This is a genomic window from Paenibacillus sp. RC73 (assembly GCF_044908085.1).
GTDB classification, from domain to species: Bacteria; Bacillota; Bacilli; order Paenibacillales; family Paenibacillaceae; genus Paenibacillus; species Paenibacillus terrae_A.
Window position 1 is genome coordinate 57,672 of the sequence record NZ_JBIYCV010000014.1, and the last position, 51,849, is coordinate 109,520.

The 51,849-nt window shown below is 45.9% G+C and carries 53 protein-coding genes and 1 tRNA gene (1 of these 54 cut by a window edge); 15 read left to right on the forward strand and 39 right to left on the reverse strand.

Annotated elements, in window-relative coordinates; genetic code table 11:
• The 19 genes from ABH897_RS24295 to rpsF all read right to left on the reverse strand — a co-directional run.
• Nucleotides 1-383, reverse strand: partial view of an LCP family protein gene (locus tag ABH897_RS24295; protein WP_404592826.1) — the 5' end (the start) only. It extends 676 nt beyond the left edge of the window; the window shows 383 of its 1,059 coding nt (coding positions 1-383); it begins with the start codon at nucleotides 381-383; its stop codon lies off the left edge, out of view.
• A gap of 205 nt (nucleotides 384-588) precedes the next feature.
• Nucleotides 589-1,221: an RraA family protein gene (locus tag ABH897_RS24300; protein ID WP_283654002.1), complete on the reverse strand. Its 633-nt coding sequence runs from the start codon at nucleotides 1,219-1,221 to the stop codon at nucleotides 589-591.
• A gap of 32 nt (nucleotides 1,222-1,253) precedes the next feature.
• Entirely contained in the window at nucleotides 1,254-2,576 is a 1,323-nt protein-coding gene (locus tag ABH897_RS24305) for an LLM class flavin-dependent oxidoreductase (RefSeq protein ID WP_283654003.1), read from the reverse strand.
• Nucleotides 2,573-3,910, reverse strand: a complete 1,338-nt coding sequence (locus ABH897_RS24310) for an LLM class flavin-dependent oxidoreductase (RefSeq protein WP_404580133.1) — start codon at nucleotides 3,908-3,910, stop codon at nucleotides 2,573-2,575. The genes ABH897_RS24305 and ABH897_RS24310 overlap by 4 nt, the downstream gene beginning before the upstream one ends.
• 90 nt (nucleotides 3,911-4,000) lie before the next feature.
• Complete coding sequence (locus ABH897_RS24315) at nucleotides 4,001-4,987, reverse strand: ABC transporter ATP-binding protein (RefSeq protein ID WP_283654004.1); 987 nt, start codon at nucleotides 4,985-4,987, stop codon at nucleotides 4,001-4,003.
• Entirely contained in the window at nucleotides 4,984-5,967 is a 984-nt protein-coding gene (locus tag ABH897_RS24320; protein ID WP_283654005.1) for an ABC transporter ATP-binding protein, read from the reverse strand. The genes ABH897_RS24315 and ABH897_RS24320 overlap by 4 nt, the downstream gene beginning before the upstream one ends.
• Nucleotides 5,968-6,011: 44 nt before the next feature.
• Nucleotides 6,012-6,929, reverse strand: coding sequence for an ABC transporter permease (locus tag ABH897_RS24325; RefSeq protein ID WP_283654006.1), 918 nt, complete (start codon nucleotides 6,927-6,929; stop codon nucleotides 6,012-6,014).
• Nucleotides 6,930-6,960: 31 nt separating this feature from the next.
• On the reverse strand, nucleotides 6,961-8,472 hold the full coding sequence (locus ABH897_RS24330; protein ID WP_283654007.1) for an ABC transporter substrate-binding protein: 1,512 nt from the start codon (nucleotides 8,470-8,472) through the stop codon (nucleotides 6,961-6,963).
• Between the two features lie 102 nt (nucleotides 8,473-8,574).
• Nucleotides 8,575-9,495 (reverse strand): ABC transporter permease, encoded by a 921-nt coding sequence (locus ABH897_RS24335; protein WP_404592827.1) that lies wholly within the window; start codon nucleotides 9,493-9,495, stop codon nucleotides 8,575-8,577.
• 261 nt (nucleotides 9,496-9,756) lie between these two features.
• Nucleotides 9,757-10,626 (reverse strand): LysR family transcriptional regulator, encoded by an 870-nt coding sequence (locus ABH897_RS24340; RefSeq protein WP_404521423.1) that lies wholly within the window; start codon nucleotides 10,624-10,626, stop codon nucleotides 9,757-9,759.
• A 246-nt stretch (nucleotides 10,627-10,872) separates the two neighbouring features.
• Complete coding sequence (locus tag ABH897_RS24345) at nucleotides 10,873-11,814, reverse strand: D-alanyl-D-alanine carboxypeptidase family protein (protein WP_283654009.1); 942 nt, start codon at nucleotides 11,812-11,814, stop codon at nucleotides 10,873-10,875.
• A 178-nt stretch (nucleotides 11,815-11,992) separates the two neighbouring features.
• Nucleotides 11,993-12,958 carry an ABC transporter ATP-binding protein gene (locus ABH897_RS24350; RefSeq protein WP_044648134.1) on the reverse strand — a complete coding sequence of 322 codons (966 nt, stop codon included), beginning with the start codon at nucleotides 12,956-12,958 and terminating at the stop codon, nucleotides 11,993-11,995.
• On the reverse strand, nucleotides 12,955-13,938 hold the full coding sequence (locus ABH897_RS24355; RefSeq protein WP_283654011.1) for an ABC transporter ATP-binding protein: 984 nt from the start codon (nucleotides 13,936-13,938) through the stop codon (nucleotides 12,955-12,957). The genes ABH897_RS24350 and ABH897_RS24355 overlap by 4 nt, the downstream gene beginning before the upstream one ends.
• Before the next feature lie 13 nt (nucleotides 13,939-13,951).
• Nucleotides 13,952-14,875 carry an oligopeptide ABC transporter permease gene (gene opp4C, locus ABH897_RS24360; protein WP_283654012.1) on the reverse strand — a complete coding sequence of 308 codons (924 nt, stop codon included), beginning with the start codon at nucleotides 14,873-14,875 and terminating at the stop codon, nucleotides 13,952-13,954.
• Nucleotides 14,876-14,886: 11 nt separating this feature from the next.
• Entirely contained in the window at nucleotides 14,887-15,849 is a 963-nt protein-coding gene (locus ABH897_RS24365) for an ABC transporter permease (protein WP_149096159.1), read from the reverse strand.
• Nucleotides 15,850-15,920: 71 nt separating this feature from the next.
• Nucleotides 15,921-17,654, reverse strand: a complete 1,734-nt coding sequence (locus tag ABH897_RS24370; RefSeq protein WP_283654013.1) for an ABC transporter substrate-binding protein — start codon at nucleotides 17,652-17,654, stop codon at nucleotides 15,921-15,923.
• A 536-nt stretch (nucleotides 17,655-18,190) separates the two neighbouring features.
• Entirely contained in the window at nucleotides 18,191-18,463 is a 273-nt protein-coding gene (gene rpsR / locus ABH897_RS24375; RefSeq protein WP_013312800.1) for a 30S ribosomal protein S18, read from the reverse strand.
• 21 nt (nucleotides 18,464-18,484) lie between these two features.
• Nucleotides 18,485-18,976: a single-stranded DNA-binding protein gene (gene ssb / locus ABH897_RS24380; RefSeq protein WP_283654014.1), complete on the reverse strand. Its 492-nt coding sequence runs from the start codon at nucleotides 18,974-18,976 to the stop codon at nucleotides 18,485-18,487.
• A gap of 49 nt (nucleotides 18,977-19,025) precedes the next feature.
• A complete protein-coding gene (rpsF, locus tag ABH897_RS24385) occupies nucleotides 19,026-19,310 on the reverse strand; it encodes a 30S ribosomal protein S6 (RefSeq protein WP_014278989.1) in 285 nt (94 codons plus the stop codon).
• A gap of 319 nt (nucleotides 19,311-19,629) precedes the next feature.
• Between rpsF and ABH897_RS24390 the strand changes: the two genes are divergently transcribed.
• The gene (locus ABH897_RS24390) at nucleotides 19,630-19,824 is read left to right on the forward strand and encodes a YjzC family protein (RefSeq protein WP_283654015.1); all 195 of its coding nucleotides are present in this window, start codon (nucleotides 19,630-19,632) and stop codon (nucleotides 19,822-19,824) included.
• 366 nt (nucleotides 19,825-20,190) lie between these two features.
• Nucleotides 20,191-20,508: a hypothetical protein gene (locus tag ABH897_RS24395; RefSeq protein WP_283654016.1), complete on the forward strand. Its 318-nt coding sequence runs from the start codon at nucleotides 20,191-20,193 to the stop codon at nucleotides 20,506-20,508.
• 79 nt (nucleotides 20,509-20,587) lie between these two features.
• Here the strand turns inward: ABH897_RS24395 and ABH897_RS24400 are convergent, their stop codons facing one another.
• On the reverse strand, nucleotides 20,588-20,950 hold the full coding sequence (locus ABH897_RS24400; RefSeq protein ID WP_404592828.1) for a hypothetical protein: 363 nt from the start codon (nucleotides 20,948-20,950) through the stop codon (nucleotides 20,588-20,590).
• 152 nt (nucleotides 20,951-21,102) lie between these two features.
• On the opposite strand from ABH897_RS24400, the gene ABH897_RS24405 reads away from it, so the two are divergent.
• Nucleotides 21,103-21,333, forward strand: a complete 231-nt coding sequence (locus ABH897_RS24405) for a helix-turn-helix domain-containing protein (protein ID WP_404592829.1) — start codon at nucleotides 21,103-21,105, stop codon at nucleotides 21,331-21,333.
• A gap of 168 nt (nucleotides 21,334-21,501) precedes the next feature.
• On the forward strand, nucleotides 21,502-21,732 hold the full coding sequence (locus tag ABH897_RS24410) for a helix-turn-helix domain-containing protein (protein WP_404592830.1): 231 nt from the start codon (nucleotides 21,502-21,504) through the stop codon (nucleotides 21,730-21,732).
• A 306-nt stretch (nucleotides 21,733-22,038) separates the two neighbouring features.
• Here ABH897_RS24410 and ABH897_RS24415 read toward each other — a convergent pair whose 3' ends face one another.
• Nucleotides 22,039-22,404, reverse strand: a complete 366-nt coding sequence (locus tag ABH897_RS24415; protein ID WP_404592831.1) for a hypothetical protein — start codon at nucleotides 22,402-22,404, stop codon at nucleotides 22,039-22,041.
• A gap of 253 nt (nucleotides 22,405-22,657) precedes the next feature.
• Here ABH897_RS24415 and ABH897_RS24420 point away from each other — a divergent pair, with 253 nt between their 5' ends.
• Entirely contained in the window at nucleotides 22,658-22,918 is a 261-nt protein-coding gene (locus ABH897_RS24420) for an XRE family transcriptional regulator (RefSeq protein ID WP_404592832.1), read from the forward strand.
• A gap of 828 nt (nucleotides 22,919-23,746) precedes the next feature.
• Complete coding sequence (locus ABH897_RS24425) at nucleotides 23,747-24,418, forward strand: hypothetical protein (protein WP_404592833.1); 672 nt, start codon at nucleotides 23,747-23,749, stop codon at nucleotides 24,416-24,418.
• Between the two features lie 482 nt (nucleotides 24,419-24,900).
• On the opposite strand, the gene ABH897_RS24430 is transcribed toward ABH897_RS24425, so the two are convergent.
• The 6 genes from ABH897_RS24430 to ABH897_RS24455 form a co-directional block, all read right to left on the reverse strand.
• Nucleotides 24,901-25,032: a putative holin-like toxin gene (locus tag ABH897_RS24430; RefSeq protein WP_404592834.1), complete on the reverse strand. Its 132-nt coding sequence runs from the start codon at nucleotides 25,030-25,032 to the stop codon at nucleotides 24,901-24,903.
• An 84-nt stretch (nucleotides 25,033-25,116) separates the two neighbouring features.
• Complete coding sequence (locus ABH897_RS24435) at nucleotides 25,117-25,431, reverse strand: tyrosine-type recombinase/integrase (protein ID WP_404592840.1); 315 nt, start codon at nucleotides 25,429-25,431, stop codon at nucleotides 25,117-25,119.
• On the reverse strand, nucleotides 25,364-25,903 hold the full coding sequence (locus ABH897_RS24440) for a hypothetical protein (RefSeq protein ID WP_404592835.1): 540 nt from the start codon (nucleotides 25,901-25,903) through the stop codon (nucleotides 25,364-25,366). Before ABH897_RS24440 ends, ABH897_RS24435 begins: the two co-directional genes overlap by 68 nt.
• Before the next feature lie 151 nt (nucleotides 25,904-26,054).
• Nucleotides 26,055-26,145, reverse strand: a tRNA-Ser gene (locus tag ABH897_RS24445).
• Nucleotides 26,146-26,222: 77 nt separating this feature from the next.
• The gene (locus tag ABH897_RS24450; protein ID WP_025683694.1) at nucleotides 26,223-26,447 is read right to left on the reverse strand and encodes a DUF951 domain-containing protein; all 225 of its coding nucleotides are present in this window, start codon (nucleotides 26,445-26,447) and stop codon (nucleotides 26,223-26,225) included.
• Entirely contained in the window at nucleotides 26,437-27,387 is a 951-nt protein-coding gene (locus tag ABH897_RS24455) for a mechanosensitive ion channel family protein (protein WP_404592836.1), read from the reverse strand. Before ABH897_RS24455 ends, ABH897_RS24450 begins: the two co-directional genes overlap by 11 nt.
• A 305-nt stretch (nucleotides 27,388-27,692) precedes the next feature.
• Between ABH897_RS24455 and yyaC the strand changes: the two genes are divergently transcribed.
• Nucleotides 27,693-28,298, forward strand: a complete 606-nt coding sequence (gene yyaC / locus ABH897_RS24460) for a spore protease YyaC (RefSeq protein WP_283654022.1) — start codon at nucleotides 27,693-27,695, stop codon at nucleotides 28,296-28,298.
• On the opposite strand, the gene ABH897_RS24465 is transcribed toward yyaC, so the two are convergent.
• From ABH897_RS24465 to rpmH, 11 genes are all read right to left on the reverse strand, one after another.
• Complete coding sequence (locus ABH897_RS24465; protein ID WP_283654023.1) at nucleotides 28,252-28,773, reverse strand: DUF4446 family protein; 522 nt, start codon at nucleotides 28,771-28,773, stop codon at nucleotides 28,252-28,254. The two genes, yyaC and ABH897_RS24465, sit on opposite strands and share 47 nt — an antisense overlap.
• Nucleotides 28,774-28,972: 199 nt before the next feature.
• Nucleotides 28,973-29,815, reverse strand: coding sequence for a ParB/RepB/Spo0J family partition protein (locus tag ABH897_RS24470; RefSeq protein ID WP_283654024.1), 843 nt, complete (start codon nucleotides 29,813-29,815; stop codon nucleotides 28,973-28,975).
• Nucleotides 29,808-30,569 (reverse strand): ParA family protein, encoded by a 762-nt coding sequence (locus ABH897_RS24475; RefSeq protein ID WP_025683689.1) that lies wholly within the window; start codon nucleotides 30,567-30,569, stop codon nucleotides 29,808-29,810. The genes ABH897_RS24470 and ABH897_RS24475 overlap by 8 nt, the downstream gene beginning before the upstream one ends.
• A 310-nt stretch (nucleotides 30,570-30,879) precedes the next feature.
• Nucleotides 30,880-31,698 (reverse strand): nucleoid occlusion protein, encoded by an 819-nt coding sequence (gene noc / locus ABH897_RS24480; protein WP_283654025.1) that lies wholly within the window; start codon nucleotides 31,696-31,698, stop codon nucleotides 30,880-30,882.
• A gap of 433 nt (nucleotides 31,699-32,131) precedes the next feature.
• Nucleotides 32,132-32,854, reverse strand: a complete 723-nt coding sequence (gene rsmG / locus ABH897_RS24485; RefSeq protein WP_404592837.1) for a 16S rRNA (guanine(527)-N(7))-methyltransferase RsmG — start codon at nucleotides 32,852-32,854, stop codon at nucleotides 32,132-32,134.
• Nucleotides 32,854-34,743, reverse strand: coding sequence for a tRNA uridine-5-carboxymethylaminomethyl(34) synthesis enzyme MnmG (gene mnmG, locus ABH897_RS24490; RefSeq protein ID WP_404592838.1), 1,890 nt, complete (start codon nucleotides 34,741-34,743; stop codon nucleotides 32,854-32,856). The genes rsmG and mnmG overlap by 1 nt, the downstream gene beginning before the upstream one ends.
• A gap of 100 nt (nucleotides 34,744-34,843) precedes the next feature.
• The gene (mnmE, locus tag ABH897_RS24495) at nucleotides 34,844-36,220 is read right to left on the reverse strand and encodes a tRNA uridine-5-carboxymethylaminomethyl(34) synthesis GTPase MnmE (RefSeq protein WP_283654028.1); all 1,377 of its coding nucleotides are present in this window, start codon (nucleotides 36,218-36,220) and stop codon (nucleotides 34,844-34,846) included.
• Nucleotides 36,221-36,384: 164 nt separating this feature from the next.
• Nucleotides 36,385-37,143 carry an RNA-binding cell elongation regulator Jag/EloR gene (gene jag / locus ABH897_RS24500; protein ID WP_404592839.1) on the reverse strand — a complete coding sequence of 253 codons (759 nt, stop codon included), beginning with the start codon at nucleotides 37,141-37,143 and terminating at the stop codon, nucleotides 36,385-36,387.
• The gene (locus ABH897_RS24505; RefSeq protein WP_283654030.1) at nucleotides 37,140-38,012 is read right to left on the reverse strand and encodes a YidC/Oxa1 family membrane protein insertase; all 873 of its coding nucleotides are present in this window, start codon (nucleotides 38,010-38,012) and stop codon (nucleotides 37,140-37,142) included. The genes jag and ABH897_RS24505 overlap by 4 nt, the downstream gene beginning before the upstream one ends.
• Before the next feature lie 71 nt (nucleotides 38,013-38,083).
• On the reverse strand, nucleotides 38,084-38,434 hold the full coding sequence (gene rnpA / locus ABH897_RS24510) for a ribonuclease P protein component (protein ID WP_013312817.1): 351 nt from the start codon (nucleotides 38,432-38,434) through the stop codon (nucleotides 38,084-38,086).
• A gap of 263 nt (nucleotides 38,435-38,697) precedes the next feature.
• Nucleotides 38,698-38,832: a 50S ribosomal protein L34 gene (rpmH, locus tag ABH897_RS24515; RefSeq protein WP_007433250.1), complete on the reverse strand. Its 135-nt coding sequence runs from the start codon at nucleotides 38,830-38,832 to the stop codon at nucleotides 38,698-38,700.
• Between the two features lie 1,114 nt (nucleotides 38,833-39,946).
• On the opposite strand from rpmH, the gene dnaA reads away from it, so the two are divergent.
• The 6 genes from dnaA to gyrB all read left to right on the forward strand — a co-directional run bounded on the left by dnaA (nucleotide 39,947) and on the right by gyrB (nucleotide 46,266).
• A complete protein-coding gene (gene dnaA, locus ABH897_RS24520; protein WP_014279007.1) occupies nucleotides 39,947-41,293 on the forward strand; it encodes a chromosomal replication initiator protein DnaA in 1,347 nt (448 codons plus the stop codon).
• A 186-nt stretch (nucleotides 41,294-41,479) separates the two neighbouring features.
• A complete protein-coding gene (gene dnaN, locus ABH897_RS24525; protein ID WP_025683682.1) occupies nucleotides 41,480-42,622 on the forward strand; it encodes a DNA polymerase III subunit beta in 1,143 nt (380 codons plus the stop codon).
• 46 nt (nucleotides 42,623-42,668) lie between these two features.
• Nucleotides 42,669-42,887 (forward strand): S4 domain-containing protein YaaA, encoded by a 219-nt coding sequence (yaaA, locus tag ABH897_RS24530; RefSeq protein WP_014279009.1) that lies wholly within the window; start codon nucleotides 42,669-42,671, stop codon nucleotides 42,885-42,887.
• A 54-nt stretch (nucleotides 42,888-42,941) separates the two neighbouring features.
• Nucleotides 42,942-44,057: a DNA replication/repair protein RecF gene (gene recF, locus ABH897_RS24535; RefSeq protein WP_025683680.1), complete on the forward strand. Its 1,116-nt coding sequence runs from the start codon at nucleotides 42,942-42,944 to the stop codon at nucleotides 44,055-44,057.
• 16 nt (nucleotides 44,058-44,073) lie between these two features.
• Nucleotides 44,074-44,325, forward strand: a complete 252-nt coding sequence (gene remB / locus ABH897_RS24540) for an extracellular matrix regulator RemB (RefSeq protein WP_007433255.1) — start codon at nucleotides 44,074-44,076, stop codon at nucleotides 44,323-44,325.
• 30 nt (nucleotides 44,326-44,355) lie between these two features.
• Nucleotides 44,356-46,266 (forward strand): DNA topoisomerase (ATP-hydrolyzing) subunit B, encoded by a 1,911-nt coding sequence (gene gyrB / locus ABH897_RS24545; RefSeq protein WP_283654032.1) that lies wholly within the window; start codon nucleotides 44,356-44,358, stop codon nucleotides 46,264-46,266.
• A gap of 135 nt (nucleotides 46,267-46,401) precedes the next feature.
• Here the strand turns inward: gyrB and ABH897_RS24550 are convergent, their stop codons facing one another.
• Nucleotides 46,402-47,229: a YheC/YheD family protein gene (locus tag ABH897_RS24550; RefSeq protein WP_283654033.1), complete on the reverse strand. Its 828-nt coding sequence runs from the start codon at nucleotides 47,227-47,229 to the stop codon at nucleotides 46,402-46,404.
• Nucleotides 47,230-47,698: 469 nt separating this feature from the next.
• Here ABH897_RS24550 and gyrA point away from each other — a divergent pair, with 469 nt between their 5' ends.
• Nucleotides 47,699-50,275 (forward strand): DNA gyrase subunit A, encoded by a 2,577-nt coding sequence (gene gyrA / locus ABH897_RS24555; RefSeq protein WP_283654034.1) that lies wholly within the window; start codon nucleotides 47,699-47,701, stop codon nucleotides 50,273-50,275.
• Between the two features lie 215 nt (nucleotides 50,276-50,490).
• Nucleotides 50,491-51,579, forward strand: coding sequence for an HD-GYP domain-containing protein (locus ABH897_RS24560; RefSeq protein ID WP_283654035.1), 1,089 nt, complete (start codon nucleotides 50,491-50,493; stop codon nucleotides 51,577-51,579).
• The last annotated feature ends 270 nt before the right edge of the window (nucleotides 51,580-51,849 follow it).

The window sequence follows — 51,849 nt, forward strand, 5'->3', positions numbered from 1 at the left end:
GTATCCCTTGGAAGGGAAACCAGAAGCACACGCGATTCCGCAGGCCGTACAGCCGCATAAATAACCGTATCCGAGCGGCCACGCGCCTTCTCGTTCGGCCTTTGGTCCGTACCGAGCAGCAGCACCGAAAACGGCTCTTTCCGATAAGCAACCGGCTCCGACTGCTTCTGTCCCTCCGATTGGCGCGGCTGAAAGGACTTCTCCAGCTTGCTCTCCAACGTCGGAGATACGAACCAGTCAAAGGCCACCAGCGTCAGCTGTTTACGGAACAGATATCCTCCCACCGCAATCAGAAACAAAACAATACATGAAATATATAGAGCGGTAAACCTTTTTTTATTCTTAGGCTTGCCGCCTGTCCTTCTCCTATGTCTTCTCTCCATAACAGGTTCCTTCCTTCTTTACTTCGATAAATCCCATCTCTTCATTAAACCGAATTTGGCTCTTATGAAGCGGAAACTTCCCCCCCACAGCATAAAAGGTCTGCTACCTTGTTGTCAAAAAGCGTAACATACTGAAAAGTACACATACAGAAAAACCATCTATCGCTCCTCTAAAGGGGTAGATGGTTTTTCTGTATGTGTATAATTAAATGGAGCCTGCGCCTAATCCGAGTACCTTGTCCAGATAACGCAGTGCTGCTTCTTTATTGCCGGACACTTCTGTCTCCCGCCGCTGGTCCTGAGCATATTTCAGCCTCGCTTCTTCAGCCACCTGCTGCTCCATCCCCTGTGGAACAACCACGACGCCGTCAATATCCCCAACAATCCAGTCTCCGGGTTGGATACTTACTCCGCCAACCGATACGGGTACATTCGTTTTGCCTCCACCATATTTATTGCCCGAGGCAATCGTAGTCCCTCTGGAAAAAATGGGAAAGTTCAGCGTTCGGACCCCCTCAATATCGCGAATCACGCCGTCCACTACAATCCCCTGCAACCCCAGTGTCTGCGCTAATCCTGCCACAAAATCACCCGCCACCGCACGGCTGGTATCTCCCTTGGCGTCAATAACCAACACATCGTCGGGGTTAGCTTCCCGAATGGCCCGAAGCACGGCCAAATTATCTCCCGCAGGTATAGTCACGGTAAATGCTCTGCCTGCAATCTTGCAGTGCCCGTGTATCGGCTTAATATCATAATCCAGATTGGTTAATCCGCCCAGAACATCTGAAATACTGGTTGTCGGAAGCTCCTTAAATGGTTGGTCTATGCTCGACATATCGTTCTCTCCTCTTGGTTGCTTTTGGTTGTTTATGGTGAAGCCACGCGTGTATGGCGGTTTACCGGGACAGGTAAGCCCAGATGCTCCCGCAGCGTGCTGCCCTCGTACTCTGTCCTGAACAACCCGCGATTCTGAAGTTCAGGGATTACACCGCCCACAAATTCATCCAATCCACCCGGTACATAAGGCGGCATAATATTAAACCCATCGGCGGCATATCCCACGAACCATTGCTGGATGTGATCTGCAATTTGCAGAGGCGTGCCCGTCACAATGCGGTGCCCACGCGCTCCGGCAACCTCCTTGTACAGCTGGCGCAACGTGTACCCCTTATCGCGTGCAAGCTTGAGCAGCAGTTGAGGACGACTCTTTCGCCCGTCCGCTTCCGGAATATCCGGAACCGGTTCATCCAAAGAATAAGCCCTCATATCATACTGAAATCTCTCTGACAAGGAGTCGTAAGCGAAGGAGTCATCAATAAAGCTTTGCAAATATTCATATTTTTCATGAGCTTCCTTCTCTGTGGCACCGATAACCGGAAGCAATCCTGGCATGATGTGTAGATGCTCAGCGGTACGACCGTATTTGGGCAGTTGTGCTTTCAGATGACTGTAGAACTGCTGTGCATCCTCCAAGGATTGCTGTGCCGTAAACACCACTTCACCAATCCGGGCAGCGAGATCCTGGCCCGGGCCAGATGATCCTGCCTGAATAATGACTGGATGGCCTTGAGGACTTTGCGTGACATTAAGCGGCCCTTTTACGGAGAAAAATGTGCCTTCATGATTCAGCTCATGCAGCTTGCTCTTGTCGATGTACTCTCCCGTTTCTTTATTCACAATGTAGGGCTGCTGTTCCCAGCTATCCCACAGCCCTTTGACGACCTCGACAAACTCCGCAGCGCGTTCATACCGCAAATGATGATCCGGGTGATCTTCCCGCGAAAAGTTTTTGGCCGCTTCAGGTGATGAGGTTGTGACAACATTCCATGCTGCTCGCCCCTGGCTCAGTTGGTCCACAGATGCTAACAAGCGGGCGATATTAAAAGGATCGTAATATGTCGTTGAGGCTGTGACAGCAAGACCGATCCGGCTGGTGACCGTAGATAAGGCAGCCAGCAATGTAATCGGCTCAAAACGGGCGATGACGGATGCCGCAGCATCGGGAGACGTGATCAGACCATCAGCGAGAAAAACCATATCCAGTTTGGCCCGCTCGGCTGTTTGAGCCAGTTGCTTGATTAATTCAAAATTTTCACTTCCCGATTGGGCATCTTTGTGCCGCCAGCCCGATGTATGGTGACCGGCAGCCTGAATGAACAATCCGAATTTCAGTTTTCTTCCTTCGCTCATGTATGAAGAACTCCTTTCCCCTTCTGTAACTTGGCAGCAAATTGATTCGTCGGCCGAGATAGACCGAGATTCTCACGCAGGGTTCTTCCCTCATACTCCGTATGGAATAATCCTCTGCGTTGGAGCTCAGGCACGACAAGGCGAGCAAAATCCTCCAGCCCGGTCGGCAACTGCTGCGGCCGGATTACAAAGCCGTCACAGGCTCCCTGACTGAACCATTCCTCCATCTCGTCGGCAATCTGGACAGCCGTCCCGGCAAAGGTACGGTGGCCATTGCCCCCGGAAGCCCTTTCGATCAATTGGCGAATCGTCAGCTTTTCGGTTTCGATCATATTTTTCATTAATTCAAACCGACTCCGGTTCTCATTAATGGTGGCAGGGTCAGGCAACTGCGGAACCGGACCATCCAGCGGATAGGCGGACAAATCCACCTTCAGTCGGTTAGACAACCGCTGTAGCCCAAGCTCGGGTATAACCGACTCGCGCAGCTCAGCCTCCTTCTCTCTCGCCTCAGATTCGGTAGCTCCGACGATCAAGCTAAAGCCCGGTACGATTTTGACATCCTCCGGATTACGTCCGTATTTCTCCACTCTCGATTTCACGTCAGCATAGAACGCCTGTGCATCCTTTAACGTCTGCTGGGCCGTGTAGATCATTTCTCCCGTCCGGGCGGCCAGTTCCTTCCCATCCTCCGACGAACCCGCCTGTGCCAGCACCGGATAGCCCTGCGGAGGGCGTGGAAGATTCAGCGGACCTTCGACCGAGAAGCGCTCGCTTTTATGGCGAATCGCATGGATTTTGTCCGTATCGGCATATAGTCCCTCGTCTTTGTTAAACAGCAGCGCATCGTCTTCCCAGCTATCCCACAGCTTGGTCGTCAACTGTACAAATTCCAAGGCCCGTTCATAGCGCTCCGTATGCTCAAAATTCTGCTCTCTGCTGAAATTCAGATGCGTGTTGCCGATGCCTGTCGTCACAATGTTCCAGCCTGCACGCCCCTGACTCAAATGATCCAGCGAAGCAAACAGACGGGCTGTGTGAAAAGGTTCTGTATAAGAAGTAGATACCGTAGCCACCAATCCTATGCGCTCCGTTACCGCAGCTAAAGCCGCCAGCAGCGTATACGGCTCCAGACGGTTTAATGCCTGATGCTTGACTTTCTCGCCCAACTCGTAAGAATCTGCCAAAAATATCGTATGGAATTTGGCTTGTTCTGCAATAAGCGCCATCTTCTTATATAAAGAAAAATCTGTTACCCCCGCCGGCTCTGCCAGAGGATGCCTCCACGCGGTTTCATGAAAGCCTGTACTATTCATAAAAAAATTCAAAATCATTTGACGTTGATAACTCACTTTCCCTCACCTCACACTCTGGTTCATTTGAGTTTCCGCATTTGTTCCTGTATGTGTTGCTTACATCGTCACTCACATTGGAAAATGGCAGGCTACGCCATGCCTGTCTTTATGCTGCTCGAAGACTGGAATCTGACTTTTGCAAATATCCTGAGCCATTGGACAACGAGTATGAAAGCTACAACCGCTTGGCGGGTTGATCGGACTTGGAATGTCGCCCTTCAACAAAATCCTCTCCTTGGTTTTCCGTGGATGAGATACAGGAATGGACGACAGTAATGACTTCGTATACGGGTGCTTGGGGTGAGCAAACAGCTCATCCCTCTGCCCCATTTCAACGATCCTGCCCAAATACATGACAGCTATATGTTCACTGACGAATTTAACGGAGGCAAGACCGTGAGCAATGAAAATATACGTTAGCTGATATTCCTTTTGCAGCCTTTTCAATAGATTTAAAATCTGAGCCTGAATCGAAACATCGAGCGCCGAAACCGCCTCGTCACAAACAATCAGCTTTGGATTTAGCGATAATGCCCGGGCGATTCCGATCCGCTGCCGCTGTCCACCACTGAATTCGTGCGGATACCGATTCAGATGATGCTCTCCCAAGCCGACAATTTCCATCAATTCGCTAATTCGCTTTCTTAACTGCAATCCTTCTGTTTCCCCGCGAATGATCAGCGGCTCTGCGATAATATCCTTAATTTTCATTCGTGGATTCAGAGAAGCGTAAGGGTCCTGAAAAATGAGCTGCAAATCGGCACGAACATGACGCAATGTCTTACCGCTCATCCCTGTCAATTTACGCTGGTCGAACCAGACTTCACCGCCTGTCGGCTCCTGCAATTGTAAAATCATCTGTCCCAGCGTCGTTTTCCCGCTACCTGATTCACCGACAATACCCAGCGTCTCCCCCCGGTTAACCGAAAAGCTAAGACCGTCCACCGCTCGAACATAACCGGTTTTGCGTGATAACCATCCTGTTTTTACTGGGTAATATTTTTTCAAGTCCTTGACCTCAAGCAAAGGCTTCTCTTCCGAAATGGCCAAGCTCATAGCACCTCCCCTTTAGCGCCGGGATAAAAGCAACGCACGACATGACCTGCCTCCACCTGTTCCAGCTCTGGCTTGTCCAACATACATCTGGTTGTCGCCACAGGACAACGTGATTGAAAGGCACACCCTTTCGGAAGCTGCGACAGTTGAGGTACTGTCCCGGGGATCGAATATAATTCCTCCTGATATCCATCCATTTGGGGTAGCGAATGCATCAGACCTATCGTATACGGATGAAGCGGACGGTCAAACAAATCAACTGCATACGCTTCCTCCACAATTTCACCGGCATACATTACCGCAACCCGGTCTGCCATTTCAGCCACCACGCCCAGATCATGAGTAATCCAGATGACGCCCATCTCCAGCGTGTCGCTCAGTTGTCCGATTAGATCCATGATTTGCGCCTGAATGGTTACATCCAGTGCCGTTGTAGGCTCATCCGCAATGAGCAGCTTGGGGTGGCAGGACAAGGCGCTCGCAATCATGACTCGTTGTCTCATACCGCCCGATAATTGATGAGGAAAATAATGAATGACCTTTTCGGGATGGGAAATGCCGACCAGTTTCAGCATCTCGATGCTTTTGAGCCTGGCCTCCTGTTTACTCAATCCCGTATGAGTTCGTAGTGATTCCGAAATTTGGCTGCCGATCGTAAACACGGGATTCAGCGAAGTCATAGGCTCCTGAAAAATCATCGAGATTTCGTTACCGCGAATTTTACGCATTTCTTTGGGCTTCAGCTCCAACAAATTACAGCCTTCCAGTACAATTTCGCCGCCTACGACCTTCCCCGGCCGATCTATCAATCCAATGATGGACAACGAGGTCACGCTTTTGCCGCTGCCTGATTCACCGACAATACACAGCGTTTCTCCCTTGGCTACATGGAACGATACCCGATTGACTGCCGGGACCACACCAGACTTCGTCATGAACGAGGTCTGTAAATCCTTGACCTCCAGCAACATTTCCGGCATTCTATCTCTCCTTTCCTGCCTATGCCGAACCATCAACTGACCTGCTATACATCCAGCTTGGGATCAAGCCAATCCCTTAGCCAATCTCCGACAAATATAATGGCGAGCACGGTAATCGTAATAGCAATACCCGGAAAAGTAGCCACCCACCAGCTTGTAGCCAAATACTGGCGCCCGTCACTCAACATTCCTCCCCACGATACGGCAGGCGACTGAATGCCCAATCCAAGGAAGCTCAAAGCCGCCTCGGAAATAATCACCCGGCCTATGCTAAGCGTAGAAATGATAATAAAAGAAGAAATCACATTAGGCAGCACATGTACTCGTATGATTCGGAAATCATCAGCACCGGCCACTCTTGCCGCGCGTACATAATCACGTTCGCGTACACTCAGAACCTCACTCCGTACCATTCTTGTATAGCTCACCCAGCCCGTTATCCCAATGACAAAAATCAGCGTTCCCACTCCCTGCCCGAGCACCAGCATGAACAACATCATAAACAGGATCGTGGGTATAGCCAGAAAGGCATCTACAATCCGCATAATGAACGCATCCACCCAGCGGCCGTAATATCCCGAGATCAGTCCTAGAGTAATGCCAATAGCACCCGAAATACCTACGGAACAGAAACCCACGATTAGCGAGACACGCGACCCGTACACGATTCGGCTCCAAATATCTCTGCCCAAACTATCTGTCCCCAGTAGAAATTCAGTCGTTCCTCCTGCTATCCATGCCGGTGGCAACAACTTCCGCGCGATGTTGGTCTGAGCCGGATCATGAGGGGCAATCACGGGTGCAGCCACAGAAATAGACACAATAATGACAAGAACAATCAGGCCCAGAATGCCTGTCTTGCTCTGAAACAGATAGCTCAGACCCCTCCTCAGCAATCCTTGTGTACCCACGCTTTGTACGGGCAAAGCAAGAGCAGCCTTGGATTGTACAGATTCAGACATACTCATACCACCCCATTTCCTTTTTATCCGACTATTCTTTCAGCTTAATATCATCTGCATAGAACATCTCGTCCACACGTGGAGTAAGCTCCACCCGGTTACTGACACCATAATTGAACTTGTTCTGGTACAAGAAAATTCGAGGGCGATCCACCGCCAGAATCTCCTGTGCTTTTTGGTACTGCTCTGCTCTCTTCTGATCATCCAGATTGGTAGCAGCGTCTTTCAGAAGCTTGTCGACCTCCGGGTTGCTATAATCGGTCTGGCCTTTGGCATTTTCCGTTGTAAATACTTCCAGCGGAAGTGGTGACTCAAACATGGAGTTGCCTTTACCCTGGAGCGCCAGTTCCTTAAAGGTATTGGAGTTATCCCGTTGTTTATATTGCGTCTGTTCCAGAATTTCAAGCTTCACCTTGAAGTTGACCTCTGTCAAATATGCAGCGATCGTCTCAGCGACCTCCTTCGTACTGGCCGGACTGCTCAACGTCAGCTCCACCCCATTCGGATATCCTGCTTCCACCAATAATTGCTTGGCACGTTCAGGATTATAGACATTCGTATTGAACAGCTTGGGTTCATGTCCCAGGATACCCGGGCCAATCGCCTCCTGTGTGGGAACTCCTGCCCCACCAAGTACATTGTCTACGAGTCCCTTCTTATCAATAGCCAGTTCAATAGCTTCCCGCACTTTGGGATTAGCGGTTACGACTCCGGGTGTCTGACGCACCAGCAAGCTTTGGACCCGCGCGCTATCCTTATCAGTATAGTAAGTTGATCCGCTATCCTGTACACGCTGGATATCCCCCGGCGGGATGATGACAGCAATATCAATAGCGCCTGTCAACAGCTCGGATATACGGGTCGTGGATTCAGGAATCGTACGGAACACCAGACGATCCCATTGGGGCTTGTCTCCGTAATAGTCTGTATTTTTGACCAACTCCACACGGTCGTCCTTAATCCATTTATCCAACTTGTACGGGCCTGTGCCCACCGGATTTCGGATGAATCCTTCTACACCCTGTTTTTGAAAATAAGCTGCTGGCAGGATCCCTGAGCTAATTCTGCTTAAGCGACCCAACAGAATCGGGTCAGGTCCTTTCGTAATGATGTCCACAGTATAATCATCAATAACGTTCACCTGCTGGATACCGGAATAAGATGAATAATCCACGAGCGATTTATCTTTGGCTACGCGCTCCAGTGTAAACTTCACATCTGCGGCGGTGAATGGATCTCCGTTATGAAACTTGACTCCCTTCCGCAGCTCGAATCTCCATGTCTTGTCATCCGTCCGCTTCCAGGATGTAGCGAGCCCCGGTAGTTTTTTTTGTGGATCATTGCCATCCTTCTTCACCAAATATTCAAATATATTGACATGAATTGATTCTGTCTGCGTATTTCCATGATCATGGATATCGAACGTTACGTTATCAATCGTGTTGCCGATCGTCAGCGTCTTTTCCTGTACCGATCCGTTCGTACTGGTGCATCCCGTCACCGCCAAAACTAACATCAGCCATACCCAAGCTATTTTCCGCATCCTCTTCTACCTGCCTCTTCTATTTTTCTTCGAGTTCCCCGAAAACTTATTTTTTCCACTTGTTTAGTTGGTTTAAAATTTAAAAAAATAGAGCCTTCGCTATTATTCATTGTACTTAATACGAGGATCCAGAACTTTATAGGCAATATCCGTAATGACCGTGATCAGAATGACCATAATGGCTACTACGAATACCGAAGCCTGAATGATCGCCATATCATGAGTATTAATCGCCTGCACAATCAGTTGCCCCATGCCGGGCCAGGAAAATATAGTCTCGGTCACCAGTGATCCACCCACCAAATTAGTGAATTGCAGCCCGGTTATCGTCACCACCGGAATTAATGCATTGCGGAGGGCATGCTTGTTAATCACGATCATTTCCCTAATTCCTTTGCTTCGAGCGGTTCGGATATAGTCCTGTCCGATGATTTCCAGCATACTGGAACGGATTAATCGGGTCATTTCCGCTGCTATCCCTGTCCCCAATGTAATCGCCGGTAAGACCAAATGAGACAAGCCCCCTCTTCCAGATACCGGAGTCCAGCCCCAATGAACAGCTACGACCAGAATCAGCATGATGCCTACCCAAAAATTCGGCATGGCTTTACCCAGTACGGATACACCCGAAATGAAGATATCAATGAAGGAATTACGCTTCACCGCAGACCATATCCCCAGAGGAATAGCGAGACAGCAAGCAATAATCATCGATGCAACCGCTAACTCAAAGCTGGCAGGCAACCTCTCCAGAACGATAGGCAACGCAGGTTCACTGTAACGGAAGGAAGTACCAAAATCCCCTTGTACCAAATTAGACAGAAAAATATAATACTGCACATACAGCGGCTGATCCAGACCAAGCGCCTCCGTCAATATCCTCCGATCCTCAGCTGTTGCCGTATCTGGTAGCATCATCGCCACCGGATCACCTGTTATATGCACAAGAATGAATACAATCAGTGTGATAATAAAAAGCACCGGTACCACTTGCAGCAACGTTTTTCCAATATACTTACTCACGGATTCACATCCTCTATCAACTAATTCCGGCCTTCCTTCTCATTCGCCTCCATCGAATATAATAATATTAAATAAACTTTACTCATAGGTTTAATGAGATTTTAGATTAAAAATAACGCCCTATTCCAGCCGACTGTATAGACGGTCAAAATAGTGCTGCCTCCGTTATGCTTACTACTACTGTAATATAGAAACCATATCCGTTAAAATCGAATTTTCTGATGCCCCGCCATATCAAATAGCTATGACAGTTCTTATCCATCACCGTATGTTCTGAAAATCCAGATCTTTGACAAAGCTCACAAAAGCCTTCACCACGTTCAATTGCAACGACTCCCCATGGTAAAACATCCACGTATTGCGGTGGACAGGCTTCCCTTCCTGATTCTTCATTTCCACCTTCGTAATATCCTCTTCATCAAAATACATACTCGGCATAATCGCATAGCCCAGACCATTCATGACCATCTCCCGACAGGCGTCCACCTGATCTACTTCCATACCTACCAAGGGAGGCACCGAATAATTCTCAGCCCACCAGTTGTCTATGGATGCTTTCAATACATAATCCGTACCATAGTCAATTCGGGGTCGATTGGGCAGATCGCTCAGATCAATTTCACTTTTAGAAACAATGCACAGGGTGTCCTGAAATAAAAAATGCTTCTCATCTTTCCATGAATAACCCCCCCGGATAAAGCCAATATGAATATCTTGATTAAAAATCAATTGATGGATTCTTTTACTCTGCCCCGCTATGACTTTGAATTCGACATCAGGATAACGCTCCTTGAACATTTTCAGAACCTTGGGCAGCTTATTTTTAGTGAAAAAGAAGCCCGCTCCCAGCCTTAACGTCCCAGTAACCTTCTCTTCCATATTGAGCAGATCATCTTTTATCTTTTGATATTTTTTCAACATTTCTTCGGCAGTCAGCGCCATATATTCCCCTTGGGGAGTGAAATTAACCCCCCGCCTTCCCCGCTGTACAATCGTAATGCCGAACTCCTTTTCAATATGCTGGAGCCGACTGGTCAAAGCAGGCTGTGACATAAACATGCTCTGGGCTGTTTTCGTAATATTTTTATGTGTATATAAAGCCTGTAATAGATGCCAATCCCGGTCTTCCATACCCATTCCCTCCTTCTCCCATTCTACTTCCAGTGCCCAATCGTATGTATTCTTCCTCCTCTGCGACATACGCTTTTTCCCCACACTATACCAAACCGTCATTCCGAAAAACAACAAAAAGACCCTCCTACACTGAATCTGCAAAAGGGACTTCTACTCTAGTTTTCATTTTTGGGGTCATTGGGTGTGCAATCCCATCATCAATCCGAGGTTCCCCCTATGTAGCTTTTAAAGTCGTTCCTTACCTTAGCGCGAAGTCAGCTTAGCCAAATTTTGCAGTCGTACCGGGAAAGAGGTAGACAGAGCAAAACCATAGTCGAACAGCTTCCGTGTCTGCTCGAAGCGTTCCTCCTTGCTCGGTGCCCCCAGCACTACAGCAACCAGCCTTCTGCCATGCTGTTCGGCTGTACCAGTGAAGCAATATCCCGCATCGCTGGTGTATCCCGCTTTCAGTCCATCCGTTCCTGCGTAAGAGTAGGGTCCCGCCAAGGAAGGCAGCATCCAGTTCGTATTACTAATATAGATGCCCTTATCCTTCAATTCCATCTGCGTACGGCTGGACGTTCTCAAAATCTCCGGATGCGACGTAATAAGGTAGGAGGCCAGCTTCGCCGTATCGCTTGCCGTCATTTGCGTTTCTCCCCGAATATTCTCGGGATGGTTAGGACCCAACTCACTCTGCCCCGCTCCTGACGCATTGCTGAATTGGCTGTAGGACGTCAATCCAATCTTAGCCGCCTTATCGTTCATACGCTTCACAAAAGCCGGTTCACTGCCTGCTGAGCGCTCCGCCAGTGCCACAGCCGCGTCATTAGCCGAATACACAACCATGCTCTGGAACAGTTCGGACACCGTCAGCCTTTCACCATATCGGAGTGACAGATTTACACCACCTACTGTACTTGCGTAACGGCTGATTTTCACTTCATCATTCCAGCCCAACCGCCCGGCACGAATATCCTCCAGCACCAGCAGCTCGGTCATGAGCTTGGACATATTTGCGGAAGGCATAGGCGTATCGCCATTCACATCCATCAACAATTCTCCCGTCTGCATGTCCATCAGCACCGCAGCTCCTGCATCCACATCCGGCTTACCGACCAGCAGCCTTGGTCCAAGTGTAATAAAAATCAATATAATAAGTACCGGGACAACAATAGCCCAACGTAACCAGTATTTTTTCATCATCGTAATAACCCCCATACTTTATTAGACGATGAAAAATCCATTTTGTCTGCAACTTTTCGAAAAAAAGATACAATTTTTTTGTCTTTTACATTCCACAGCAAAAAACCCGCCAATTCCTGCTTGCAGGCTGACAGATTTTTATAAGTCAAATGATTCAAAAAGGCTTTCTACTATGTTTCTAGGCAAAATGACAGGCCACAAAATGCTGATCGCCCGCATCCCGATACGCTGGAATTTCCGTTTTACAACGGGCCTCCGCCATAGGACAACGTGTATGGAACTTGCAGCCTGACGGCGGATTCGCCGGGGAAGGAATGTCCCCTTTTAGCACAATCCGTTGTCTCTTGATCGTAGGATCGGGAATGGGAACCGCCGACAGCAGCGCCTTCGTATACGGATGAAGCGGATTGCGGAAGAGCTCCTCTTTGGAAGTTAACTCCACCATCGAGCCTAGATACATCACACCGATACGGCTGCATAGATGCTCGACCACACTCAGATCATGCGAGATGAACAGATAAGTCAACTGCCGTTCCTGCTGCAAATCACTTAACAAGTTAATGATCTGAGCCTGAATAGACACATCAAGTGCAGATACTGGCTCGTCAGCCACGATAAAATCAGGATTCAAAATCAAAGCCCGCGCAATCCCGATCCGCTGACGCTGACCGCCAGAGAACTCATGCGGATACCGATCATAGTGATAGGAGGATAGCCCGCAGATATCCAGCGTCTCGTTCACCTTTTTCCGCAGCTTGCTACGGTCAATCAATCCGTGATCCAGCAGTGCTTCCCCGATGGCTTCACCTACCTTAATTCTCGGATTCAATGAGCTAAAAGGGTCCTGAAAGACAATTTGCAGCTTCGGACGAAGCGCACGAATCTGCTCCTTGCTTAACGCATGCAAGTCCTCTCCCTTGTATCGCACTGATCCCTCTGTCTTATCCATCAGTCTGAGAATCGTACGCCCAATCGTGCTTTTGCCACAACCGGATTCTCCTACCAGACCGAAGGACTCTCCCTTATGGATGTTAAAAGACACATCATCGACCGCTTTCACATGTCCCACGGTACGCTGAAAAATCCCGCCTGTGATCGGGAAATATTTTTTCAGACCTTCCACTTGAATTAAAGGCTCGCTCATACCCGTTGCCCTCCTTCTTCCTCATATAGCCAGCAGGCAACCTTATGACCGTTCTTCTTTTCGTGCAGGGGAGGGGCCTGATCCTTACAGATTTGCATACAATGCGCACACCGATCATGAAAATGACAGTTTTCCTCCAGCTCAATCGGGTTGGGAACCTGACCAGGGATCGAATACAGCCGATCAATCTTCTGATTAATGACGGGCTTCGCCTTCAATAACCCTTGCGTATATGGATGCTGCGGATTCTTGAACAGCTCAATGACGGGGGCCTCTTCAATCACGTTCCCGGCATACATGACGACCACATAATCGGCCATTTCAGCCACTACACCTAGATCATGCGTAATCAGCATAATAGACGTTTTGAGTTTATCCTTCAAATCCCGCATCAGATCGAGAATTTGCGCCTGAATCGTAACGTCCAGTGCCGTTGTCGGTTCATCCGCAATGAGCAGCTTCGGATTACAACTCAGTGCGATAGCAATCATGATCCGCTGGCGCATACCACCACTCAGTTCATGCGGATACGAATGAAATATTTCCTTCGGACGCGAAATACCAACCAGATTGATCAGCTCAATCGCCCGGTTATGTGCTTCCTTTTTACTCATTAATGTATGCATCAGCAGCGGCTCGGTAATCTGTTCTCCAATGGTGAGCACTGGATTCAGCGAAGACATCGGCTCCTGAAAAATAATTGAAATGTCATTGCCGCGAATTTGTTGCATCTGACCTTTATTCAGCGTTAACAGGTTTTTGCCCTCAAACCAGATTTCACCGTCCGAGGTGTGTGGGGAATCAATCAGCCGCATCATCGTCATGGCTGTTACACTTTTGCCGCAGCCGGATTCGCCTACCACACAGAGCGTTTCACCCTCACGTATTTTAAAACTGACGTCATTGACCGCTTTGACAGTTCCGCTAGAGGTATGAAAGTGGGTTTTCAGGTTACGAAATTCAATCAAAGCATTTTCCATAAACGTTCGTCTCCTACTTCTTCATTTTAGGATCCAGTGCATCGCGCAAACCGTCGCCAATCAGGTTAATCGCTACAACCGTAATCAAAATACACATTCCTGGTGGAACCCATATCCAGGGCCGTTTGCGGAAGTCGATCAGATTGTTCGCAGCCGAAATCATATTTCCCCACGAAGGTGTGGGCGGCACAACGCCGATCCCCAGATAACTGAGCGCTGACTCCGTGATAATCGCCCCGGCCACCCCGAGCGTAGCTGTAACTATAATAGTAGGAATCGTATTCGGCAGCAGATGACGGAATATTTTGCGGCGGTCTCTCAAGCCGAGCGCTTCCGTCGCTTGCATGAACTCCTGTTCACGCAGCGTAAGAATCTGTCCCCTGACCAGACGGGACAAGCTCGTCCAGCTCAAGACCCCGATAATGAGCATCAGAAAATAAATCCGGTTCGCTGGATCAACCTTTAAATCGGACAGAACGGCACCTAAAATAATCAGCAGCGGCAATGTAGGCAATGCCATAAAAATATCGGCAATCCGCATAATGATCGTATCCACGCCTTTACGATAGAATCCTGCCAGTGCACCCAACGTCGCACCGATCACAACCGAAATAAACGTGGCCACCAACCCCACCGTCAAAGAAATACGGCCAGCCAGCATCGTACGCAGCAAAATATCTCTGCCAAACTTATCCGTACCGAGCCAGTATTGGGCATTCGGGGCTAAATTTTTGTCAGATAGCTTGTAATCATCCAGATGATAAGGTGAAATCATCGGCCCAAATATGCAAATGATCACCATAAGAATCAATATAATGAGTCCAGCTAAAGCCAAATGGTTCTGGTTAAAACGGCGAACGGCGATTCTCCATGGAGACGCTTCAGGACGGATCGCCGCCTTTTGATTGGTTTCAATCGTGACTGTTTCTGCGGGCAATAGTATCCCTCCTACTTCAAGCGAATTCTTGGATCTGCCATGCCATACAATACATCCGAGAGCAAATTACCAATGAGCGTAAGGACCGCCAGGAAAATAGTGAAGCCCAGCATAAACGGATAATCCCGCATACTGATCGACTCCAGATAAACCTGACCCACACCTGGCCACACAAACACCTTCTCCAAAATCATCGCCCCGCCAAATAAGGCGGGAAGCTCAAAGCCAAGCAGCGTGATAGCTGGAATCAGTGCGTTGCGCAGAGCATGCTTGAAAATAACCGTCCGTTCCTTCAAGCCCTTAGCGCGTGCGGTGCGAATATAATCCTGACGAATAACCTCCAGCATACCTGTACGGAAATACCGGGTTAGACTGCCTGTGCTCAGCATCGTAAGAACGAGCGTTGGCAGGAACATGTGCTTGAGAACATCCACGATATAAGCCCATGAGCCTGGCTCCATTCCTGCAGTTGTCATGCCGCCAACCGGAAGAATGCCCCATTCCAAAGCAAATATTTTGATCACCAAAAGACCGATAAAGAAGGACGGCAGCGACATACACAAAAATATGAATAGCGTGACAAACTTATCGAATAACGAGTATTGGAACTTGGCTGAAAATACCCCGGCAACAACTGCAATCAGCCAGCTAAAAATAAGACTGAAAAAAGCGATAATAAAAGAGTTCCATACATAATTGCCAATGACCTTCGTTACCGGCTGCTTATGCTGTAATGAATCCCCCATATTACCCTTCAGCATATTACCCGCCCATATAAAATAGCGTTGGTACTCCGGCTTATCCAACCCGTAGATATGTCGTAGCTGCTGTGCCTTTTCGGCGGTCATATTCGGGTTCTGCTTGGCTGTAATATAATCACCCGGCACCATGGCTGAAATCGCAAATACGATAATGGATATGCCAATGAGTGTGGGGATGAGTTGCAGCAGTCTTCGAATAATATACTGCTTCATAATCATTCCTCCAGACAAATAAAGAATTGATATGCCCAGCCCGTGAGAGCTGAGCATACGATTGGCAACCCTTATTGAGCGAGCTGAGCGTTATACAGACTGAATTCAAAATCTTTGTATGGTGTAATTTCTAAGCCAGATACACGCCCATTAACTGGCCACATATCTCTGCGCTGATACATAAAAATGGCAGGCAAATCTTTGTTCAGCTCTTGATACAGCTCCTTGTAAATCACTTTACGTTTCTCTTGATCCAATTCCTTTTTACCCGCAATCGTCAGCTCATCGACCTTTTTATTGGAGTAGCCAACATCATTTTGTGAGCCGTTGGTCAGGTAGACCGTTGTATCTGGATCAGGTGTCAATCCCCAGGCGGCAAAGAACATATCGAACTTGCCCGTATCTTTTTTATCCATAATCGCGTTAAAATCCAGTGTTTCAGAATTCAGCTTAATGCCTAGTTCCTTGTAGTTGTTGGACATAATCGGCAGCAAGGCCTCTACTACTGGATTATCCGCAGTCGCTGAGAAGTTAATGGTAAACTTTTCACCATCCTTCTCACGGATACCGTCCGCTCCAACCTTCCAGCCAGCCTCATCCAGCAGAGCCTTTGCTTTAGCGGTATCAAACTCATATTTGTTAATGCCTTCATTCGTATAAGACCAGGCTTCTGTAGACTGTGGAATGTTAATGACGTTCGCATACGGACCGTACACCCCTTCCACAATCTCCTTCCGGTTCAAACCAATGGTCAGAGCTTGGCGCACCTTAGGGTCCTGAAATTTCTTTTCTTTGTGATTAAATGCAATATATCCGTAGCCGTTGGTCGGCATAATATTCACGTCCAGGAAGCCCAGAGATTTCAATTCCTCTACGTTATCTTCTGTAACCGTAACATTGTCTATATCGGTCTCACCCGTTTGCAGCATAGACAAGTTGGTTTCGTCTGTCGTGGTTTTGAAAATAACCGATTTTACCTTCGGTGCGCCCTTGAAGTAGTTTGGATTGGCTTCAAGTACGACTTGTTGACCCGGGGAGAAGCTTTTCAACACATACTGCCCGGAGCCGATTGGCTTATTATTAAGCGCCTTGATGCTGTCCAGGTTGCCCTTTTTGAAACCTTTTCCGTAATAAGCTTCTGGCATGAAGTATTGCTCACCCAGAAAATCCTTTGTATAAGCTGTTGCTTCTGTAACGGTTACCTCTACCGTATTATCATCAATAACTTTAATACCGGAGATATCATTCGCCTTGCCATCATGATATTCCTTGCCGCCTTTAATTTTGAAGGACAGAATATCGGTTTCTCCATCGTAATTCGGATCATGCAGTACCTTCAGGACAAAAGCATAATCCTTCACCGTTACTGGTGTCCCGTCACTATACTTCACACCTGGCTTCAGGTGGAACGTGTAATTCAAGCCATCCTGAGATACATCAATCTTGTCAGCCAAGCTATTTTCGTATGTACCATCCGCTTTCACCTGTAAAAAGGAATCAAATAACGTTCTGACTACATATAGATCGTAAGTTGTTTGCCAGAACAACGGGTTAAATACCCCTTTAGGTGATACCATACCTACCACAATGTTATCCTTCCGGTTCGTAGCACCAGGCGGATTTTGCGTCAGATCACTTGCTTTAATAACACCCTCCGTGACTTGTGGGCTGCTTTCTTTACCCTCTGTTTTATTATCCGTATTGCCCGGCTGTGCTTCATTAGCACCTCCGCTACATCCTGCAAACAGAACACCAACGATCGTAAGCACCATAAGCAAAGAAACCCATTTCTTCGTTTGCACCATTCTATTCATCCCCCTTAGTCGGTTCTTTTATTTAACAGCCTGTCTCTTTCCTGCGTTGATTCGTTAAAGCTTGAGGTTTGAAAATGATATCTGTGCATCCTCCTTACCGTTACCAATGATAGCGTAAACACGTGTTTTAGACCTTTGGTCAATTTAGGGTTCTGATAACCATTATATTTTTATTAAGGCTTATCTTAAGTGTAAATTAATATCACGTCAATATCTTTTTTTGTGTAATGTAAAAATGCAAACTATCTATTTTTGTAAAGTTTATGAATTTTATTTCAAAAAATTACCGATAATATTAGTTACCATGTAATATAAAATAACATTTCAGAAATCTAAATGTATACTCTGGCGAGTTGGGGGAACATGCGATCACAAATGCGACTAGAAAAGCCGAGCTAAGCATAATGGTTAAACATGGATTGTATTATTAGTAAGTTACAATACATGGGACTTGTTGTCAATAAGAAAAATCATAAAAGAGGCGCTCCCGAAATCGGGAGCGCCTCTTTTTCTCTTCCATGAAACTACTATTCAGTAGTGTAAGGAAGCAATGCGATTTGACGGGAACGTTTAACCGCGATTGTCAACATACGTTGATATTTCGCGCTTGTTCCAGTCACACGACGAGGAAGAATTTTTCCACGTTCGCTGATGAATTTTTTAAGCAGGTCTGTATCTTTATAGTCAATGTGAGTAATTTTGTTCACAGTGAAGAAACATACTTTACGACGTTTGTTGCGACCACCACGACGAGCTGGTCTTTTGTTATCGTCTCCGCCTTCTCTTTGTCTGAAGCCCATTCTTTGTCAGTCCTTTCCCAATTAAAATGGTAGATCATCATCCGAAATATCGATCGGTTTTCCGTCATCGGAAAAAGGATCCTGATTGTTTCGCGAGTTATTATTCCCGCGTCCACTATTGCTGTTACCGCCTCCGAAAGGAGACTCCTCACGCGCAGCTCCACCGCTATTGCCGCCACCGTTACCGCTATCGCGGTTAGATTCCAGGAAACGCACATTATCAGCTACAATTTCAGTCACGTATACACGCTTTCCTTCATTGTTCTCATAATTACGCACCTGAACACGGCCTTCAACAGCCGTTAAACGACCTTTGCGAAGATAGTTAGCGCATGTTTCAGCAAGCTGACGCCAGGTTACGATCGGCAAGAAATCCGCTTCCCGTTCGCCGCCTTGACTCGTAAACGGACGGTCTACAGCCAGGGTGAACTGGGTTACTGCTACACCAGACGGTGTATAGCGCAGCTCCGGATCTTTGGTCAAACGACCGATCAGAATGACACGGTTCAACAATCCAATCCCCTCCTTTGAGCGTTGTTCATTACATAATCACGTACAATAATTAAGCTACGTCGTTCGTAATGAGATAACGAATTACTTCGTCAGAAATTTTCATGATACGCTCAAGCTCAGCAACTACAGCAGGTTCTGCTGTGAAGTTTACCAGAACGAAAGAACCATCACGGAATTTCTTAATCTCATACGCAAGACGGCGTTTAGTTACATCGTGACTCGTAATTTCGCCACCGCCGTTGGAGATGATACCTTGGAATTTATCGACTGCCGCTTGAACAGCTTCTTGTTCAATGTCAGGACGAATAATGTACATCACTTCATATTTGCGCATTCTTTACACCTCCTTATGGACATAAGGCCCTCAATCTCGGTTGAGAGCAAGGAACGAGCCTAAACTCGCACTAAAACAGTTTACCAAATCGAGCAGCTGATTGCAACCTGCAATTGAGTTCATGTGTTGTACATCAGCTAAATCAGCTTCATACATTCCATTCTTCACGATTTTATATGTACAGTAAGATTTATCTATATATAGGAAAGAACTCGGTTTTTTTCTGACATTCAGTGTGCTTGTTCCCGGATGTTTCTGCTCATATCGGCGCACAATAACCGTTGCAGTTCAATCCAAGTAGTAAAGGAGGAACAACCTTATGGGTGAAAAAACCGAATTTGAGCCAGGTGACAAAGCACCAAATGACGGCGTGTATATGGAAGTGGGCGAGAAAAGCTTTCATACCGAAATTCAAAACCCGCAGCAAGTGACACTGGAAAGAGGCGAATCTTTTCCGGAGACGACCAACCATAATCGCAAATGGAAGAAAAAAACGAAAGCCCGCGTTCATTAATGTATATTTTCTCAACATTCGGGCCATATTATAATCAGGCGATACAACAGAGAGGTGTGGTTCCGTTGGATGACGTAGCCGAACAAACTGTTAGGAGATCCATTCCGGGCATTAGAAGCGTTAGGTTTGTGTAAAAGGACTCTGTCTTTTCAACACTGGTATTGCTTGTCAGTACACCGAGTTTCGTGATGTGATTGGACAGATCGTATCCTGTTAAAAATGTATCGCCTACGATGGAGGACCTTTGAGGTCCTCCTTTGTTGCATTATCGGACTTTTTGCATATACTGGTAAAATGCAGATTAATCCGGCTCCTTCTGCTAGAATATATCCAAGTACAAAGACCTACTTTTACGGAGGTTTTAAGATGAGTTATTCTCGAATATTAAAGTGGATATCAGGTATATTCGAATTGGTGCTTGCCGTACCGATTGTAGGAGGAGCTATTGTCATGGGGACCGGTTACTCGGCTCTGGGATTCATGCTTATCCTGCATGCAGTAACACTCATCCTGTCGTTACGCAATCAGGAAGCGATCTACGGCTCTGTATGGGGGATATTGACCTCTTTGCTGGCCTGGATCCCCGTAGTGGGCTGGATACTACATTTGATCGCAGCCATCCTACTGATGATCTCCGGCTCGAAAAAAACAAAACGCTATAACTACCCGCCGAACCAGCTATAACAATAAAGGGGTGTTCTTTAACAGCTGATACCTGTCACTGTTGAAGGGCATCTTCTTTATTTTATTCGCACCTCAACACTCATCCCTTCTTCCTCAAAAGGTCCAGCTCCATATCTCCCCTCCCTGGCAGACAAAGTAATTCATCGAATAAAAAAGCCAGTCCGCTCTTACCTCTCCAACACCGAATAACGTCCGTGACAACCTCCGTAATTTCACGCTGTACCCCTCTCGCCAGTTGAAGCCCTCCATACTCTCCTTCTACATAAAGGTGCGTATGATACGGCTGTTCCACCTTTTGTACATGACGTAAGCACAAAGCGCCATTTTCGAGATAAAAGAAATAACAACCCTCATAAACAACTCCCTCGAATATCTCGTACATATGCGGCAGATCATAAGGTCCATACACCATAGCCGCCTGTTCCAGTTTTAATGAATTCATATATAAAATCTCCTCTCCTTCCCTATCTGTTTATAGAACATAGTGTTCCTATGACCAACTGATCCCTTATATATACAATGTTATTCTTGATTTTATCGTACGCTTATGAGTACAATAAATAATTGTCTGGAATAAATTCAGGAGTGTGTAACATGAAAGTAAAAATAATGCTTGGCGAGTTAATTAAGAGTAAGGCTATCTCTCTAAACCAGCTATCTTATAAAACAGGCGTCCGCAGAGCAGCACTTTCTGAACTGGCAAACGATAAGAGAGAAAATATCAATTTCAAGCATATTGAACAAATTGCAAAAGCATTAGACATTTCAGATATCCGTGAAATAATTACTCTTGTAGATGAAGAACAGAGCACACGTTATAATTAGAAAATAAAAAACTATGTTATGCAGAGTTCTTGATATGTGCAGTCCCTTCCCCCATGATGAATACATACTCCTTTCTTTTAATTACGCTTTTCGTAATTTAACTATATTTATTACGCTTTTCGTATCTCTATATATTTAGTTATGTGAAATAAGAAAGGAGGAAAGACATTGAGTCAACGATTGCTCGTCTGTGATTTAAAGAACCTCTTACGTGAAAAGGGTTGGGAACAAAAGACATTAGCCGAGCTAACTGGTATTAGAGAAGCTACCATTTCAGAAATGGTCAGAAATAAAAACAAGATGTTTCCCCGACAGGCATTGGAAAAAATCATTAATGTTTTAGATATAGATGATATAGGGAAATTATTACGAGTTGAATATGTAGATGCTGATAAGTAAATGAATTTGTGCCTCAGCTTAATTGTAGTGTGTGGTTTGTAGAGTATTATAAGGGTAAAAGGAGCAAGCTCTCGAAAACTCATTCGAGAACTTGCTCCTTTGTAATATCAGAAAACTCGTCATAATCTATTTAAAACGTATCAATATCATTCCGTGCAAGTGAACGGAATGATAAGACTTATTCTCTGTAGAAAAACGCTATAACTACCCACCAAACCAGCTATAATAACAAAAGATGCTCCTGACTGCACTTATTTTCCTGCTATCAGGTTTCTTTTTGCTGTAAAGGCACCTCTGAAGAACATCCTAACCCTTGTCTTTTACAAGATTCAGCTGTATGTCTCCCCTTCCTCGGAGACACAGTAATTCATCAAATAGAAAAGTAAGGCCGCTCTGGTCCCTCCAGTTTTTGATGATGTCAGTTACGACCTCTATCAAATCACGCCGAATCCCCTCTGCCAGTTGTAGTCCTGCACTGTCACCGTCGATGAACAAATGTGTATGCTCAAGCTTATCCAGCTTGCGTACCTGACGCAGACATAGCACACCATTGTCCAGATAGAAGAAATAGCATCCTTTATAAAGAACTCCTTCGAATATCTCATACATATGTGGCAAATCATACGGCCCGTATACCATCGAAGCCCATTCCAATCCCAACGATTTACTCATACATCCGTCCTCCCCTTTCGCTAATGGAAATAAAGTTATCCTTCAACTCGTAAAATGAAGCAAAAATCAATAAAACTCAATTAGTATTACTTTAATAGTAATATAATATAAATAATATTACTACTCGGTGAGTAGTACGTCAATAGGATATACGAAAAAAGTTTTACGATGTAGGTAGTGTAGGCTATAATAACAAAATAGCTAATTTAGTATTTTAGAAGTTTAAAATATGCCATTAAGGAGGGTCATTAGCGTGAGTCAAATACATTTTAAATTGAGTGAAACACTTGAAATGATTGGAGCTACGCGTAACAAGATCGCGGTGGAGTCGAAAACAAGACCTGCTACTATTCTTGATTTAGCAAGTGGCGATACAAAAACCATCAAGCTGGAAACTTTGGTCAATATCCTGAATGCCATTAACCAAATCGCCGATAGCCAAGGCGTAGAAAAAAAATTTGGTATTGAAGATATCATTCAATACATCCCTGAAAGCACAGAAAATAAGCGCTAATCCACTTTGAGATAGCGCTTATTTTTTATAATATGATTCTTCCCTTCCAAACAGGCATAAACCTCTTCTAAGTTCTTTACTCCGTAAACGCGATAGCAGCATATATACCTTCGCAATATATTCCATAAATAAAAAAATTCCTACACCCCACAGGGTAGGAGATTGGTTTAATTATTCAATGAAGTTAGTGGCAGAAAGAGTGGAATTCGAACCCACGTACGCCTTGCAACGTTTAACTAATTTCGAGTCACGTAGTTGACGATAAAGTTCCGTTAATCCTACGCTGTTTGAATTAGTTCCTTCTATTATAGAAGCACGCATATAAATGAAGAAAGAACGCCCATCTCCGAAGAGACGAGCGCTTAGATTATCGTTATAGGGTTACCCCCGAGTTAAAAATATTGTCCAAATTATTTTCGCACCACATTCCAGACATGCGCGCAGGTCCTTAGGGTACGGTGCTGCTTCGTTGTGTTAAAGCATTTTTGATTCAAATCTTTGCGTTCCGAAAACAAACAATTTCGGAATCGAGTCGATGTTAGAAATGCGGTTTCATTTACGCACTTTCTTTATTAAATACACAGCCAGATATCCTAGTGCTAATAATCCTGTACTTATAAAGCAAACTATTAAACCACTTAGTTCTACTTTTCCAATAAGTAAATATATAGCAAAGAGCCCGGTTAAAAATGTAAGGATCAAGTTGATTACAAAGTTTTTCAAAATTAAAAACTCCTTCCAATAAAATGTGTACAAAAAGAATATATATATGGTATTCTATGTATTGTAATTACAATTATATCATATTATTGGGAGGTAAGTGGGAAAATGAAGAGATTTATATCGGCTTTTATGGCATCAATCATGCTAATGCTTGTTATCGGCAGTTCAGCAGCACTAGCAGCACAACCAAATGAAATACAGAGAGAATCAACCTCTGAACTCAGCCAAGAATTGATTAACAAAGCAAATCCTTACATAAAATTACAGTCACAAAAATTCACTTTAATTGAAGAGGCTTCAAAAAATTTAACTGAAGATGAACTTGGACTCGTTAATAAAGCTTTAGATTTGGCAAATGATCAAGCAAAGAATATCCCAGATGATGTAACAGTTACTACAACGGATAGTAACAGTTTAAAAGTAGTACCTTCTAATTTCTCTACAGCTTCTATTAATACTTCCGCCTATTGGGATTATGAATTACTTTGGTGGGGATACCGTATCTTTTTATCTCACCAATTAACACAAGATATCAAAGCAAAATCCCTTTACATAGGGGGCATTGGAGCAATAAGCTCAGGAAGTCTTAACGCTATTCTTACGTCTTTGGGTCTACCAGGTTGGATAGCAAATATTATCGTAGGGGTATTTATAGTTAAAGGTGCCACCATTGTTTATGCGGATAATGGCAGAGGGGTTTATCTTGATGCATTTTGGGCTATTGACCCTGCTAACCAGGTAATAAACTTCGCTTTATCTAAAGTGTATGGTGCTTGATAACTCCTAAAATTCATTTTCTTGTCTTTTTGAGGTGAAAAAGCGTGAAACAAAAATCCGGTAGAGGTGCCCTCTCTCCGGATTTTTGTTGTTTTTATAATTTCAAAAAGCATGGTGGGTATATTGAGAAAGAGAAAGATTAAATTAAATGAAGTTATCAATAGAGGCCTTACCCCCGCTCCACTGAACGTACTATACACGCTAGTACCGATCAACGTGTACGAAACGATATCGACGCCGATTTAATCCGGCGCGACTCCGTACTTTTCGAGGACTTGATACGCGAGGCCGACAACCGCTGCGATGAATAACGGATTAGTTAAGTGAGTATATAAGTAAATATAATAATAATCCTGTTGTATCATTAAGCAATTAGCTGTAAAATATAATTGACAAAAGAAAGAAGCCGTAATTGCAAGACGCACGGCTTCCGTTTTATAAAATTATCCGTAGAAGTAGCCTAGTCCCCGCCAAGAGATAGGCTATCTTCTTTTGTGCACTTTATTTTCTTCGCGTTTCTGCTTAAACGTAATTATAGAAATAACAACGGCCAGCAATGTCAAAACAAACATTCCAAAATTAATCATTAAAGACATAGACTCGAACACACTCATTCATAGTTCCTCCATGCCGTGCGTCTTGCTTATATAATTATACAACATACTTCCGCCAAATACCCTCTCAACTATAAATTCCTCTCATTTCCGAAGTCTCGATAACGGAGAATGCTTCCGGTGCTCATCCGCTAGACTTCCCTCGCTAATCTGTACATACTTCCGCGTTGTTGAAATATCCGCGTGTCCCATCAACTTTTGTAAGTGAAATATCGACATTCCGTTCTCAGCCGCCATAGTAGCGAAATTATGCCTCAACACATGCGGCGACATCGACCGCCCGAGCTTCGCCCTCTCCGCGTATTTTTCAAACGATTTCTGTATCGTCTTTTCACTTAATTGCTGTCCGTAATTGGTTGTGAATAAGTATGGCGTGCCATTGCGCCCATTGTCGTTGATCCGGAGCCTTCATAAAACGCCGCAGCTCGTCCTCAGTTAACGGCATAACTGTATCGACGTCCTGGCGCATTAGAGACAAGTTTGCGACCGGATTACGGTTAAATAACGTCTTCAACACGCATATACGCACGTTCACAGACGCTGGAGAAAGCCCCTTGCGCTCCTTATCGTAGTCCGCCTTGAACGGATGGCCTGCGTAGAACTCCTTGTCATTGTCGCACCACAAGACGTACTCACGCAGCATCGCCGCCGTCACGTCATCAATCGAAATATCTCCGTACCTTTCTGTGACCCATTCGTTAAAATAGCCCATATTCTGTATGTAACCGTCGATCGTCCGTTCCTTTAAGTTATTAGCGCGTTTCACTTTAACAACGAAGTCCAGCGCCTCCTCAAGCGTGTACGACAGCAGCCCCGTATCTACTACCGGCTTACGTGCGCTGATTGTCTTGCGGCCCATACGTTTATCCATACTAAAAAACCTCCTACGCGTGGTTAGCGTAAGAGGTTAACGGAATCATTTAGGTATATCGGAATCATCTAGCTCAATTTTCGTGTAAAATCGTATAGCTTTCGATCCACATATCGTACTGAAAACGTTGATACAGTGCGATTTATTATAATGGCGGAAAGAGTGGGAGTCGAACCCACGCACGCCTTGCGACGCCTAACTGATTTCGAGTCAGCCCCCTTAGACCTCTTGGGTACCTTTCCGCAGCAAGGATTATTATACCATCATTGTGCCCATGATGCAAGTTCATTGTTACCCAAAATCACTCAGCTACCCCGGCTCAATTCGTTTCTGAATTTTGCCCGTCAGCGTTAGCTTTTGAACGCAGCACCTTCTTCATATTCTTTTCGAACTTGGCACGCGGAATCAGCACACTGTGCTGACAACCGACACATTTAATCCGAATATCCATACCCATACGGATAATTTCCATTTCATTCGTTCCGCAGGGATGGGGCTTCTTCATCTGCACAATGTCCCCCAGTTCAAACGACTTACGCTCCACCCTTCTCTCCCCCTTTTCTTTCTTGCTCGTCTTCCTTCTCGAGAGTTACCGCCGTCTCCAACGCGGTCTGACGATGTTCCTCATCCTCTAGTGCCTTCTTAATGTTATTCTGAATATCACGTTCTACCGCAGCCCCTGTATTCGGCATACACTCCGCCACAACACGCACAATATACTCTGATGTCGTCATCGACTGAACCCCCAGAACATCAGGTATATTCAGCACCTGCACATTGGACTCTTCAATGCCATGGATCGCTTGTTTTACCAAACCAACAGCTTCCTCCAGAGTGCGCTCTGCCTTCATCGGCACATCTACCACCGCCAACGAGTTGGACATGGAAAAGTTCGTAACCGTCGTAATGGAGCCGTTGGGTAAAATGTAGACCTCCCCTTTCCAGCTCACCAGCCTGGTTGTACGCAGCCCAATCACTTCTACTGTACCTTTGAAGGTTCCTGTCTGAATGACGTCTCCTACAGCAAACTGATCCTCGAAAATAATAAAGAACCCGGTAATCACATCCTTAACCAAGCTCTGCGCCCCAAAACCAACGGCCAACCCAAGCACTCCGGCTCCGGCAATCAGAGGCCCGAGATTAATGCCCATTTGAGACAATACCAGCATAATCAGAATAAAATTGAATACGATATTTGTTACATTTTTCAGCAGTTCTCGGACGGTTGTTAGCCGCCTGGTATTCAATTGAAACCTGCTGTTCTCTCCCTTTTGCTGCATCGACTTATCTATAATTTTATTAATAACGCGAATAAAGATACGTGTGATGATGAAAATAATGGCAATCTTCAAAACCACAAACAACAAAGTCGACCACATCGCACTATCTGAAAGCCATTCCCATATAACATCCTTCCAGTGCATCGCATCCTTCACAACAGCAGTCGTCCCTGTATTGTTCTCCAACCAACGCATTAAGGTCATTCTGTTGCTCCTCCTTACACAAGGGACACTCTTCTGGTTTCCCAAATTCTATTGTCTACTACATAAGCCCATCTACTGGTTTCATTCATTTTGCTATGAATAATCTACTTCGCCGAGTATAAAACCCCAAACTTATCCATATACTATCTACTATCTTGAGAATAATTGTTACCCGCAGGCTAATTGTCATTCTCTAAGGCAGTTTACTGCTGGTTTTCATCTCTGATCAATGCTATGCCAACAGCTAACGGTCTATAAAGCGAGCGCAATCTGCACACTCCATTACAGAGCGAAAGGAAGATTCCATGACTCATCCATCTGACTTCATTCCGGAGCAAGAACCCCTTAGCTTAAAAATATCACACACCGACCCCGGGATCCAATCAGCCATCAGCCATCGTTTGCTGTTCCATTTGCACCAGGCGCCCAGTCTGCAAAATATCGTTATTATTTGCATCGGCACCGACCGTTCTACTGGAGATTGTCTCGGCCCGCTCGTAGGTACCCAGTTGTCACGTTATAAAAGCCCGCTCTTTCACCTTTACGGAACATTGGAGGAGCCTGTACATGCTATGAATCTGCAAACAACATTGGACGGCATACACACCCGGTACGACCAGCCCTATATCATCGGCATAGACGCATGTCTTGGACAAACCTCCAGCGTCGGATGCATTCAGGTTGCGGACGGGCCTTTGAAGCCTGGAGCGGGGGTAAATAAAGAATTACCGCCGGTCGGCGATATCCATTTGACAGGAATCGTTAACGTCGGCGGCTTTATGGAATACTTTGTGTTGCAAAATACAAGACTAAATCTGGTAATGAAATTATCAGATATCATTGCTGGCAGCTTATACTCCGCGATTAAGGAGTGGCATTACCGTTCCGTCCTGCTTGCTGCGCAAGAGTAACGGCTTCTTTCTCTTCAGGAGATAAGGAATAGGATGACTGCCCCGCTTCCAGGGGCTTGGCATACACATAAGAGCCATCCCGGTTATAAATACCGGTTAATACGATACCATCCTGATTATCATCTACAATGGCCATGGAGAAGCTTAAATCGCTCCCTCGCTCGCCAAAGGCATTATAGCGTTTGATACCTATATGTCCCTTCAGGCCAGTCAGTTTACTGCGTAGAGATTCCATACTTGCACGATGGGCTTCCTGCTCATCCTCAATCGTATCCATTTGCACCTTCAAATCAATCAGCAGCGTTTCCAAATTTTCGACACCGCTGCCTGCCATCATGGTTTCATACTTTCGTCGCATCTTCTTCAACTTTGCACCCTGCACAATGATAACAATCATCAGGATGAGCAAAATAAGCACAATCCCTGCAACGATTCCGGCAAGCTGTTCCATGATTAGTCCGTTCAATTCAGCCATATGCTTGCTTCTACTCCTCCACCTCAAAAATCATGTCACTGCATACCTCTTATTTTATACGTTTGAGGACAGCGAAACAAATAACAAAAGGCTATTAGTTTATCCATCCAGACCATTCTGATTCCTTCACTTCCAGACAAAGCAAAGACATATCTCACTTCCCATTTCGATCAAGGAGACATGTCCTATTTCGTACAGACTACTGCAATAGTTCCAGTAATCTTTCCAAATCCTGCTGGCTGTAATAATTCAATTCGATTTTACCTTTATCCTTGTTATGCTTGATTTTCACAGTTGTTTTAAAACGTTCACGCAAGGACTCTTCCATATGATCAATAAAAGGGTCCTTTTTTCTCACCTTGGACTTGGCCTTCGCTTCACCAGGCTTATGATCCAACTGCTGTACAGCTTCTTCCAGCTCCCGAACACTCCATTGTTGCTCAATACATTGTGTCGCCAATTGCTTCACCATATCGGGATTTTTAAGCCCAACAATCGCTCTGGCATGTCCCATAGATAATGTTCCACGTGAAACATGATCCTTAACTTCCTCCGGCAATGCAAGCAAACGAAGAAAATTCGCAATATGAGAGCGCGACTTACCCACTTTCAAGGACAATTCCTCTTGAGTTAACGAGAACTGATCCATTAATCCCTGATAAGCTACTGCTATTTCCATAGCGTTCAGATTTTCACGCTGCAAATTCTCAATCAGGGCAATCTCCATTACCTGCTGATCGGTAAAATTGCGAACAACCACAGGTATCGTCGAATTCCCACAATATTGAGAAGCCCGAAATCTTCTTTCACCTGCAATAATTTCATAGCCTCTTAATACACTACGCGCAATAATAGGTTGGATAACACCGTGCTGACGAATGGATTCTGCCAGTTCTTTAATCGATTCCTCATCAAACGTTTTTCGAGGCTGGTACGGATTTGCACGCAACTGGCTAAGTGGAATGTCAACAACCTTGTCCTCATCATTGACTGTAAGGGAGGGAATGAGTGCATCCAGCCCTTTTCCCAACCGTTTACTCATAAGATGCCACTTCCTTTGCCAACTCAATATATACCTCTGCCCCACGAGAGCGGGGATCATACGTAATAATGGACTGGCCATGTGATGGTGCTTCACTGAGTCTCACATTGCGTGGAATAATCGTCTGATAAACCTTGCTTTGAAAATACTTTTTCACTTCTTCAATCACCTGAATACCCAAATTAGTGCGGGCGTCAAACATCGTCAACAATACGCCTTCAATTTGCAGCGAGGTATTCAAGTGCTTTTGTACCAATCGCACCGTATTCAGTAGCTGACTTAATCCTTCCAATGCGTAATATTCACATTGAATGGGGATAATGACCGAATCAGAGGCTGTTAAAGAATTAAGTGTCAAAATCCCCAACGACGGAGGGCAATCAATCAATATATAATCGTACTTATGCTTGACGAGCTGGAGCGATCTTTTTAACCTGAGTTCACGAGAAATGGTCGGTACCAGCTCAATTTCCGCTCCTGCCAGCTGAATGGTGGCCGGAATAATATCCAGTCCCTCAATCTGTGTACTGACAATCGCTTCGCTAGGATCAACCTCATTAATGAGTACATCATAAATGCAATTTGCCACATCCGCCTTATTGATACCCACACCGCTGGTTGTATTACCTTGCGGGTCGATATCCACGAGCAATACCCTTTTGCCGAGGGAAGCAAGTCCGGCGCCCAAATTCACGGAAGTAGTTGTTTTGCCCACTCCGCCCTTTTGATTGGCTACGGCTATTATTTTTGACACTTCATTCACCTCATAATTTAATCGGAATCCTGCTATATTTCTTGAACAGCATTTTGCATCATTCGATTCCCAACGCTTAAAAGTACAATAGATAGACAAACTAAACCGTTTGGATCTATATATTGCTGATTTAAAATCGCTCTTGCGATTGATGCAAAATGCTTATATTGCAAAATCCTCTAGTAAGACGATTCTCCATCATTAGCTTACGGATAACGGCAATTTTTAAAATAGAATGCGAGTATGCTGCGGTTTTATTCGGCGTTAGACAGAAAAAGCGGCAATTGCTGCCGCCTGTACGCTTCATCCCTTACTTACGTTTGGGAATTTGAATGACAATCTCATAGTGATCCTCATGATCGGATTCCTTGGTCTTGATATCCAACCCTGAGCCAGACACCATATCAATGGATTGACGAATCGTATTCAGCGCAAGCCGGACATCCTTAGTAAAGGAAATCCGCTTGGATTTCTTCATCGTGGACACTTGTTTATAAAAGGCGACTCTCGCCTCTGTCTGTTTCACATTGAGTTCCTTAGCGATGACTTCATCCAAAACCTTATACTGTAGCTCTTCAGTCTCTAATGACAATAACGCACGGGCATGACGCTCGGACACTTTGCGTTCCATTAGAGCACCTTTCACTCTCTCTGGCAGGTGAAGCAGCCGTATCTTATTAGCAATAGTGGATTGGCTTTTGCCAAGTCGCTGAGCGAGACTTTCCTGGGTGAGCTGATGCAGATCAATCAGCTTCTGGTAAGCTACAGCCTCTTCAATCGCTGTTAGCCCTTCCCTTTGAAGATTCTCAATCAACGCGATGGACGCAGCTTGTGAATCATTAAACTCACGAACAATGGCTGGAATGGTATCCATCCCCAGCTTGGTAACAGCTCTCCATCGACGTTCCCCTGCTATAATTTCGTAATGTCCATTACGGAAACGAACGACAATCGGCTGAATTACACCATGCGTCTTAATGGTCTGGCATAGCTCATCAATCTTCTCGTCGTCAAATATGGTGCGGGGCTGATAAGGACTGCTGACAATATCCCCAACTGGAATTTGTTTTATTTCGTCCCCAGAGGATCGCTCCGTCAAACCAAATAGCTTGGAAAATTGTTCTTTCATTCCGTATAATACCACCTAATTTCATAATAGCACCATACTAACAGCGCTTCGTGAAAAACAGTTCCTTACGCGGATCGTAGCCCCTTTTATATGAGACAGCGCCGTAACCGGGTACACTCCACGTATTCTCCCTGGCATTGTTGTCCCGCTCCCCCTTATGTATATCTGAATTGAACGGTACGGGAAGCAGTCAACTTACATCAAAAACGATTATCTCTATTCTATCACTTTTCCAGCCATAATCCTATCGTCTCTACCAGCTTTTCGGAAGGATCAGAGAATAAATTGTGTACCCGATCAGATGCCTATTTATCCATGTTCCTCTGCGTCGTAAGTAAAGACCTTCTGCATCTTACGTTGTTTATGTAAAGAGCATCGCAAGCCATAAAAAAAGTAAATGTTTCACGTGAAACATTCACTTTCTTTCAATTGGTTACACTAACGGTGTTTTTAAAGGCATACCCGACTTACGCGGATATTTCCGTGGTGTAGCTGCTCTTTTTTCAATAATAATCATATGTCTGGCTGCATCCTCTACAGGTAACTGAAAAGCCTGAATATGCTTAATTTTTCCCTTAAGCTCTTTCAAGCTGTAGGAAGCTTCCTTGATTTCCTCTGTCGGGTCACTGCCCTTCATCGCAGCAAAGTGACCTCCTTCACGGACAAAAGGCAAACAAAATTCATTCAGCACCGCAAGACGGGCAACGGCTCTGGCTGTGACCAGATCATAGCTGTCCCGGTATCCCGTTTTACGACCCAATTCTTCTGCCCTGCTATGAATCAGCTCCACGTCTTCCAATCCCAGTTGTTCTACCACATGCGCCAGAAATTGTATGCGTTTGTTCAACGAATCCACAATGGTCAACTGAATCTGCGGAAAGCATATTTTCAAAGGAATACCGGGGAATCCTGCACCCGATCCGATATCTGCCAAGCTTTCCACATCATTTAACGGAACATAAAAAGCCAGCGAAAGAGAATCGTAAAAATGCTTGGTGTACACCGCATCACGCTCTGTAATGCCTGTCAGGTTCATCTTTTCATTCCACTCAACCAGCACACGGTAATACATTTCGAACTGCTCTAACTGACTGTCATTAATCACAATGCTATGCTCTGCCAGTCGCTGCTTAAATTGCTGTTGTATCGCGTCCATTATGATCCCCTTGCTGCCGTTACGCGGTTATAATGCTCCAGATAAACGAGCAAAATGGAAATATCCGCAGGAGTCACACCCGAAATACGGGATGCCTGACCAATCGACATCGGACGAATTTTCGCAAGCTTCTGCTTGGCTTCAATCGCCAAACCCTGAACCTCATCGTATATGATATCCTCTGGAAGTTTTTTCTTCTCCATTTTTTGCAGACGTTCTACATGCATCAGTTGTTTCTCGATGTAGCCCGCATACTTAATCTGGATTTCGACCTGCTCCTGTTCCTCCTCAGTCAGAGATACAGGTGAAGGTGAAATTTGTGCCACTTGTGCATAGCTGATCTCTGGTCGACGCAGCACGGTTAACAAATTACTGCCGTCCTGTATCAGTGCAGATCCACCTTGCTCCAGCATCTCATTTACATCAACTGGACGAACCTTCGCCAGACGCAAACGCTCAATCTCTTGCTCTACCTTTTGCTTTTTATCCAAAAAGCGCTCGTACCGTTCATTCGTAATCAGGCCGATATCATGCCCGATCGGAGTCAATCGCAAATCTGCATTATCATGACGCAGCAACAGGCGGTATTCCGCACGGGACGTTAGCAAGCGGTAAGGCTCATTCGTACCCTTGGTCACCAGATCGTCGATCAGAACCCCAATGTAGCCTTGGGAGCGGTCCAGCACGACAGGTTCTTTGCCCTGCACCTTACGAGCCGCGTTAATACCTGCCATAATCCCTTGACCCGCAGCTTCTTCATAACCGGAAGTGCCGTTAATTTGACCCGCCGTGAACAGGCCGGGCACTCTTTTCGTTTCCAACGTAGGCCACAATTGTGTAGGCACCATGGCATCATACTCAATCGCATAGCCGTTACGCATCATTTCTACCTTTTCCATCCCCGGAATCGAGCGCAGCACAGCTAATTGCACATCCTCAGGCAAGCTGGTCGACAAGCCTTGAACATAGTATTCAGATGTGTTTTTACCTTCAGGCTCCAGAAAAATCTGATGCTTCGGCTTATCACTAAAACGCACCACTTTATCTTCAATAGATGGACAATAACGCGGTCCTGTTCCTTCAATCAGACCAGAAAACATCGGCGCACGATGCAAATTATCATTAATAATCTGATGAGTTTCCACTGAAGTATAGGTCAGCCAGCAAGGAAGCTGCTCATTATCCGAAGACTTCGTTTCATACGAGAAAAACTTCGGCTGATCGTCCCCCGGCTGAATTTCGGTTTTGCTAAAATCAATCGTGTCCTTATGCACGCGCGGCGGTGTACCCGTTTTGAAGCGGACCAGATCAAAGCCCAGCTCGCGCAAATGCTCAGACAGTCTCAACGAAGGCTGTTGATTGTTCGGGCCACTCTCATACATCAGCTCACCCATAATGATTTTACCACGTAAATAAGTGCCTGTAGTTAATACAACCGCTTTGCTTCGGTACTCCGTGCCGGTCTTCGTGATGACGCCCACGCAATGACCGTTTTCAATAATCAGCTCTTCCACCATTCCCTGGCGCAAGGTCAGATTTGGTTCCTTTTCCATCGTTTCCTTCATCGTATGCTGATAAGAGAACTTGTCTGCCTGTGCGCGCAATGCGTGGACCGCAGGCCCCTTACCTGTGTTCAACATCCGCATTTGGATAAACGTCTTGTCGATGTTCCGGCCCATTTCGCCGCCCAAAGCATCAATTTCACGCACCACATGCCCCTTGGCAGGACCGCCAATAGACGGGTTGCAGGGCATGAACGCGACCATATCCAGGTTAATCGTAATCATCAACGTACGGCAGCCCATCCGGGCTGCTGCCAAGGCGGATTCTACACCCGCATGGCCTGCGCCTACGACAATTACGTCATAGTCGCCTCCTTGATATCCCATACCTTTCTTACCTCCTTATGCACTTCGGTCTTCGCGTACCGAATATGCTCTTGTATATCTATAACGATAGTAGGGCTTAACCCAGCCATACTCGAATGCCCTATTTGCCCAGACAGAATTGTGAAAATATTTGATCGATTAAGGCATCATGCGCCGTATCGCCCACAATCTCGCCCAAATGCTCCCACGCCAGCCGTACATCAATCTGAATCATGTCAATCGGAACAAATTGATCAGCGGCTTCATAAGCATCTACCAACGATTGGCGAGCCTTCTTTAACAAAGCAATATGCCGTACATTGCTGACATATGTCATATCGGCTGATTCCAGCTTACCGCTAAAGAACAATTGTGATATGGCCTGCTCCAACCGATCTGCTCCCTCATTTTCCTTTACAGACATCGGTACGATAAGCTCTTCAGGAACATAACGCAGCAACAAATCCCGGTCTACTTGGGCCGGTAAGTCCATTTTATTCATAATGACAATCGCTTGTCTACCGCGGATTTGTTCCATTAATGCCATTTCATCCTCATGCAGTGGTTCGTTAGCGTTAATCACGATGAGCAGCAGATCCGCTTCACTAACCGCCGTTCTCGAACGCTCTACCCCGATCCGTTCCACTACATCCATCGTTTCCCGAATGCCAGCCGTATCCAGCAGTTTCAGAGGAATGCTGTTAATCGTCACATATTCCTCAATAACGTCACGGGTAGTGCCCGGAATATCGGTCACAATCGCCCGTTCGCCCTGAGCCAGTGTATTCAGCAGCGAGGATTTCCCCACATTCGGTCTTCCGACAATCGCTGTGGTTAGGCCCTCACGTAAAATTTTCCCCTGCTCCGCTGTATGCAGCAGCCGATCAATTTCCGCCATGACCTGACTGCTCTTATCCTTGATTAACTCAGACGTAAAAGATTCCACATCATGCTCAGGATAATCAATGTTCACTTCAATATGAGCCAGTGTCTCTACCAGAACATGACGCAAACGGCGGATATTCTGTGACAGTTGTCCATCTACTTGCTTCAAAGCTACTGAAAAAGCTTTATCCGACTTCGAGCGAATCAGGTCAATGACTCCCTCCGCCTGACTCAGATCAATACGACCATTCAGAAAAGCACGCTTCGTGAATTCGCCCGGTTCGGCCAAACGTATATTTTGCAGCAATAGTAAATCCATCACCCGTTTGACGGCTACAACCCCACCATGGGTACTGATTTCTACGACATCTTCTGTTGTAAAAGAGCGCGGCGCTCGCATGACCGTAACTAGAACTTCCTCCACCTTTTCCTGGCTTTGAGGATCTATAATATGTCCATAGTGTACCGTATGAGATGGAGCCTTGCTTAGAGGCGTTTTGCTTCGGAACAAAGCTTCCACTTCCGTAACGGCTTCCGGGCCGCTGACCCGTACAACCGCAATGCCCCCTTCGCCGACAGCCGTTGCAATAGCAGCTATGGTATCGCTCAGCATATGGTTTCTACCTCCTATCAAGTAGAAACGGCATTGCCGTCCTTGATCAAGGACGGCAACCGTTTCAGCGAGAAATATAAGAACAAATAGAGTGAAACTTATAAAGTCTTATGTTTAAAAAAAAGCAATGGCTTCTGCACCTTGCAGAGAGCCATTGCGTCGGATTATTTTTTAGCAATGACGACGCGCCGATTCGGCTCGTCCCCCTTGCTGTATGTTCTAACCAGCGCATGCTGTTGAAGCTTGGCGTGAATCAGCTTCCGCTCCTGTGACGGCATTGGCTCCAGCACTACTTCCTTGCCGTAACGAATAGCTTGGTTGGCCAGCCGATCCGCCAAATCCTCCAGTGTTTTTTGCCGACGTGCGCGAAATTGCTCGGCATCCAGCACAATCCGGATGAATTTGTCAGAATGACGGTTGGCAACGATATTCGTCAGGTACTGCAATGCATCCAGCGTCTGTCCCCGGCGGCCGATCAGCATGCCGAGCGACGGACCGGATATATCCAGTATGCTTTCATCCTTGCGGTGACGAACATCCACTTCCACATCCAGTCCCATTCCCGCTGCTGTTTCATGAATAAAACGTACAGCTTCTTCATAGGGATCTGCATGACCCGTGGAGGCTTCCTTGCTCGTACGTACTTCCTGCGTAACAGGTTCAGCTTCCGTAACAACAGCCTGTCCCACGATAGGCGCTTGTCTCGATACATGATGTTCAGCCGCGTGTGTGGTTTCGGGAGACGGATCAGACAGCAGCGTAAGCTCTACCTTCGCCTTCTTGACCCCGAGCCACCCCAGGAATCCTTTTGACGGCTGTTCCAACACGTTTACGGTTACCCGTTCACGGCTTACTCCCAGCTGGGAGAGTCCTTGTTTTACAGCATCTTCAACGGTTTTTCCTGAAGTCACGACTTTGGTCATCTCGACTTTTTAGCCCCCTTCGAGTTTCTGCCACCTTTTTTCTTGTTATTGCTATTGGAGGAACCTGTTTTCGTAAGACTGGCTGTTTTCACATTTGCCAGCGCAACTTCTTTATCCTTATTCCGATAAAGGAAATAGTTTTGAATAATCGTGTAAATATTACTGTAGAACCAGTATAGCGGCAAAGCGGATGGGAAGTTATACGACATGAACAGAATCAGCACCGGATAGACGTACAGCAAAAATTGCATCGGTCCCTGCTGCGGAGTCGGATTCATTTTCATCATCATCCAGGTTTGGACGAATGTTGTGATTGCCGCCAGAATTGGCAGGATAAAGAAGTGATCCGGTTTACCTAACTGGAGCCACAAGAAATCATGATCCCGCAATGCCGAGTTATAGTAAATGGCATTATAGAGCGCGATGAAAATCGGCATCTGAACGACCAAAGGAAGACAGCCCGCCATCGGGTTGACCTTGTTTTCCTGGAACAGCCTCATCGTCTCTTGCTGGACTTTCTCAGGCGTATCCTTGTATTTCGCTTGAATTTCTTTTAATTGCGGCTGAATGGCCTGCATTGCTTTAGAACTGCGTACTTGCTTGAGTGTAAGCGGCAAAATAATGGTACGCACGATAATCACCAGTATCAGTACGGCCAGGCCATACTCTCCAGAGAACCATTGGGCAAACGTATCCAGCGCATACGAAAACCAGTAAACGACATATCTTTGCCACCACGATCCGTTGGCCAAGTCTGCCGTCGTGTAAGAATTGTGGACCGTCGGGGCACACCCAGACAGCACAGCAACAAGTGCCAATAAGGCAATTAGAAGGAACCATTTCCCCCGTTGAGTCTTCAAACGCGACACTTCATAACCCCTTTCTTAACCAATCCATTCCAACGTAAATCATACCATATCCTGTAGGACAAAGATACTGACTATCGGCGTGAAGACTTCAGCAGCGAGGCTTTGCGCAGAACGTGCAGCACGCTTTTCTCCAGCTCCTGATACGACATTGTAACCGCTCCCTTGCGGACGATAAAAATCAGGTCAATTTGCTCCACCAATTCATGCTCATGATGGCGCACAATTTCCTTAACGATCCTGCGCATCCGGTTGCGGACAACTGCGTTGCCGATCTTCTTGCTGGCCGAAATTCCAACGCGGAACTGCTCTACCTCTCTGCGGCGGAACCAGTACACCACAAACTGATGGTTGGCAAAAGATTTGCCATGGCGGTATACGCGCCCAAAGTCCGCCCGGTTTCGTAGACGCAATTTTTTTTGCACGGCGCTTCTCCTTGCTCATCTCTTTTACACATGCCGGCATGCCAATCCTTACCCCTTATATAGTAAGAAGTATGGACAACATTCCGCCATGGTAATCTCGCTTATTTTACATCCATTTTCAAAAGCTTCATCTAATATAGAGCAGGTTGCGGTGCTCCTCCCTCTTTTTTCACTGCATTTCTACAGACACAGGGAAAGCGATCCGCCCCATAAATACCTCCATTATGAAAAAAAAGACCACCGTAGTGGTCTTTATGCACGCATTACGCACTCAATACTTTTCTGCCTTTTTGGCGACGAGCTGCCAAAACTTTACGGCCATTCTTTGTGCTCATTCTTTTACGGAAGCCGTGAACTTTTTTACGCTTGCTGACATTCGGTCTGAAAGTCGGTCTCATTGTACTGCACCTCCTTACAAGGAATACGTTTTATATGGAATATACCTAACATAGCAATCTCCACAAAAAACACCTTTGTACATTTAACCACAAATAGCGGCCAAAGTCAATGTACAGCTTAATCCCTCCCCCCAATTCACGCAATCCTCTCCCTCTTTTTCACGCCCAGAGATTTTGCTCCTTCATCCAGTTCACTTATCCCACGCTCTTTTGTCCTTTTTTATCGCGGATTTTCTTTGACCTTCCTTCTTCAATATCAGCTTGTCTACATTTTGCGTTCCTTCCACCACTCCTACTCCTTACTTTTTGCTCTTCCTTCCTATTCCTTCACACCGTCTCTATTTTGAGATCGGCATATTTCCAAGCATCATAACCATATCATTAAAAATATTGTCGGAAACGTTACCGGAAATTTTCAACAGGAAAAACACCTCCTGTGACCAAAAGGCAACGGCTGTTATGCACAGATCCACAAAAAAAGCTGAATTGTGATTTAAATGGTCATAACCTGTGCATAACATTTTGAGACGATAAAGAGTTATTGTCGAAAACTGAACAAATTATAAACAATATCTTGTGTTGTGAATAAAAATTGTACACAACAGATTGAATTTGTGGATAAATAACCATGAGTCATTGAAATACAAGGCTTCTTTTGCTATGATGATATTACTTTTGAATGTGAATATGTTGTTTTACCCTCCATATTATCAACACCCTGTGGATAAAGTTGTGAACAAGTTCAATTTATCCATCTTTTTATTTTTGTGCGGATTCGGGATTCTGGGGATATATTCTACATTTTTCATTTGATTTCGACATATTGCAGTCCCGTTTTGGCCTGCGGGATCAAGAGAACGGATCGTGCCGCACATACCCTCCTGAGAAATATCGCCTTCTTCTGCCGATCAGCAGCGGATTTTTCCATTAGCTTTTTTTCAGGACCATTTTGTGCTGCGTTCTCTCATCACACTGCCGCATGATTTAGGCGGCGGTATGTCTTTTTATGGCCTTCAACAACATTTTTGGGATTTTAGGCGTTTTGCCGAAGCGCCGGGAGCAGCTCTCTGCAGCTTAAACGGCAAAATGTCAGGATTTAAAAGGAGTGACGTCTGTGGACAGCCATACCTCTGAACTATGGCAGCAAATTCTATCCATCATACAAACCAAGCTGAGTAAGCCGAGTTACGACACTTGGTTTAAGGCTACCAAGGCAGCGAAACTGAATGACCACTCCATTGTGATTTCCGCACCGACAACTTTTGCCGTGGAATGGCTTGAAAGCCGCTATACCAAGCTAGTCGGGGCAACGGTTTATGAAATTTTGGGCAAGCAGCTGGAGGTCAAGTTCGTCATTGAGGAGAACAAGCCCGCCGAGTTCGACCTCCAGCAACAACCTCAGCAGCAGCCGGTCGTACATGAAGAAGCCGTGTCCCATATGCTGAATCCCAAATATACATTCGATACGTTTGTCATCGGATCGGGGAACCGTTTTGCCCATGCAGCATCGCTGGCCGTCGCCGAGGCGCCGGCCAAAGCTTACAACCCGCTGTTTCTATACGGCGGCGTAGGTCTGGGAAAAACGCATCTGATGCACGCCATCGGGCATTATATTTTGGAACACAACCCGGCCAGCAAGGTCGTGTATTTGTCATCGGAGAAGTTTACGAACGAATTTATTAATGCCATCCGGGACAACCGCGGGGAAAGCTTCCGGAACAAATATCGTAATATTGATATTTTACTCATTGATGATATTCAGTTTATTGCAGGCAAGGAGTCGACGCAGGAGGAATTTTTTCACACGTTCAATGCGCTTCATGAGGAACGCAAACAAATTATTATCTCAAGCGATCGTCCGCCTAAGGAGATCCCAACGCTGGAAGAACGGCTGCGTTCCCGCTTTGAGTGGGGATTGATTACAGATATTCAGCCACCGGATCTGGAAACGCGAATTGCAATTCTCCGGAAAAAGGCGAGAGCGGAGAACCTGGATATTCCTAATGAAGCCATGATGTATATCGCCAACCAGATTGATACGAACATCCGTGAGCTGGAAGGGGCGCTGATTCGCGTTGTTGCCTATTCCTCGCTGACCAATCAGGATGTGACAAGTCATCTCGCGGCCGAGGCGTTAAAGGACATTATTCCTTCCAGTCGTCCCAAAATGATTACCATTCAGGATATACAGCATCAAGTCGGGGAATTTTACAATTTGCGCCTGGAGGATTTCAAAGCACGCAAGCGGACGAAGGCTGTGGCTTTTCCACGGCAGATCGCCATGTACCTGTCACGCGAGCTAACCGACTATTCGTTGCCGAAAATCGGAGAAGCCTTCGGTGGACGCGACCATACAACCGTCATTCATGCGCACGAAAAAATCTCCAAATCCATTCAAGTGGATCAGGAGCTGTTCAAAGTTATCAACAGCCTAATCGAAAAAATCAAAAATCCAACCTGAACAAGTTCAGAGCCTATACACAACTTATACACATGTGGATAGGCTTGATTTTATTAGGCTTACACCGACTTATCCACATATTCAGTGCGCCTATTACTATTACTAATAGATTTTAAAGATATACATCACCTAAATAAGGCCCGCGTCAACGCGTGCTTGAAGGATTAAAACCCGTAGGAGGAACTTATGAAGATCAGCATTTTGAAAAACGTATTGAACGAGGCTATACAACATGTATCCAAGGCCATATCAAGTCGGACCACGATTCCGATTTTGAGTGGTATTAAGCTGGATGTGAATCATCAGGGAGTAACGTTGACTGCCAGCGATACTGACATCTCCATTCAATCCTTTATTCCGATGGAGGATGGTGACCAAACCGTCGTTCAGGTCGAACAACCGGGAAGTGTTGTACTGCCAGCCAAGTTCTTTGTCGAAATCATCAAGAAGCTGCCGTCTCAGGAGATCCGCATGGAGGTAAAAGACCATTTCCAAACCTTCATCTCATCCGGTGCAACCGAAATTCAGATTGTGGGTCTGGACCCTGAGGAATTCCCGGTGCTTCCGAGCATTGAAGAAAATCAGGTTATCTCTGTACCAGGTGATTTGCTCAAAAACATGATCAAACAGACCGTTTTCTCCATTTCCACTCACGAAACGACACCTATTTTGACAGGGGTATTGTGGAATTTGGCTGAGGGCGAATTAAAATTTGTAGCAACGGACCGCCACCGCCTCGCCACCCGTAGCGCCCGTTTGGAAACGTCCGAAGGCTTGCGCTTCAGCAATGTTGTCATTGCAGGTAAAACGTTGAACGAACTGAGCAAAATTATTCCGGATCAAAATATGCTTGTGGATATCGTCGTAGCAGACAACCAGGTACTATTCAAAATTGACCGGGTTCTGTTTTATTCCCGCATTTTGGACGGAACGTATCCAGATACTTCTAGAATTATTCCAACCTCCTACAAAACAGAACTCATTGTGGATACAAAAAGTTTGAGCGAATCCATCGACCGTGCTTATTTGCTGTCCCGTGAGGAAAAAACGAATATTGTAAAAATGCAATCGCTGGAAAACGGCGGCTTGGAGATTTCCTCCAGCTCCTCCGAGCTGGGTAAAGTACGTGAGGAAGTCACAGTCTCCAAATTTGAGGGAGAGCCGCTCAAAATCTCGTTCAACTCGAAATATATGCTTGATGTGCTGAAGGTGATTGACAGCGAGCAACTGACGATTGCTTTTACCGGCATTATGAGCCCGATCATTTTAAAACCGGCGGACTCCAGCAATGCACTGTACATCATCCTGCCATATCGCACCACCAACTAACGTCTAGCGTCACCCACCCGAGAACAAGCGAAAGGATGAACAAGCCTTGAAACGGATATCTATACAGACCGAATACATCAAGCTCGATCAATTTTTAAAATTAGCCGATTGTGTTTCTACAGGGGGAATGGCCAAAGCTCTGTTGCAGGAGGGGCAAGTTCGTGTCAACGGTGAGCCGGAAGAACGACGCGGAAGAAAACTGTACCCGGGCGATACCGTAGAAGTAGAGGACAACGGAAGTTTCGAGATCACGGCAGGAGCATGATCGCCTGGTCGGCAAGGACTCCTTTTAGGTGCGGAGTAACAAGGGGGACCCTATGTGTTTGTGAACAATATTGTTTTGCAGCAATACCGGAACTATGAACAGCTGGAGCTGAATGAATTTGGGCCCGTTAATTTGCTGATCGGACAAAATGCGCAGGGCAAAACGAACCTGGTAGAGGCGATTTTTGTTCTGGCTCTGACAAAAAGTCATCGGACGTCGCGCGACAAGGAGTTGATCTCTTTCGGAGCTACCTCAACTCACCTTGCTGCGGATGTGGATAAAAAATACGGAAAAATCAGGCTGGATCTGTCGTTATCCACACAAGGAAAAAAAGCGAAGATCAACGGACTGGAGCAGCGAAAGCTGAGCGATTTTATCGGTTCGCTGAATGTCGTTATGTTTGCACCTGAGGATTTGGAAATCGTCAAGGGAACACCGGGGGTACGTCGCCGGTTTCTTGACATGGAAATTGGACAGGTTGCTCCGGGATATCTGTACCATTTGCAGCAATACCAGAAAGTGCTGGTCCAGCGTAACAACCTGCTCAAACAAGCTTGGGGCAAAGATATGGCTTCCGTACAGCTCATGCTGGAGGTATGGAATGAGCAACTTGTTGAGCACGGTGTTAAAATTGTTAAAAAGCGGAAACAATTTATAACAAAGCTGCAAAAGTGGGCTCAGGCCATTCATGAAGGGATCGCGGGAGGGACTGAGGAGTTAAAATTAACCTATGTTCCCTCCTTCAGCGAGCCGGAGGAAGAAGATGAAGCTGTCTTATTGGAGCGATTTATGATAAAGTTATCCCAAATGAGGGAACAGGAAATCCGCCGTGGTATGACTTTGGCAGGACCCCATCGTGATGATTTGGCCTTTGCCATTAACGGCAGGGAAGTGCATACGTATGGCTCTCAGGGGCAGCAGCGGACGACTGCCCTGTCCTTGAAGCTGGCTGAAATTGAATTAATCCATGAGGAAATTGGTGAATATCCTGTCCTGCTGCTGGATGATGTTCTATCCGAACTGGACCCCTACCGTCAGACCCAACTGATCGAGACCTTCCAGAGCAAGGTACAGACCTTTATTACGGCAACTGGTATTGAGACCTTGAATGCAGAACGGCTCAAGGATGCCAGTATTTATCACGTCCACGACGGGCATGTGGAACACTAAGGAGTGAGTGACCGCTATGTATATTCATCTGGGTGGAGAAAAAATCATCCGCTCGTCAGAGCTTGTGGCTATTTTCGATATCTCGATTGAAAAATCCTCTAAAATCTCCAAGCAGTACGTGAACCACGCCCAACAGCAAAAGCATGTCGAGATGATTGGTGAAGAGGAAGCCAAGTCCATCGTGGTGACTCAAAATACGGTGTATTATTCCCCCATCTCCTCAACAACTCTCAAAAAGCGGGCAAACCAGTTTGTTGCCAATGCTTAACCATAGAATCTATAGAAGTAGGTGAAAGGCATGTCTATGAATCAACCGTCTTATGATGCGGGTGAGATTCAGGTCCTGGAGGGCCTGGAGGCGGTTCGGAAACGTCCCGGGATGTATATCGGTTCCACCAGTGCCAAAGGGCTCCATCATCTGGTCTGGGAAGTTGTGGACAACAGCATTGACGAAGCGCTGGCAGGCTATTGTGACAGCATTCAAGTTGTCGTTCACGAAGATAACAGCGTTACCGTTACAGATAACGGACGCGGTATTCCAGTAAGCGAACACGCCAAAATGAAAAAATCTGCGCTGGAAGTCGTTATGACTGTGCTTCACGCAGGTGGTAAATTCGGAGGCGGAGGGTACAAGGTATCCGGCGGTCTGCACGGTGTTGGTGTATCCGTAGTGAACGCCCTCTCCAGCAAAATGGTCGTTCACGTCAAACGGGATGGGCATATGTACGAGCAGGAATACCATCGCGGTGCTCCGCAGTATGATGTCAGAGTCATTGGCGATACGGACGAAACCGGTACCCAAACGACGTTCTACCCGGACGATCAAATTTTTACAGAAACGACCGTATATGACTATGAGACGCTCCAAACGCGGATTCGTGAGTTGGCTTTCCTGAACAAAGGAATTGCGATTAGCTTGACCGATGAACGGACTGGCGCCAGTGATACGTTCCACTACGAGGGCGGAATCAGTGAATACGTGCAATTTTTGAATCAGAAAAGAGAAGCACTTCATGAGCAACCGATCTATGTCGAAGGCTCACGCGATATGATTCAGGTCGAAGTTGCGCTGCAATATAACGACAGCTATACCGAAAATATTTATTCTTTCGCCAACAACATCAACACCCATGAAGGCGGCACCCATGAATCTGGCTTCAAGAGCGCATTGACCCGGATCATTAACGATTATGCACGCAAAAATGGCTTTATCAAGGACAACACCGCCAACTTGACGGGTGACGATGTGCGTGAAGGACTGACAGCGATTATCTCCGTCAAAATCCCGGAACCTCAGTTTGAAGGTCAGACCAAAACGAAGCTGGGTAACAGTGAGGTGCGCGGGATTGTCGAATCCCTGTTCGCAGAGAAACTTCAGGAATTTCTGGAGGAAAATCCGTCTGTCTCCCGTCGCGTTGTTGATAAATCATTACAAGCAGCCCGTGCTCGTGAGGCTGCACGTAAAGCGCGTGAGCTGACTCGTCGTAAAAGTGCGCTGGAAATCAGCTCCCTCCCAGGTAAGCTGGCAGACTGTTCTTCCAAGGATGCGTCGATTAGCGAACTGTACATCGTCGAAGGCGATTCAGCGGGCGGATCGGCCAAGCAAGGCCGTGATCGTCACTTTCAGGCTATTTTGCCGATTCGCGGTAAAATCCTGAACGTCGAGAAGGCACGTTTGGATCGTATTTTGTCCAGTGATGAAATTCGGTCAATGGTAACGGCTATGGGAACGGGGATTGGCGACGATTTCGATATTGCTAAAGCTCGTTATCACAAGGTCATTATTATGACCGATGCGGACGTCGATGGAGCCCATATTCGGACGCTGTTGCTGACATTTTTTTATCGGTACTTGCGTAAAATTATTGACGCCGGCTATGTCTATATTGCTCAGCCGCCGCTGTTTAAGGTAGAGCGCAATAAGGTCGTACGTTATGCAAACTCTGAAGCCGAACGTGATGCTATCATCAGTGAATTCGGAGAAAATGCGAAGTACAACGTACAGCGTTATAAAGGTTTGGGTGAAATGAACGCAACCCAGTTGTGGGAAACGACAATGGACCCAGAGAGCCGTACAATGCTTCAAGTTACCATCAGTGATGCAATGCTGGCTGATACGATGTTCGATACCCTAATGGGCGATAATGTTGAACCGCGTCGCGACTTTATTCAGGAGCACGCCAAGTACGTGAAAAATCTTGATGTTTAAATTTACACTATTCCATCATGGACGGCTGTATTAACTGCTTTCATTGATGGATTTTGCCAAGGGGCGCTCAGATTGAGCGTCCCTTTTCCTGTCATTAACCCGTCGGGGAGAATTTGAATATTTAATATCAAAGCTTTACGCCTTTTTCTTAGTGCGTGCAGGTTTACCCGTGGATGCTGTATAACGGCCGTAGCCTACAGCATACCTGAATATTTTATGATATAGGCTTTTGTTGGGCAGGGAAGAGAACACTTTAATGGCTGGTCTCGTATTCACTTCCAAAATCCACGGATAGATTTGCTGATCCAGTCCTATATCCAATCCAATTTCCCTCAAACGAGGATATCTTTTTTGTAGCTGCCAAGCTACCCGTTCGCCCATTTTCGATAGTTTTTGCTCCAGTCGTACCGCTTCCTTTACATCCAGATATGGGGCTACTAGTTCATTGAAAAAGCGCACTGTGCCCCCGCTGTGGTGATTGGTGACGACTTTGTCAGGAGCAGCTACACGTCCTATGATGAGCGTTGTCTCCCATTGCTTTCTCAAGTTCATCTGTGTTAATACCCGTAGATCAAAGGGACACGCATCATGATGAAGAAGGGGGATTCCTCGTTGAATTAGATAAGGGCGCTTCCGTATGCGATGAGAAACTGCTTTATGCAGGTCTTCCGGATTTTCGAAGGTGTGGGTCTCTACCTCATAACGAAGGATGTACCACGTTCTTTCCCCGATAATTCCCTCTTCAGTCGGCGGAAGCGGTTCAGTGAGTCTTTCTGCGCGCATAACCCCTTTCCCATAAGTACCGTTATCCGGCTTAATATAGACGGTTCCGTACACTGCCAACATTTCATTCAAGTGTTCCATTGCATACAAACGTGTTTCTGGTACATAAGTGGACAACGACGGATTGGGGAGGATGACATTTGTTTTGGTCCACTTACTGGATACTCGTTGAATAGACAAGTATTCTCATCCCTTTCTTTTGAAAATGTAAGTCACGTTCCATGGAATTCAAAACGCTTGAACAAAACAAGGGAAACTAAAGGACAAGTGCTTAAAACAATGATATAATAGAGAAATACGGCGTTTTTTCGGAATTGTGCTCAGTTAACCCTGACCGTATACGTATTGTATGTGGAAAAGGCCTTCAGGGTGGGGGCTAATCCCCAGTTCGGGGGAATTTGTCATGATCAGGACCTGTGAGCCGTACGATGCATTAGCCATCTGCTGCTCATAGAAGGGCAACTTCTGAGGGTTTTACGCTGTAAAGCGGACAGATGTGTTTAATTGTGCTCTTTTTGTGAAAGTAATATAATTATACAGATGAGGATTTCAGCCAAAATCCTGCGCACAGAGCGGAGTATATAGGCAGTGTCTTGTTAGGCTTTTCACATAGAGAGCAATGTATTGAAGGATGAGAAGGAGGACCAGCATGGCGGATCAAAAAAACTCGCAAATCATCAACAGGGATATCGGAGTGGAAATGCGCGAATCCTTTATGGATTATGCCATGAGTATTATTGTTAGCCGTGCCTTGCCTGATGTGCGGGACGGACTGAAGCCGGTACACCGCCGTATTTTGTTTGCGATGTCCGAGCTAGGCATGTCGCCAGACAAGCCATACAAAAAATCGGCAAGAATCGTCGGTGAAGTTATTGGTAAATATCATCCTCATGGTGATACGGCTGTATACGATACGATGGTTCGGATGGCGCAGGATTTTTCTTTGCGTTATATGCTGGTGGACGGACACGGTAATTTTGGCTCCGTTGATGGAGATATGGCGGCTGCGATGCGTTACACGGAAGCGCGATTGTCGAAGATCGCGATGGAAATGCTGCGTGATCTGAACAAAGAGACCGTTGATTTTATGCCGAACTACGATGGTGAGGAGAACGAGCCAGTCGTGTTGCCTGCACGTTATCCTAACTTGCTAGTGAACGGCGTCGGCGGGATTGCGGTCGGAATGGCTACTAATATTCCTCCGCATAACTTGGGAGAGGTTATTGACGGTGTACAAGCACTGATTGAGAACCCTGACATTACACCGATGGAACTGATGGATTATATTCAAGGGCCGGATTTCCCGACAGCAGGTTATATTTTGGGACGCTCGGGCATTCGTCAGGCATACCAGACTGGCCGCGGATCTGTAACTATGCGTGCGAAGACCACCATAGAAGAGATTGGCAATAAAGCACGGATTATCGTGCATGAGCTGCCTTACCAAGTAAATAAGGCTCGTCTGGTCGAAAAAATTGCTGAATTAGTACGTGATAAACGTATTGAGGGCATCACCGATCTGCGGGATGAATCGGACCGTACAGGCATGCGTGTCGTTATGGAGTTGCGCAGGGATGTGAACCCGAACGTTGTTCTGAACAATTTGTTTAAGCATACGGCAATGCAGTCCACTTTCGGTATCAATATGCTTGCAATTGTAAATAACGAGCCGAAGATTCTGAACCTGAAAGATGTCTTGTATCATTACCTCAAGCATCAGGTTGAAGTCATTCGTCGTCGTACAGAATTTGATCTGAAAAAAGCCGAGGCCAGGGCACACATTCTGGAAGGTTTGCGCACTGCCCTTGACCATCTGGACGAGGTCATTGCATTGATTCGTTCCTCACAGACCGCAGAAGCAGCGCGTGAAGGACTGATTGAACGCTTCTCGCTGTCTCTTGAGCAGGCTCAGGCCATTCTGGATATGCGTCTGCAACGTCTGACTGGCTTGGAACGTGAGAAGATCGAGAACGAATACAATGAGTTGTTGCAAAAGATTGCGGAATACCGCGAAATTTTGGCCAACGAGCATCTGGTGCTTAACATCATCAGCGAAGAGCTTAATGAGCTAAGAGGGCGTTTCGCAGATGAACGTCGTACTGAAATTACAGTGGGTGAAGAGAGTATTCTGGATGAGGATCTTATTCCCCGTGAGGATGTTATCATTACTGTAACCCATACCGGATATATTAAGCGTCTTCCCGTGACTACTTATCGTAGTCAAAAACGCGGCGGTCGTGGTGTAGTGGGGATGGATACCAAGGATGAGGATTTCGTAGAGCATCTGTTCATTACGAATTCACATCATCATTTGTTATTCTTCACCGACAAGGGTAAAGTATATCGGATTAAGGCCTATGAGATTCCTGATCTGAGCCGGACAGCCCGGGGGACACCGATCATTAACCTGATTCAGATTGAGCAGGGCGAGTCGATCAATGCGGTTATTCCAATTGAGGAATTTGTAGAGGACAGCTATCTGTTCTTTGCTACTCAGCAAGGGATTATCAAGAAGACACCGCTCGATAACTACGCTAATATCCGTAAGGGTGGCTTGATTGCCATCAACCTGCGTGAGGATGATGCCCTGATCGAAGTGAAGCTGACCGATGGACAGCAGGAAATGATCATTGGTACGGCGCAGGGCATGTCTATCCGCTTCCCTGAGAGTGATGTACGTTCCATGGGTCGTAGTGCCACTGGGGTTAAAGGTATTACTCTCGATAAGAGTGACGCTGTAATAGGCATGGATATTGTTGATACCAGCCTGGATATCCTGATCGTAACAGCCAAAGGATATGGCAAACGTACTCCTGTACTGGATTACCGTATCCAAGGCCGTGGAGGTAAGGGGATCAAGACGATTAATGTCACGGATAAAAATGGTCCAGTTGTTGGCCTCAAGGTTGTAAAAACCGAAGAGGATCTGATGATCATTACAGCCAGTGGAACCTTGATTCGGACCAGCATGGAGGAAATTTCGACGATGGGTCGGAATACACAAGGGGTAAGGCTGATCAACATCCGCGAAGATGATTCGGTTGCTACCGTTTGTCGTGCGAACAAGAATGAGGAGCAGGATGAATTGCTCGATGAATTGCTCGAGGAGCAGGATACTAACCTAGAAGTTGGTGAGGGTGCATCTCCATCACCAGATGATTCAGCACTTAGTACGGATGTAGAAGGTACACAAGGTAACGATTCGGAGCCTTCTGAGGACGAGTAACAATCCACCGATATAAACAGTGGTATTGGTTTTTAAATGACGGGGAAGACTCCTTGGCCATTGGTCAGGGAGTCTTTTTTTATTGCCGACAGATGAATACAGCAAGTATGCTAAAAATCATATAAAATGAATGTACAGGATCAGGTTCAAGTAATATAATGACATAATAAAAACTGACAGCTAGAGCTGCTGTTATGAGAACAGAGAGGTTGACCATGACAACAGTACCCGTATCCGAATTAAAAGCAGGACTTAGATTGCAAAGCGACGTATTTACTGAAATGGGCAGCTTGCTGCTCCCGAAGGGCCGTATTTTGCTACCGCGTGATTTGGAGATTTTACAAGCATTCCTGATCCAGCAAGTAGAAGTAGGGCCTGATGGTTCGACAAAAGCTGGTGAAGATCATGCTACTGCTCGAGTTGGGGCTCCTGAAGCGCAATCCCCTTCGTTAGAGGAGCGGGATGAGTCCGTTTTATTCCAGGAAGAGTACGACAAAATGGTGATGCTCGTGAAAAATGCATTCCAATCGGTACTCGTATCTAATCTATCTATATATGAGTTGCGGGGGCAGTTGGAAGCCTTACTGGTATACATCCAGCGCTATAATGTAATGACGTTTACTCCGCGTGTCATGATTGAAGTTGATTATATTTTTCATAATGCGGTACTAACCTCTCTGACTTCGTATTCTATTGCTCAATGGATTGGCTTGCCCCAAAAGGACTGGATGCAGGTTGCTTTTGCCGGATTACTCCATGATATTGGTAATGCTAAAATGGACCCGGCCATTCTGTACAAGCCCTCTAAATTAACGTGGGAGGAGCAGGAAGAAATTCGTCAGCATACTTCATTAGGCTACCAATTACTCAAAAATGTGAAGGCCATTAATGAAGGAGTACGTCTGGCAGCTCTTCAGCATCATGAGAAAGTGGATGGTACCGGATATCCATTGCGACTCAAAGGGGAGCAAATTCATATTTACGCTAAAATCGTTGGAGTGGCTGATGTATTCCATGCCATGACACTGGAGAAGACCTACCGACCAGCACAATCCCCGTATCTGGTACTGGAGCAAATCAAATCAGAATCATTTGGTAAGCTGGACCCGGGTGTTGTACAGGTTTTCATCCAAAAGCTCACTCAATTCAATAACGGAACCAAAGTGCGTCTCAATGATAACCGTACAGGGGAAATTATATTTGCTGATCGAGACCATCCGACTCGTCCGTTGGTGCAGGTAAACGGGGAAATCATTAACTTAATGGTTCAAAGAGAGCTATATATCGAGTGTATTGTTACTTAAGTAAGTTTTTTTAAAAAAACAGTTGCGTAATATAATAGAAGTATGATATATTATTTCTTGTCGCTTCAAGTGTTATCAAGTAGAGCGAAAAACACTTTTGAAAAAAAGTGTTGACACAACTGAGAGATACATGATATACTATAAAAGTTGCTGAGGGGATGAAAGAAACCCTGAGGCGAAAAAGAAATGTTTGATCTTTGAAAACTGAACAACGAGTGAGTACGGATTTTGCTTGCAAAATCCAACGCTGAGATTTTGGTACATGCCGTC

Bases quoted from the DNA above. Each gene is read 5' to 3' on its own strand.
- ABH897_RS24300 (WP_283654002.1), bottom strand. From the start codon at position 1,221: ATGTCGAGCATAGACCAACCATTTAAGGAGCTTCCGACAACCAGTATT.
- ABH897_RS24305 (WP_283654003.1), bottom strand. From the start codon at position 2,576: ATGAGCGAAGGAAGAAAACTGAAATTCGGATTGTTCATTCAGGCTGCC.
- ABH897_RS24310 (WP_404580133.1), bottom strand. From the start codon at position 3,910: ATGATTTTGAATTTTTTTATGAATAGTACAGGCTTTCATGAAACCGCG.
- ABH897_RS24315 (WP_283654004.1), bottom strand. From the start codon at position 4,987: ATGAGCTTGGCCATTTCGGAAGAGAAGCCTTTGCTTGAGGTCAAGGAC.
- ABH897_RS24320 (WP_283654005.1), bottom strand. From the start codon at position 5,967: ATGCCGGAAATGTTGCTGGAGGTCAAGGATTTACAGACCTCGTTCATG.
- ABH897_RS24325 (WP_283654006.1), bottom strand. From the start codon at position 6,929: ATGTCTGAATCTGTACAATCCAAGGCTGCTCTTGCTTTGCCCGTACAA.
- ABH897_RS24330 (WP_283654007.1), bottom strand. From the start codon at position 8,472: ATGCGGAAAATAGCTTGGGTATGGCTGATGTTAGTTTTGGCGGTGACG.
- ABH897_RS24340 (WP_404521423.1), bottom strand. From the start codon at position 10,626: ATGGAAGACCGGGATTGGCATCTATTACAGGCTTTATATACACATAAA.
- ABH897_RS24345 (WP_283654009.1), bottom strand. From the start codon at position 11,814: ATGATGAAAAAATACTGGTTACGTTGGGCTATTGTTGTCCCGGTACTT.
- ABH897_RS24350 (WP_044648134.1), bottom strand. From the start codon at position 12,958: ATGAGCGAGCCTTTAATTCAAGTGGAAGGTCTGAAAAAATATTTCCCG.
- ABH897_RS24355 (WP_283654011.1), bottom strand. From the start codon at position 13,938: ATGGAAAATGCTTTGATTGAATTTCGTAACCTGAAAACCCACTTTCAT.
- ABH897_RS24365 (WP_149096159.1), bottom strand. From the start codon at position 15,849: ATGAAGCAGTATATTATTCGAAGACTGCTGCAACTCATCCCCACACTC.
- ABH897_RS24370 (WP_283654013.1), bottom strand. From the start codon at position 17,654: ATGGTGCAAACGAAGAAATGGGTTTCTTTGCTTATGGTGCTTACGATC.
- rpsR (WP_013312800.1), bottom strand. From the start codon at position 18,463: ATGGGCTTCAGACAAAGAGAAGGCGGAGACGATAACAAAAGACCAGCT.
- rpsF (WP_014278989.1), bottom strand. From the start codon at position 19,310: ATGCGCAAATATGAAGTGATGTACATTATTCGTCCTGACATTGAACAA.
- ABH897_RS24390 (WP_283654015.1), top strand. From the start codon at position 19,630: ATGGGTGAAAAAACCGAATTTGAGCCAGGTGACAAAGCACCAAATGAC.
- ABH897_RS24395 (WP_283654016.1), top strand. From the start codon at position 20,191: ATGAGTTATTCTCGAATATTAAAGTGGATATCAGGTATATTCGAATTG.
- ABH897_RS24400 (WP_404592828.1), bottom strand. From the start codon at position 20,950: ATGAATTCATTAAAACTGGAACAGGCGGCTATGGTGTATGGACCTTAT.
- ABH897_RS24405 (WP_404592829.1), top strand. From the start codon at position 21,103: ATGAAAGTAAAAATAATGCTTGGCGAGTTAATTAAGAGTAAGGCTATC.
- ABH897_RS24415 (WP_404592831.1), bottom strand. From the start codon at position 22,404: ATGAGTAAATCGTTGGGATTGGAATGGGCTTCGATGGTATACGGGCCG.
- ABH897_RS24425 (WP_404592833.1), top strand. From the start codon at position 23,747: ATGAAGAGATTTATATCGGCTTTTATGGCATCAATCATGCTAATGCTT.
- ABH897_RS24430 (WP_404592834.1), bottom strand. From the start codon at position 25,032: ATGAGTGTGTTCGAGTCTATGTCTTTAATGATTAATTTTGGAATGTTT.
- ABH897_RS24440 (WP_404592835.1), bottom strand. From the start codon at position 25,903: ATGGATAAACGTATGGGCCGCAAGACAATCAGCGCACGTAAGCCGGTA.
- ABH897_RS24455 (WP_404592836.1), bottom strand. From the start codon at position 27,387: ATGACCTTAATGCGTTGGTTGGAGAACAATACAGGGACGACTGCTGTT.
- yyaC (WP_283654022.1), top strand. From the start codon at position 27,693: ATGACTCATCCATCTGACTTCATTCCGGAGCAAGAACCCCTTAGCTTA.
- ABH897_RS24465 (WP_283654023.1), bottom strand. From the start codon at position 28,773: ATGGCTGAATTGAACGGACTAATCATGGAACAGCTTGCCGGAATCGTT.
- ABH897_RS24470 (WP_283654024.1), bottom strand. From the start codon at position 29,815: ATGAGTAAACGGTTGGGAAAAGGGCTGGATGCACTCATTCCCTCCCTT.
- noc (WP_283654025.1), bottom strand. From the start codon at position 31,698: ATGAAAGAACAATTTTCCAAGCTATTTGGTTTGACGGAGCGATCCTCT.
- rsmG (WP_404592837.1), bottom strand. From the start codon at position 32,854: ATGGACGCGATACAACAGCAATTTAAGCAGCGACTGGCAGAGCATAGC.
- mnmG (WP_404592838.1), bottom strand. From the start codon at position 34,743: ATGGGATATCAAGGAGGCGACTATGACGTAATTGTCGTAGGCGCAGGC.
- mnmE (WP_283654028.1), bottom strand. From the start codon at position 36,220: ATGCTGAGCGATACCATAGCTGCTATTGCAACGGCTGTCGGCGAAGGG.
- jag (WP_404592839.1), bottom strand. From the start codon at position 37,143: ATGACCAAAGTCGTGACTTCAGGAAAAACCGTTGAAGATGCTGTAAAA.
- rpmH (WP_007433250.1), bottom strand. From the start codon at position 38,832: ATGAGACCGACTTTCAGACCGAATGTCAGCAAGCGTAAAAAAGTTCAC.
- dnaN (WP_025683682.1), top strand. From the start codon at position 41,480: ATGAAGATCAGCATTTTGAAAAACGTATTGAACGAGGCTATACAACAT.
- remB (WP_007433255.1), top strand. From the start codon at position 44,074: ATGTATATTCATCTGGGTGGAGAAAAAATCATCCGCTCGTCAGAGCTT.
- gyrB (WP_283654032.1), top strand. From the start codon at position 44,356: ATGTCTATGAATCAACCGTCTTATGATGCGGGTGAGATTCAGGTCCTG.
- gyrA (WP_283654034.1), top strand. From the start codon at position 47,699: ATGGCGGATCAAAAAAACTCGCAAATCATCAACAGGGATATCGGAGTG.
- ABH897_RS24560 (WP_283654035.1), top strand. From the start codon at position 50,491: ATGACAACAGTACCCGTATCCGAATTAAAAGCAGGACTTAGATTGCAA.